The 56,909-nt window shown below is 64.3% G+C and carries 51 protein-coding genes, 1 pseudogene and 1 riboswitch (1 of these 53 running past the window's edge); of the genes and pseudogenes, 24 read left to right on the top strand and 28 right to left on the bottom strand.

Features of this window, described 5'->3' with window-relative positions; all coding sequences use genetic code 11:
* The 8 genes in view from FHW85_RS19190 to FHW85_RS19155 are tightly spaced (at most 2 nt apart) and all read right to left on the bottom strand, a layout consistent with a single transcriptional unit that may run on beyond the window.
* Positions 1–231, bottom strand: the beginning of a protein-coding gene (locus FHW85_RS19190; protein ID WP_210427862.1) for an AAA family ATPase. The gene continues 798 nt to the left of window position 1, outside the view; the window shows 231 of its 1,029 coding nt (coding positions 1–231); the start codon lies at positions 229–231; its stop codon lies off the left edge, out of view.
* Positions 228–797: a nicotinamide riboside transporter PnuC gene (gene pnuC, locus FHW85_RS19185; RefSeq protein WP_168649337.1), complete on the bottom strand. Its 570-nt coding sequence runs from the start codon at positions 795–797 to the stop codon at positions 228–230. The genes FHW85_RS19190 and pnuC overlap by 4 nt, the downstream gene beginning before the upstream one ends.
* Positions 794–2,143 carry an AMP-binding protein gene (locus FHW85_RS19180; RefSeq protein WP_210427861.1) on the bottom strand — a complete coding sequence of 450 codons (1,350 nt, stop codon included), beginning with the start codon at positions 2,141–2,143 and terminating at the stop codon, positions 794–796. The genes pnuC and FHW85_RS19180 overlap by 4 nt, the downstream gene beginning before the upstream one ends.
* Positions 2,140–2,721 (bottom strand): hypothetical protein, encoded by a 582-nt coding sequence (locus FHW85_RS19175; RefSeq protein WP_210427860.1) that lies wholly within the window; start codon positions 2,719–2,721, stop codon positions 2,140–2,142. Before FHW85_RS19175 ends, FHW85_RS19180 begins: the two co-directional genes overlap by 4 nt.
* A 2-nt stretch (positions 2,722–2,723) precedes the next feature.
* The gene (locus FHW85_RS19170; RefSeq protein ID WP_168649334.1) at positions 2,724–3,683 is read right to left on the bottom strand and encodes a radical SAM protein; all 960 of its coding nucleotides are present in this window, start codon (positions 3,681–3,683) and stop codon (positions 2,724–2,726) included.
* The gene (locus FHW85_RS19165) at positions 3,680–5,464 is read right to left on the bottom strand and encodes a VWA domain-containing protein (protein WP_168649333.1); all 1,785 of its coding nucleotides are present in this window, start codon (positions 5,462–5,464) and stop codon (positions 3,680–3,682) included. The genes FHW85_RS19170 and FHW85_RS19165 overlap by 4 nt, the downstream gene beginning before the upstream one ends.
* On the bottom strand, positions 5,461–6,453 hold the full coding sequence (locus FHW85_RS19160) for a hypothetical protein (protein WP_168649332.1): 993 nt from the start codon (positions 6,451–6,453) through the stop codon (positions 5,461–5,463). Before FHW85_RS19160 ends, FHW85_RS19165 begins: the two co-directional genes overlap by 4 nt.
* Positions 6,453–8,033, bottom strand: coding sequence for a MoxR family ATPase (locus FHW85_RS19155; RefSeq protein ID WP_168649331.1), 1,581 nt, complete (start codon positions 8,031–8,033; stop codon positions 6,453–6,455). The genes FHW85_RS19160 and FHW85_RS19155 overlap by 1 nt, the downstream gene beginning before the upstream one ends.
* A 160-nt stretch (positions 8,034–8,193) precedes the next feature.
* On the opposite strand from FHW85_RS19155, the gene FHW85_RS19150 reads away from it, so the two are divergent.
* The gene (locus FHW85_RS19150) at positions 8,194–10,518 is read left to right on the top strand and encodes a winged helix-turn-helix domain-containing protein (protein WP_168649330.1); all 2,325 of its coding nucleotides are present in this window, start codon (positions 8,194–8,196) and stop codon (positions 10,516–10,518) included.
* 124 nt (positions 10,519–10,642) lie between these two features.
* Positions 10,643–12,205 carry a glycoside hydrolase family 30 beta sandwich domain-containing protein gene (locus tag FHW85_RS19145; protein ID WP_246866818.1) on the top strand — a complete coding sequence of 521 codons (1,563 nt, stop codon included), beginning with the start codon at positions 10,643–10,645 and terminating at the stop codon, positions 12,203–12,205.
* Here the strand turns inward: FHW85_RS19145 and FHW85_RS19140 are convergent.
* Positions 12,196–12,951 (bottom strand): SDR family oxidoreductase, encoded by a 756-nt coding sequence (locus FHW85_RS19140; protein ID WP_168649328.1) that lies wholly within the window; start codon positions 12,949–12,951, stop codon positions 12,196–12,198. The genes FHW85_RS19145 and FHW85_RS19140 overlap by 10 nt on opposite strands.
* A 120-nt stretch (positions 12,952–13,071) precedes the next feature.
* On the opposite strand from FHW85_RS19140, the gene FHW85_RS19135 reads away from it, so the two are divergent.
* Positions 13,072–13,764, top strand: coding sequence for a Sir2 family NAD-dependent protein deacetylase (locus FHW85_RS19135; protein ID WP_168649327.1), 693 nt, complete (start codon positions 13,072–13,074; stop codon positions 13,762–13,764).
* Positions 13,765–13,771: 7 nt separating this feature from the next.
* On the opposite strand, the gene FHW85_RS19130 is transcribed toward FHW85_RS19135, so the two are convergent.
* The 5 genes from FHW85_RS19130 to FHW85_RS19110 form a co-directional block, all read right to left on the bottom strand.
* On the bottom strand, positions 13,772–14,569 hold the full coding sequence (locus FHW85_RS19130) for a LuxR C-terminal-related transcriptional regulator (protein WP_168649326.1): 798 nt from the start codon (positions 14,567–14,569) through the stop codon (positions 13,772–13,774).
* Positions 14,570–15,644: 1,075 nt separating this feature from the next.
* A complete protein-coding gene (locus tag FHW85_RS19125) occupies positions 15,645–17,309 on the bottom strand; it encodes an NAD(P)/FAD-dependent oxidoreductase (protein ID WP_210427859.1) in 1,665 nt (554 codons plus the stop codon).
* 56 nt (positions 17,310–17,365) lie between these two features.
* Complete coding sequence (locus FHW85_RS19120; protein ID WP_168649325.1) at positions 17,366–18,592, bottom strand: FAD-dependent monooxygenase; 1,227 nt, start codon at positions 18,590–18,592, stop codon at positions 17,366–17,368.
* Between the two features lie 66 nt (positions 18,593–18,658).
* Positions 18,659–18,988, bottom strand: a complete 330-nt coding sequence (locus FHW85_RS19115; RefSeq protein ID WP_167253053.1) for an antibiotic biosynthesis monooxygenase — start codon at positions 18,986–18,988, stop codon at positions 18,659–18,661.
* A 202-nt stretch (positions 18,989–19,190) separates the two neighbouring features.
* Positions 19,191–20,237 (bottom strand): methyltransferase, encoded by a 1,047-nt coding sequence (locus FHW85_RS19110; protein WP_168649324.1) that lies wholly within the window; start codon positions 20,235–20,237, stop codon positions 19,191–19,193.
* 222 nt (positions 20,238–20,459) lie between these two features.
* On the opposite strand from FHW85_RS19110, the gene FHW85_RS19105 reads away from it, so the two are divergent.
* The 7 genes from FHW85_RS19105 (at position 20,460) to FHW85_RS19075 (ending at position 26,962) form a co-directional block, all read left to right on the top strand.
* Positions 20,460–21,878, top strand: coding sequence for a 3-deoxy-7-phosphoheptulonate synthase class II (locus FHW85_RS19105; protein WP_168649323.1), 1,419 nt, complete (start codon positions 20,460–20,462; stop codon positions 21,876–21,878).
* 53 nt (positions 21,879–21,931) lie between these two features.
* A complete protein-coding gene (locus FHW85_RS19100; RefSeq protein WP_168649322.1) occupies positions 21,932–22,558 on the top strand; it encodes an isochorismatase family protein in 627 nt (208 codons plus the stop codon).
* Entirely contained in the window at positions 22,555–24,411 is a 1,857-nt protein-coding gene (locus FHW85_RS19095) for an anthranilate synthase family protein (protein WP_168649321.1), read from the top strand. The genes FHW85_RS19100 and FHW85_RS19095 overlap by 4 nt, the downstream gene beginning before the upstream one ends.
* On the top strand, positions 24,408–24,782 hold the full coding sequence (locus tag FHW85_RS19090) for a hypothetical protein (RefSeq protein WP_168649320.1): 375 nt from the start codon (positions 24,408–24,410) through the stop codon (positions 24,780–24,782). The genes FHW85_RS19095 and FHW85_RS19090 overlap by 4 nt, the downstream gene beginning before the upstream one ends.
* A 2-nt stretch (positions 24,783–24,784) precedes the next feature.
* Positions 24,785–25,414 carry a pyridoxal 5'-phosphate synthase gene (locus tag FHW85_RS19085; RefSeq protein WP_168649319.1) on the top strand — a complete coding sequence of 210 codons (630 nt, stop codon included), beginning with the start codon at positions 24,785–24,787 and terminating at the stop codon, positions 25,412–25,414.
* A 5-nt stretch (positions 25,415–25,419) separates the two neighbouring features.
* Positions 25,420–26,265 (top strand): PhzF family phenazine biosynthesis protein, encoded by an 846-nt coding sequence (locus FHW85_RS19080; protein ID WP_168649391.1) that lies wholly within the window; start codon positions 25,420–25,422, stop codon positions 26,263–26,265.
* A gap of 220 nt (positions 26,266–26,485) precedes the next feature.
* Entirely contained in the window at positions 26,486–26,962 is a 477-nt protein-coding gene (locus FHW85_RS19075; protein ID WP_168649318.1) for a PhzA/PhzB family protein, read from the top strand.
* 41 nt (positions 26,963–27,003) lie between these two features.
* On the opposite strand, the gene FHW85_RS19070 is transcribed toward FHW85_RS19075, so the two are convergent.
* The 4 genes from FHW85_RS19070 to FHW85_RS19055 form a co-directional block, all read right to left on the bottom strand.
* A complete protein-coding gene (locus FHW85_RS19070) occupies positions 27,004–28,104 on the bottom strand; it encodes a S41 family peptidase (protein ID WP_168649317.1) in 1,101 nt (366 codons plus the stop codon).
* An 82-nt stretch (positions 28,105–28,186) separates the two neighbouring features.
* Positions 28,187–28,852, bottom strand: a complete 666-nt coding sequence (locus FHW85_RS19065; protein ID WP_168649316.1) for a response regulator — start codon at positions 28,850–28,852, stop codon at positions 28,187–28,189.
* A complete protein-coding gene (locus FHW85_RS19060) occupies positions 28,849–30,249 on the bottom strand; it encodes an ATP-binding protein (RefSeq protein WP_168649315.1) in 1,401 nt (466 codons plus the stop codon). Before FHW85_RS19060 ends, FHW85_RS19065 begins: the two co-directional genes overlap by 4 nt.
* 75 nt (positions 30,250–30,324) lie before the next feature.
* Positions 30,325–31,767, bottom strand: coding sequence for a DUF6438 domain-containing protein (locus FHW85_RS19055; RefSeq protein ID WP_168649314.1), 1,443 nt, complete (start codon positions 31,765–31,767; stop codon positions 30,325–30,327).
* On the opposite strand from FHW85_RS19055, the gene FHW85_RS19050 reads away from it, so the two are divergent.
* From FHW85_RS19050 to FHW85_RS19040, 3 genes are all read left to right on the top strand, one after another.
* Complete coding sequence (locus FHW85_RS19050) at positions 31,766–32,038, top strand: hypothetical protein (RefSeq protein ID WP_168649313.1); 273 nt, start codon at positions 31,766–31,768, stop codon at positions 32,036–32,038. The genes FHW85_RS19055 and FHW85_RS19050 overlap by 2 nt on opposite strands.
* Positions 32,039–32,224: 186 nt before the next feature.
* Positions 32,225–33,811 carry a cyclic nucleotide-binding domain-containing thioredoxin-disulfide reductase gene (locus tag FHW85_RS19045; protein WP_210427866.1) on the top strand — a complete coding sequence of 529 codons (1,587 nt, stop codon included), beginning with the start codon at positions 32,225–32,227 and terminating at the stop codon, positions 33,809–33,811.
* 498 nt (positions 33,812–34,309) lie between these two features.
* Positions 34,310–34,385, top strand: a riboswitch (S-adenosyl-L-homocysteine riboswitch).
* A gap of 14 nt (positions 34,386–34,399) precedes the next feature.
* Complete coding sequence (locus tag FHW85_RS19040; RefSeq protein WP_168649312.1) at positions 34,400–35,281, top strand: hypothetical protein; 882 nt, start codon at positions 34,400–34,402, stop codon at positions 35,279–35,281.
* A gap of 80 nt (positions 35,282–35,361) precedes the next feature.
* Here the strand turns inward: FHW85_RS19040 and FHW85_RS19035 are convergent, their stop codons facing one another.
* From FHW85_RS19035 to FHW85_RS19025, 3 genes are all read right to left on the bottom strand, one after another.
* Entirely contained in the window at positions 35,362–36,210 is an 849-nt protein-coding gene (locus FHW85_RS19035) for a nucleotidyl transferase AbiEii/AbiGii toxin family protein (protein WP_168649311.1), read from the bottom strand.
* Between the two features lie 5 nt (positions 36,211–36,215).
* On the bottom strand, positions 36,216–36,818 hold the full coding sequence (locus FHW85_RS19030) for a type IV toxin-antitoxin system AbiEi family antitoxin domain-containing protein (protein ID WP_168649310.1): 603 nt from the start codon (positions 36,816–36,818) through the stop codon (positions 36,216–36,218).
* A 107-nt stretch (positions 36,819–36,925) separates the two neighbouring features.
* Complete coding sequence (locus FHW85_RS19025) at positions 36,926–38,431, bottom strand: FAD-dependent oxidoreductase (RefSeq protein WP_168649309.1); 1,506 nt, start codon at positions 38,429–38,431, stop codon at positions 36,926–36,928.
* 44 nt (positions 38,432–38,475) lie between these two features.
* On the opposite strand from FHW85_RS19025, the gene FHW85_RS19020 reads away from it, so the two are divergent.
* Complete coding sequence (locus FHW85_RS19020; RefSeq protein ID WP_168649308.1) at positions 38,476–38,952, top strand: MarR family winged helix-turn-helix transcriptional regulator; 477 nt, start codon at positions 38,476–38,478, stop codon at positions 38,950–38,952.
* A gap of 58 nt (positions 38,953–39,010) precedes the next feature.
* On the opposite strand, the gene FHW85_RS19015 is transcribed toward FHW85_RS19020, so the two are convergent.
* Entirely contained in the window at positions 39,011–39,772 is a 762-nt protein-coding gene (locus FHW85_RS19015; RefSeq protein ID WP_168649307.1) for a hypothetical protein, read from the bottom strand.
* Positions 39,773–39,776: 4 nt separating this feature from the next.
* The gene (locus tag FHW85_RS19010) at positions 39,777–41,006 is read right to left on the bottom strand and encodes a hypothetical protein (RefSeq protein ID WP_168649306.1); all 1,230 of its coding nucleotides are present in this window, start codon (positions 41,004–41,006) and stop codon (positions 39,777–39,779) included.
* Positions 41,007–41,293: 287 nt separating this feature from the next.
* Here FHW85_RS19010 and FHW85_RS19005 point away from each other — a divergent pair, with 287 nt between their 5' ends.
* Together FHW85_RS19005 and FHW85_RS19000 are read left to right on the top strand one after the other, a co-directional pair.
* Positions 41,294–41,740 (top strand): HIT family protein, encoded by a 447-nt coding sequence (locus tag FHW85_RS19005; protein WP_210427858.1) that lies wholly within the window; start codon positions 41,294–41,296, stop codon positions 41,738–41,740.
* A gap of 100 nt (positions 41,741–41,840) precedes the next feature.
* The gene (locus tag FHW85_RS19000) at positions 41,841–42,785 is read left to right on the top strand and encodes an alginate lyase family protein (RefSeq protein WP_168649305.1); all 945 of its coding nucleotides are present in this window, start codon (positions 41,841–41,843) and stop codon (positions 42,783–42,785) included.
* 71 nt (positions 42,786–42,856) lie between these two features.
* Here FHW85_RS19000 and FHW85_RS18995 read toward each other — a convergent pair whose 3' ends face one another.
* Entirely contained in the window at positions 42,857–43,627 is a 771-nt protein-coding gene (locus FHW85_RS18995) for a TIGR00266 family protein (RefSeq protein ID WP_168649304.1), read from the bottom strand.
* Positions 43,628–43,955: 328 nt separating this feature from the next.
* On the opposite strand from FHW85_RS18995, the pseudogene FHW85_RS22420 reads away from it, so the two are divergent.
* Positions 43,956–44,216 (top strand): annotated as a pseudogene (locus FHW85_RS22420) (RebB family R body protein); the annotation flags it as partial.
* An 887-nt stretch (positions 44,217–45,103) separates the two neighbouring features.
* Positions 45,104–45,409 (top strand): hypothetical protein, encoded by a 306-nt coding sequence (locus FHW85_RS18985; protein ID WP_168649302.1) that lies wholly within the window; start codon positions 45,104–45,106, stop codon positions 45,407–45,409.
* 41 nt (positions 45,410–45,450) lie between these two features.
* On the opposite strand, the gene FHW85_RS18980 is transcribed toward FHW85_RS18985, so the two are convergent.
* On the bottom strand, positions 45,451–46,194 hold the full coding sequence (locus FHW85_RS18980) for an HNH endonuclease (protein ID WP_168649301.1): 744 nt from the start codon (positions 46,192–46,194) through the stop codon (positions 45,451–45,453).
* A gap of 235 nt (positions 46,195–46,429) precedes the next feature.
* Between FHW85_RS18980 and FHW85_RS18975 the strand changes: the two genes are divergently transcribed.
* The 5 genes from FHW85_RS18975 (at position 46,430) to FHW85_RS18955 (ending at position 51,320) form a co-directional block, all read left to right on the top strand.
* Positions 46,430–47,065, top strand: coding sequence for a BRCT domain-containing protein (locus FHW85_RS18975; RefSeq protein ID WP_168649300.1), 636 nt, complete (start codon positions 46,430–46,432; stop codon positions 47,063–47,065).
* A 211-nt stretch (positions 47,066–47,276) separates the two neighbouring features.
* A complete protein-coding gene (locus FHW85_RS18970; RefSeq protein WP_210427857.1) occupies positions 47,277–48,677 on the top strand; it encodes a 3'-5' exonuclease in 1,401 nt (466 codons plus the stop codon).
* Positions 48,674–49,336, top strand: a complete 663-nt coding sequence (locus tag FHW85_RS18965; RefSeq protein ID WP_168649299.1) for a DarT ssDNA thymidine ADP-ribosyltransferase family protein — start codon at positions 48,674–48,676, stop codon at positions 49,334–49,336. Before FHW85_RS18970 ends, FHW85_RS18965 begins: the two co-directional genes overlap by 4 nt.
* Positions 49,333–51,051 carry an ADP-ribosylglycohydrolase family protein gene (locus FHW85_RS18960; RefSeq protein ID WP_168649298.1) on the top strand — a complete coding sequence of 573 codons (1,719 nt, stop codon included), beginning with the start codon at positions 49,333–49,335 and terminating at the stop codon, positions 51,049–51,051. Before FHW85_RS18965 ends, FHW85_RS18960 begins: the two co-directional genes overlap by 4 nt.
* A 56-nt stretch (positions 51,052–51,107) precedes the next feature.
* A complete protein-coding gene (locus FHW85_RS18955) occupies positions 51,108–51,320 on the top strand; it encodes a hypothetical protein (RefSeq protein WP_168649297.1) in 213 nt (70 codons plus the stop codon).
* A 360-nt stretch (positions 51,321–51,680) separates the two neighbouring features.
* Here FHW85_RS18955 and FHW85_RS18950 read toward each other — a convergent pair whose 3' ends face one another.
* The 3 genes from FHW85_RS18950 to FHW85_RS18940 all read right to left on the bottom strand — a co-directional run bounded on the left by FHW85_RS18950 (position 51,681) and on the right by FHW85_RS18940 (position 54,336).
* On the bottom strand, positions 51,681–52,379 hold the full coding sequence (locus tag FHW85_RS18950) for a lipase family protein (protein WP_168649296.1): 699 nt from the start codon (positions 52,377–52,379) through the stop codon (positions 51,681–51,683).
* Between the two features lie 108 nt (positions 52,380–52,487).
* A complete protein-coding gene (locus FHW85_RS18945; RefSeq protein ID WP_168649295.1) occupies positions 52,488–52,871 on the bottom strand; it encodes a hypothetical protein in 384 nt (127 codons plus the stop codon).
* A complete protein-coding gene (locus FHW85_RS18940; protein ID WP_168649294.1) occupies positions 52,858–54,336 on the bottom strand; it encodes a PLP-dependent aminotransferase family protein in 1,479 nt (492 codons plus the stop codon). The genes FHW85_RS18945 and FHW85_RS18940 overlap by 14 nt, the downstream gene beginning before the upstream one ends.
* 324 nt (positions 54,337–54,660) lie before the next feature.
* Here FHW85_RS18940 and FHW85_RS18935 point away from each other — a divergent pair, with 324 nt between their 5' ends.
* Entirely contained in the window at positions 54,661–56,304 is a 1,644-nt protein-coding gene (locus tag FHW85_RS18935; RefSeq protein ID WP_168649293.1) for an alpha/beta fold hydrolase, read from the top strand.
* The last annotated feature ends 605 nt before the right edge of the window (positions 56,305–56,909 follow it).

Here is a 56,909-nt window from a genome sequence, read left to right as displayed (position 1 = left end):
GCCATAAGCCGCCAGCCGCGCATCGTCGACCACCAGTCGCGTCGCCCGCGGATACAGCGCCGCCAGCCAGCGCTCGCGCCGCTCCGGTTCGCAACCGGGAAACTCCGGCCTGGTATAGCTGACGATCACCAGCTGCTCGCATGCGGCTTGCGCGCGATCGAGCAGATATTGATGTCCCCGATGCAGCGGACAGAACTTGCCCACCACCAGAGCGGTGCCGAAACGCTTCACGCCACCGCTTCCGCACGCCGGAACAGATTGTGCCAATGCCGCCACGCCACCCATGCATTGATCCAGTACGCCGAATAAAGCACGGCCGTCAGCATCAGCCCGCGCGAGGCATACAGCGGCACCGCCACGCTGTTGACCAGCAGCCAGATCGGCCAGGTCTCGATCCGCCGCCGCATCAGCAGCAGTTGCGCCAGCACCGACAAGGCCAGCACGGTCGAATCGGCAAACGGTGCGTAGGCATCGGTAAAGCGATGCAGCAGCGAACCGTACACGAGGGTGGCCACCGCCGCGCCCGCCACGAACCAGGCCAGCGTGCGCGGCGCGGTGCGGCCGATCGGCAGTTCCGCGCGCTCGCCATGCCGGCTCCAGTACCACCAGCCGACCACGCTGGCGCCGACGAAGAACACCTGCAGCAGCACGTCGGCGTACAGGCGCGTGTCCCAGAACAGCAGGGCGAACAGGGAGCAGCCGGCGATGCCGGTCCACCAGGTATGCACGCTGTTGCGGCCGGCCAGCAGGATCGATGCGGTGGCCAGGGCGTTGGCGACGCCTTCCAGCAAGGTCATGCGGCCATGCCTCCGGGCAGGTCGGTGGTGTATTGCAGCACTTTGTCCTCGCTGGTGAGTTCGATAACGCGGATGTCGCGTCCGCGCAGCGCGGCGGATACCCGGTTTGCCGCTTCGCTGGCGTAGTTCATTTCGGCCCGCGCCAGCGCCACCGCCACGTCGCCGTTCGCGGCCTGATGCACGGTGTAGCGCGACAGCGGCAACGGCAGCAGCGCATGGGTCAGATCGATATTGTTGATCCAGTCGCCGTCCAGGGTGAGGAAGCGTACCGGCTGGCGTCCATGCAGTTGTGCGATGGCGGGGCCTTCAGGGGTGTCGATCAGCACGCCGTGGTCACCGGTGCGGTAGCGCAGCAGCGGCAGGCAGAAGTTGAAGCCGCCGGTCAGTGCGATTTCGCCGGATTGTCCCTGCGGCACCGGGTGGCCGTGCGCATCCAGGGTTTCCACGTACATGCGGGGCTGCAGCAGCACGAAGGCATCGAGTGTCTCGTCGTACACACCCAGCGGGCCCGCCTCGTTCATCGAATACACGTCCAGCACCGGGCAGCCGAAGCGCTCGCTCAAGTTCGCGCGCAGCGATGCGGACAAGGCCATCGATACCGAGAGCAGGGCGCGCGGCCGGTGGCGTACCGGCAGTTCCAGCAGCGCCGCGAAGGAAATCGGATCGCCGGCGATCACCTCCGGCTGCATCGCATCGAGATAGCGCGCGCGGTCGGCGGGATCGCGCCAGTCGTCCGGATGCAGGTTGATCTTGGCCAGGCCCGACTCGTCCATGGTCGGCGTGACCGAGATATAGGTGAAGCATTTGCGCTGCAGGCCCAGCAGCATCACGCCGACCTGGCCGCGGCCATGGCGCAGTTCGATGCCGGCGCGCCGCAGCGCGCGCTGGTGGAACGCCAGATAGCGGCCGGCCACCAGCGGGTGCGATGGCAGGATCAGCGGATGGCCGGTGGTGCCGGTGGTGCGGAAGTTGATGAGTCGATCCAGTGGCACGGCGTCGGGCACGAACTGTGCGATATCGGCGGCGAGATCGCCGCGGCCCACCGTGGCGATCTGCGCGAAGCCAGCCGGCCGGCCGAGCGAGCGATAGTGCGGGACCTGCGCAAACACCTCATCGACGAAAGCATCGAGCCATGGCGGTGCGTGGCGCGTGCTCCATGCGAAGCGCGCAGCGGCCACTTCGCGCTCGTAGGCGCGCAAGTCCTCGACCTCTTCGGCCAGCAGGCGATTGCCGCTGCGATTGCGCAGCATCGGCGCACTGGGGTGCTCGCTCATGAAGCGCAGCATCGCCCGGCCCGCCTCGCTCAGCGTCGGATAGCGCTCGGCGTCCGTCGGTTCGCGGCTCACTCGCGCGTCCACTTGTCCGCGGATTCCTCGGCCGCCTTGCGCGCCAGCGCTTCGCGGATGGCGCGCGCACGCGCCTCGGCTTCGCGGCTGGCCTCCAGCAGCCGGCGCCGCTCGACGCCGCTGACGCTGGCGAGCCGATCCGCCGCCTGGCTGGCGGTTTCGCCTTCGGGCGTCAGGCCCAGCCGTGCGATGGCGGTGCGCGCCAATTCCTCGCGGCGCTCGGGTTCGAACACGTAGCGCGAGGCATGCGCTTCGGCGGCAAGCGCAGGGACCGCCTCGGCGAACAACGCCGGCAGCGCGGGCGAGGCCTTGGCGAAACGGTGCCAGGCGTCGTCCGCCAGCAGCCAGGCCAGCACCGCCGACAAGCTCAGCTGCTCGGCGGACACGGCTTTGAGTTCGCCGGACAGCGTGGCGAGCAGGCTCATCGGCGCCTGCACATCCAGCGCGGCGAGCACGTCGTTGACCACGGCGGCCACGCGCACCTGGCCTTCGCCGCCGCGCCAGGGCGGGGCGAGGAAATCCGGCGGCGTCTCGATCAGGCGCCGCAGCAATCGTTCGAGCGAAGGTCCGGCCGGCATGCTCATGTCCCGAACTTGGCGAAAACCTGGGTGGAAGGACAGTCCGCGCACACCGCCGCGGACTGGCGGACGGCGAGCCGTGCGCGCAGGGCGGTTACGTCGTGCGCGGTGCGGATGTCGCGGGTGCTCATGGGGCTATGGTCGATGGTGAAGCTGCACGGCGCGATGCGGCCGTGCTCGTCGATAAAGATGGTGGGGCGGCGCGGCGCGCAATTGGCCACCGCAATCGCGCGGCCGCTGGCGCTGGCCTCGAAGCGCTCGAGGTAAGCATCGTGCGCGCACAGGCGCACGCCGCGCGCTGCCATGCGCGCCACCAGCGCCGGCAGCTGGGCGCGCAGCCAGGCCACGTCGGCGGCGCGCAAGGCGTGGCCGGCGTGGAACTGCGGACGGTCGCGGCCGCCGAGCTGGTTGAAGGTGATCTCGTCCACGCCCCAGTCCGCGAGGCGGTCGCACAGCGCCGGGAAGCGTTCCAGAGTGTCGTGCATCAGCACCGTATTGACGCGCAGCTTCGGCGTGCCGCCCGCGGCGCCGCGCCGCGCAACCAGGCGCGCGATGCCCTGCTCCAGCCGCCGCCAGCCACCGGGCCAGCCGCGCAGGCGTTCGTGCGCCTCGCCGACGTCGTCGATGCTGAGCGTCACTTCGTCGAACGCCGCGGCCATGGCCTCCACCACGCCGGGCCGATGCAAGGTGCTGCCATTGGTGGTGACGCTGATGCGCAGGCCGTGGCTTTCGCGCAGGCGCTGCGAAAGCGCGAGCACGCCCGGCCACAGCAGCGGCTCGCCGCCCAGCCAGCTGATCAGCATGTCTTCGCCATGAGCGCGGCCGTACGCGCCGAGCAGGGCGGCGAAGCGTTCCACCTCGGCCGGATCGGATTCCTGCCGCACCAGCCGCAGCCGCCGGTCGTACGCGCAAAAACCGCAGGCCAGGTTGCATAGCGTGCTGATGCGCCACAGCACGATCATGCGCGTACTCCCGCTGCCGGCCGCTGGTAATGCCGCCGGCTGAACTCGCGCGCAAAGCTGAGCAGGTCGGCCATGTCGCGCACTGCGTGGATGGCCCAGCCGGCCTCTTGCGCACGCAGCAGGTCCGCTTCCCAGGGCCGGCTCGTCGGCGCCAGATGCGCCGGCAACGGGGTGTACAGGTTCAAGGCCATGGTGCCGCCCGCGCGGCCCGCGGCCAGCGCACGCGCCGCGACATCCCAGCCGCTGTTGCCGCGCTCGTCGTTGGCGAACATGGTGGTGATGCCGTCGTCGGAGATATGCAGGATATGCACCGCGCGTTCGTGCGGCGCGCGCTGGGCGTAGGTATCGCGCAGGCGGTGGATGGGAAACGCCGTGCCGCCGCCGAAGAAGCCGGTGAGCACGCGCAGGATGTCGTCCTCCGAACGCACGAAGCCGCCGGTGTGCAGCACCTGCTGCTTGCCGCTCCACAAGGTGACCTGCACCCGCGCGCCGACGCGCAGCGCGGACAGCGCGATGATGGCGCCGGCGAGGGCCAGGTAAGAGGTGTGCGTCTGCGGATTGGGCATCGAGCCGGAGCTGTCGACGTACAGATCCAGGTCCACCGGCTCGCTGGCCGGATCCTGCCCCGGCGCATCGCCATACGCGCGCTGCACCGTGGTCAGCCCCGGAATCACGCGCGGCGACTGCAGCAGGCTCTGCATCCAGTCCAGCGCATCCAGCGGATCGCCCGCTTCCCACGGCTCCAGCCCTTCCAGCTGCGGCTCGAAGGCCTGCGGCTGCGGCCGCACCGGAAAGCGGATCAGGTGCGGCAGCGCGCGCTCGCGGTAGTAGCGCACGGCGATATCGTGATCGCTCAGGTCCAGGCCGGCGGAACGCAGGATCTCCCCGTACTCGAACGGCTCGCGCGCCTGGCCGCCCTGGCGGCTGAGCGCGGCCGGCAGCTCCGGCGGTGTCGGCGGCAGCGTCTCCGCTTCGCCGGTGATGCGCGGATCCAGCGCGGGATGCGCGGCCTGATCCAGCTCGCCGTCCTCGATGCGCTCCAGCCCCACCGGCTGGCTGCCCTGTCCGGCGTTGCGCGTATCCATCAGCACGTCCACCCGCCAATCCTTCACCGAGCGCAGCAGATGCGGCAGCAGCAGGGCGGCGAAGCGCGAGGCGCCATCCATCCATTCGCCGGCATAGACGCGCACCACGCGCGCGCCGAGCCAGGCGTCGCCGCGCAGCGCCGCGTCATCCACCGGGCCGCCCAGCGAGCCGGGCGCCAGCTGCCACAGCTGCTCGTAGATGCCCATGTAGAGCGTCCACACCGGCGTCGTCTCTGTCGACGTATCGCGTTCGGCCAGGCGGCGGTAGATATCGGCCATGCGCAGGCCGCACTGGCGCTCCAGGCGGTCGTTGATCAGCAGGTCGGTATAGAGGTTGGCCACCATCGGCGCCTGCGCTTCCAGCGTGGGCAGCGCATGGCGCAGGCGCGCGAGCAGGCGGGCGTGGTCGGTGGCGGTGGCCGGGGCCAGCACGTGGTGGCCGATCTCGTGCGCCAGGATTTCCACGGCGTGATCGGTCAGGCCCAGGCGCTCCACTTCCGGCAGGTCGATCACCACGCGCTGGTCGAACAGGCGGATCATCGCAAAACTGCCGAGCAAGCCTTCGGCCGCGGCATCCACGCGGCTCTCGCACAGGCGCGGATCGCGCAGGCGGGTGAAGCGGCTCCAGGCTTCCAGCGCGGCCGGCCATGCGGCCTGCCAGCGGGACAGCGTGTCGGTGGCAGGCCCCTCGCTCACGCGCGCGCCGGCACGATGCGCACGTGGTGCGACCACGGCGAGAAGAGCGCCACGCTGTCGGCGCGGCCCACCGCCTGCATGCGGTCGCCCGGCACAGCGAACGCGATCTCGCGTCCGCCCACGCTGCCGCCGCGCGGCGTGATCGCCACGCCGGGCGCCACGGCTGCGTCGGCCTGCGCGAACTCGTTCGCCGCCGCCGGCAACACCACCGCGCCGAAGGCATCGGCCATCAGCAGGAAATGGCGCCCCGCGCTCTCGGCCACGAAATGCCCGGCGCCGGCGCGAATGGCCGGCGGCACCGCGAAGGGGCCATCCATGCCGCTGAAACCGCCGAGCGTCTGGCCCTGCGCATCGACCGCGCCGATGGATGGGTTCCACCAGCGATCGGCCGACAGCCGTTCGCGCAAGCTCGCCCATGGCACGTCGGGCGCACCGAGCGCGGCCGAAGCCAGTGCCGGGTCCAGCCGATCGGCCTGCACCAGCGCCGGCTCGCGCAGGTGCGCCATGCCGGCGCGCCAGGCGCACAGCGCGCCGAGTGCGCGCAGCTCGTCAAGCACGGCGCAGCGGCCGGCCAGCGCGCGCATGGTGTCGATCCACTCTTCCACCCGCACGCCGCGCATGCTGCTCAGGCGCACGACGGCATTGGTCACCGTGCCCAGTGTTTCGGTGGGCGCCTGCGCGATCAGCCTGGCGATGGACGCAGCGAGCTGTTTCCACGCGCGGTCCACCCACGGCAGCCGCGCCTTCGGTCCGGCCAGTCCCTGGCCGACCAGGGTAAGGCCGATCTCGAACGCCGCCTCCACCGCCGCGCCGGTGGCCAGCGGATCCACGGCCTGCACCGCCCCGCACACTGCATCGAGCGTATCGCCCGCGAAGGCGCTGAAGGCCGCGGTATCGAACCCGGGCTGCTGATGCCGCGCCTCGGCCACGCGCTGGTTGAGCAGCGCGCGCCGCGAGGCCAGCACGCCGGCGAGCGTGTCGGAGACCATCAGCGCGCCTGCTGCCAGTGCAGGTAATTGGTGTAGCGCTGGTGCAGGTATTTGAGCTTCAGCAGATCGTCGTACAGGTGCCCGTAGAGCTTGCGGCCCTTCACCCGCTCCTCGATCAGCCGCTCGATGCGCACCAGCCGCGCGCGCGTCTCGCGCTCGCTCAAGCCGTCCAGCCCGTGCGCGAATTCCGCCGACAGCTCGCCCACCGGGTCGTTGCGGTCCAGGTCCAGGCGGTCGTATTCCGCGTTGGAGGCGTCGAACAGCCAGCGCAGCCAGCTCAGCCGGTCGGTGCGGTAGGCGGCGTTCTCGGGCAGGCCGAAGAACGGCGCGTCCAGGTCCGGCTGCAGCTTGTCGTTGAGCACGAAGGGCAGCACGTGGCGCACGTCGTCCAGCGCCACCGCCGCTTGGCCGCGGAAATAGGCCAGCGCCTTGGCGAAGACCAGCAGGGTGGTGAGGTTGCGCACCGACAGGCCGTTGCGGGTCTGGCAGCCCAGGTCCTTCATGCGGTCGCGGCCGGTGTCGGCGGCGGTGGCCTGCGCCCAGTCGGCGCCGGCCAGGCGCACGGTGTCCTTGGTGAGGTATTCGAACTGCGCGCCGGCGGTTTCCATCAGCTCGAACTGGCTGGCGAAGAATTCCACGCGCCGGCGCACGTCCTGCGGCACGTCCACCGCGCGGATTTCCTCGCCCAGGCGGTCGACTTCCGCCTCGGCGAAGATGATGTCGCGCGGCACCACTTCTTCCGGCCGGATGTTCTCCTCGATGCGCAGCAGCAGCTCGTCCAGGAAGCGCGGATTGAAGGCCAGCGCCTGCACCACCACGTCGATGCGGTCGCGCAAGGCCTCCACCACCTGGTAGGTGCCGCCGCCGCGGTCGTCGTTGGCGGTGAGGTACCAGGCCGACTCCGGGCATTCGTAGACGTGATTGAGGATCTCGGCGTAGTTGTCGCCCATCACGGTGAGCAGGGCGCTCTGCGTGCGGGTGGGGATGCGGTTGTACTCGTCGATGATCTTCACCCGCATCGACAGCCACTTGCGCCAGGCGATGCGGATATCGCCCATGTCCTGCGCCGCCATCAGGTCGGCCGGCAGCGGATTGCCGAGCAGGTCGGCGATGGTCATCTGCGGATGCCCGTGCTGCATGGCGCGGCGCACCTCGCGCACCGGATAGCCGGCCAGCACGCCCATCAGGATGGCGCTGGCCGTCTTGCCGCGCCCGGGGCCGCCGATGAACAGGCATTTGCGCCGCGCCGCGAAGGCGAGCAGCGGCAGCAGCACATAGCTGGAATAGCTCTGCGCCGAGGGCAGGGTGAGCGTGCGGCGGGTATCGCCCACCGCGAAGGTGGCGGCGGGGCCGTCGTGGTATTCGATGTCGTAGTGCGGGCTGATGATCGCGTTGTTGACGATCCAGAAATACGCCTGGCGCAGCTTTTCGTCGAGGCGGACCGGTTGCGCTTCGGCATCGGCCGCGGTGCGCACGGGCCCTTCGTACAGCTCCGCCACGTCGAAGTTGCGCGGCGCCGGCTCGGCGCGCGGATTGGTGGGCGCCTTGGACACGCGCTGAAACAGATTGAACGGCGACACTCGATCCCTCGCTGGGCAGCCATTCGCGGCATTCTAGAACGCGTGCCTGGCGGCCGTAAGTGCAGACCGGGGAGGCCGGGCGCGGCTTGCCATGTGACAAAGCCGCCAGTCCCGCCGCCGCGGGATAGCAACCTCGCCGTGGCTGGTCATAATGGCGCCCATGACGACGATTTACCGGTTCGGCGCATTCGAGCTCCATCCGCAGGCGCGCCAGCTGCTGCAGAACGGCGATCCCGTCGAACTCACCGCCAGCGCCTTCGACTGCCTGGCCTACCTGGTCGAGCATCGCGAACGGGCGGTGGGCAAGGACGAGCTGATCGCCGCGGTCTGGGGCAGCACCGAGATCAGCGACAACCTGCTCGCCCAGACCATCGTCCGCCTGCGCCGCGTGCTTGGCGACAACGCGGACGAGCAGCGCTGCATCAAGACCTTGCCGCGCATGGGCTACCGCTGGGTGATGGCCACGTCGATCGTGTCGGACGCACCGTGCTCGCCGGCCGCGGCGGGCGATGAGCCGGTGGTCATCGCGCGCCGCGCGCCATCGCCCCGGCGCCGCCACCTGCGCTGGGGCGTGGCGCTGCTGTTGCTGGTGGCCGTGGCCGGCTTCGGCGCATGGCGCTTCCATGGGCGCGCCAGCAAGGCTTTCCAGCGAGGTACCGCGGTAGTCCTGCCCGCGCAGATTCATGCACCGGAAGAGTGGGCGTGGCTGCGCCTGGGCCTGATGGACCTGATCGTCGGCGACCTGCGCGGCGCCAGGGTGCCGGTGGAAAGCAGCCGGACCGTGGTCAACCTGCTCGACCGGCCGGAACAGGGCGGCGCGGCGCCGCTTGCATCGTATGCGCTGGTGATCCAGCCCCAGGTGACGCTGGACAACGGCCGCTGGCATGTCCAGCTCGAGGCGAGCATGCGCGACGGCGGCGCCCTGCAGGCCGAGGCCTCCGCCGTCAACATGCTGAAGGCCGCGCACGAGGCCAACGCTCTCCTGCTCGCCCAGCTGGGCGCGAGCGATTCCGACCGCGTCGCTTCGGAAGACGACAAGGAGCAATACCTGCTGCGCATGGAGGCGGCGTCCTATGCGGGCACGCTCGGCGTGCTGCGCGAGCTGATCGACAACGCGCCGGCGGATCTGCGCACGACGCCGGCGTTTGCCTACGCCAAGGTCGCCTTCTACTGCGACCAGGGGGAGTACGAGGCATGCAAGACCGAATCGGCCAACCTGCTGGACCGCCTGCCGGCCAGGACCCAGCCGGTGCTGCGCGGAAGGACGCTGGCGAAGCGATGGTACGTCTACTTCCGCGAACACAAGCACGCGCAGGGGGCGCAGGCGCTGCTCGAAGCGATCAGCCTGCTGAAGCAGCAGAACAACACGGGCTATCTGGCCTATGCCTATGCGCAGCGCGCCGAGCTGCTGAGCATGGCGGGCCGCTTCGACGAGGCCCAGGCGGATTTCGGCGATGCGCGCGTCAACTATGCTCTGGCGGGCGACACCGCCGGCGTGGTGGGCATTGACGAATCGCTGGCGGAACTGAACATGCAGCACGGGCACTTCGCCCAGGCCGTTCCGGTGATCCAGCGTGCGGTCGGGCAATACGAACGCCTGGGCATGCGCCAGTATGTGCCACCGCTGATGACGGACCTGGTGATCTCGCAGAAGATGCTGCTGCAGCATGCCGATGCCTTCGCCAGCACGGAGCGGTACTGGCCGCTCGACAAACAATTTCCGGAATACACCGAGAACATCGGCCGCCATATCCTGATGTTCCATCGCGCCGATGCCCTGGGCGGCATGGGCCGCGCCGCCGAAGCCGGCGCGTTGCTGGAGCAGGTGCTCGCGCAGATCGATGCCGACCCCCATGGCGAGCCCGGCCTCAAAGCCACGGTATACATGTTGCTGGCCAAGCTCGCGCTGCAGCGTGGCGATATCGGCGGCGCGCAGGCGTGGATAGCCAAAGCCCTGTCGGGGCATCTGCTGGCATGGGACGGCGACCAGCGCGACACCGCCGATGCGTGGCTGCTGGACGCGCTGATCGCGCAGCAGGCCGGCGACGTGAAGGAAATCCAGCGGGCGCTGTCCGCCATGCAGGCCTGGGCCGACAAGCTTTCCTCCACCGACCGCGACGACTGGATCGCCATCCGGCTGCTGCGTGCGCAAGCCATACAGGCCCAGGCCGAGGGCCGCCGCGAGACGGCGCTGGATCTGCTGAAGCAGGCCATGAACCGGGCCAGCCGCTACGGCGTGCCGGAACTGATCGCCGACACGGGTCTGGCCTACACCCTGGCCCTGCTGGAAAGCGGCCAGGTGAGCGAAGCTTTCGTGATCAGCGGCCAGCTCTCCGCCTGGGGCCAGCTGGACTGGCGCGTGGCCTGGGCGCAGGCCTGCGTGTACCGCGCGATGGGACAGACCGAGTCGTGGAACCGCTACCAGCGCAAGGCGCGCGAGTTGGCGGGCGACCGCGTTTTGCCCACCCCGCGCCCGAAGGCTTGAGGCGGGGGCGCCCGCGGCTATGATGCGGGTGACGGGCAGGGGAGACAGTGATCCGGCATGATTTGCAGCGCAGGCGACAGGGTTTTCAAGCACCATGGATGAGCGAGGATCGGAAACCGGCCGGATGGCCGCCGTCTTCATCGCTTTGATCGCCCTGCTCACCCTGGGTGCGCTCTACGTTCCGCGCTTCGAAGGCGCCCCCGTCAAATCCAGGATCGTCACGTCCGCGCGGCCAGTGATGCCTTCGGTCGAGCTGTGGCTGAGCACCGAAGACCGCCGCCTGCAGCTGAAACCGCAGCCCGATATCGAGATGAGCATCCGCGGCGAGCAGGACGCCGACGTCATCATCGACCGCAAGACCACCTACCAGAGCATGACCGGCTTCGGCGCGGCCATGACCGATGCCTCGGCCTGGCTGCTGCAGAACAAGCTCAGCGTGCTGCAGCGCGCGACGCTGATGCACGAGCTGTTCGGGCCGCCGCCGAACCTCAACTTCAACATGCTGCGCCTGACCATCGGCGCCTCCGATTTCTCCCTGCAGCCCTACACGCTGGACGACGTGCCGTTCGGCCAGACGGACCCGGGCCTGGCGCATTTCAATATCACGCCGAATCTGCAGCAGGAGGTGATCCCGGCGGTGCGCGAGGCGCTGGCGGTGAATCCCGCGCTGCTGATCGTCGCCTCGCCGTGGAGTGCGCCGGCGTGGATGAAGACCAGCGAGAATTTGATCGGCGGCGAGCTGCTGGAGCAGTACGAGAGCACGTACGCGGATTATCTCGTCAAATATCTCGACGCCTTCCGCGGCTTCGGCATTCCCATTTTCGCGCTGACCCTGCAGAACGAGCCCAGCTTTACGCCGGTGACGTATCCCGGCATGGAGATGGGGCCGGAGACGCGGACGCGGATCGTCGCACAGTACCTGGGCCCGAAGCTGGCCAACCGCCGGCCTAAAACGCGCATCCTGGAATGGGATCACAACTGGAGCCACCCCGAGCAGCCGACCAGCGTGCTGAACAACGCCGACGCCGCGCGCTATATCGACGGCGTGGCCTGGCATTGCTACGAGGGCAGCCAGTACGCGCAGGGCGAAGTGCATCGCGCGTTCCCGCAGAAGGATGCCTACCTCACCGAGTGCTCCGGCGGCGACTGGGCCTCGAGCGTCAATGGCGAGCTGATCTGGTTCACGCGCAATCTGCTGGTGCTGGGCACCAAGCAGTGGGCGCGCGGCGTGATCTATTGGAACCTGGCACTGGACGAGAACCACGGCCCGCACTTCGGCGGCTGCGATCTGTGCAAGGGCGTGGTGACGATCGATTCCAGGACCGGCGCGGTGAGCCGCAACGACGAGTACTACGCCCTGGCCCACTTCAGCCGCTTCGTGCTGCCGGGCGCCGTGCGCGTGAAGTCCACCGACACCGATGCCGACAAGGGCATTGCCAATGTCGCCTTCCAGAACGAGGCGGACGGTTCGATCGTGCTGGTGATGGTAAACACCCATGCGGCGCCGCGCACCGTGACGGTGGCCGAGGGACCGACCCGCTTCGAGTACACCATGCCGGGGCGCAGTGTCGGGACCTTCGTGTGGAATTCGGACCTGGCCGCCAGCTGGATACGGCGGGCATTCCAGTGGCTGAAGGGCGCGCACCGCACCGGGCTGGCCGAGGGTGGGCATTCCGATCAGACCTGAGCGAATCCGCCATCGACGAAGAGTTCCGATCCGGCAATGTAGGAAGCATCGGAGGAGGCCAGGAACGCCGCTGCCGATGCGACTTCCTCAGGTTCGCCAACGCGACCGAGCGGCACTCGTGAGGCGAGAATTTCGAGGAAGGCCTGCTGGTCTGCCGGATTGACGCCTGCAAGCCCGAGCAGGAGAGGTGTCTTGATCGGGCCTGGGCTAATGACATTGACCCGGATGCCGCGCGATTTGAGATCCAGGGTCCAACTGCGGGCAAGGTTGCGTATCGCGGCTTTCGAGGCGCTGTACACACTGGATCCCGGCGCTCCCTTGCTGCCGGCGGTAGAGGAAACCAGGATCACGGATGCACCCTCTCTCAATAGGGGCAAGGCTTTCTGTACTGTAAAAAGCACGCCCTTCACATTGAGGTCAAAGATATTGTCATAGTGCTGCTCGGTGATGGAGCCGAGCGCAAGCTGGGAACCGCGCCCCGCATTGACGACCAGTATGTCGATGCGCCTGGCCTCCTTCTCTATGCGTTCGTAGAGACGGTCCAGGTCGTCGGAACGGGTCGAGTCTGCCTGGACCCCGCTGGCCATCGGCCCAATAGCCGCTACCGCCGCGCACAGTTCTGCCTGCTGCAGGCCGGTGATATAGACCCGCGCGCCTTCGGCGGCAAAGCGCTTGCCGGTGGCAAGGCCGATGCCAGAGGTACCGCCGGTGATGACGGATACCATGCCTTCGAATCTGCCGGACATGACCCTTCTCCTGTCGGTGGGTGCAGCCAATCTATGGAGATGGAGCGGGATATGAAATAGAAATAGTTGCAATCTGACTTAGTAAAAATGCAATTGGCGCAGACCTGCGCAGGGGTAAGCATGGAAAAGATCGTGGTATTCACCGGCGCCGGTGTCAGCGCCGAAAGCGGCTTGAAGACGTTCCGGGACATGGGTGGCCTGTGGGGCGAGTACGCCATCGAGGACGTGGCTTCGCCGGCTGGGTGGAAGCGCAATCCCGCAGTGGTCCTGGATTTCTATAACGAGCGCCGCAAGGCGGTGCTGGCGGCGCGGCCCAATGCCGCGCATGAGGCCATTGCGCGCCTGGAAGAGCAGTTCGACGTCGTCGTGGTCACGCAGAATGTCGATGACCTGCACGAGCGCGCCGGCTCATCGAAGATCATCCATGTGCATGGAGAGATACTGAAGGCCAGAAGCTCGATCGATGCTTCGCTGGTCCACGTACTGGACAAGCCCACGATCGAACTGGGCGAGTTGTGCGGGAAGGGCAGCCAGCTGCGGCCGGATATCGTCTGGTTCGGCGAGAACGTGCGGCATATGGATGAATGCGCCGAACATTTCGCCGAGGCATCGCGGGTGATCACGATCGGCACGTCGCTGACCGTCTACCCCGCCGCCGGCCTGGTCGAGAAAGCGCCATGGCGCGCCGAGAAATACCTGGTCTCGCCCGAGCCGCAGGAGATTCCCTACGGCTTCAAATTTCTCAGAGGAGCAGCGGCGACCGTCGTGCCCCATGTGGTGAAGTGCTGGCTCGAAGGGCGCAAGCCGGTGTAGGTCCGTACTACCTGGAGGCCGGCCGGGATTCCCGCACGCCACCCCGCACCGAATGCAGGCTGCTCACCGCCTCGTGCCGCGGGTAATGCGCGGCCGGCGGCCGCGTCACCGTGCGGAACACCGACTCCGGCATCACGTAGTAATAGCCCAGCTGGATCGCCTTCTCGATCAGGTCCTGCTTGGTCAGCACGTTGAACTTCTCCTTGAGGAAGGTCACGTACTGCTCCACCGTGCGCGAGGAGATCGACAGGAAATCGCCGATGCGCTTCGCCGTGGCGCCGCGCAGCATGTAGAACAGCACTTCGTACTCGCGGCGGGTGATGTCCAGGTCCGTATCGCCGCCGGCGATCACGTAGCTGACGCCGCCCGGCTGGTCCAGGTCGTTGAACACGCGCGGCGCATTGCTGCGGTAAGGGCCGAGCAGGCCGGTGTTGAGCGCGGACATGTCGGTGAGGTGGAACAGCACGCCGCAGGTCTGGGTTTCCAGGTCCACGAACGGCTTCTTGGTCACCAGGAAGGCGTTGATGCGGGCGCATTTCATCCGATAGACGTTGAAGGTGGTCATCGGCGTCTTGCGTTCCAGCACGTACTGGTCCTGCTCGCGGAAGGTCTGTGCATGCACCGCCATGTCGCCGGGCAAGTCGAAGTCGGTGAGGCCCGCGATCGGCTCGTCCGGACGCAGTCCGGCGATGGCTTTGAACTCCTGATTCGCGTAAAGGAAAATCGAGTGTTCGTCCTTGCAGCCGCAGGCGCCAGGTATCTGGTCGATAATGGAAGCTAATTGTCTGCTAATGGCTTGCGGCATGGCTTTGGCTCCTTGCGTATCGATATCAATGGCGTAATTACTTAATCGCCCGCGGCCTGTGCTTTATCCGAAATAAAGTGCGGCCGGTCGTGATCGTCCTTTTTCATCGGCGCAGGCGTTATACGCGGCAAAAACATCTGCGCCTATCTGTCATTTGTATTACGGCCAAATGCACAAACACCTTGTATCAAGCTGTTTCGCGCAGCATCGAGCGCCCGCGGCCTGCGCGGTGCAGTCGCGAGTGCCGGGCTCCGTCGAAGCCTCTCGTGTCAACCCTTCGGCAGGGGATGAAAGTAAACACGAAACCAGTTTCGGTTTCGTGACGTGATTAACCGTTGCTTTGTTTCCGCATTTCGCCGAGGCGCATTAATAAGATTAATTCCGAGCGCCTCGACAGATGCTTCACAAACGTATGTTGACTAATGAACATGCGGCCATTCGCCTTAATGAATTTGGCGACTATGACTAATGTCGGTGTGAATGCGGCGTGTAACGGGTGGGAGCTCCAGGGGTGCGGGTATTGAACCGTCACTCCGGCCCACTCCCCGGGGGAGAGGGGGATGTCGATTAACGCGAAAACCGAGCAAAGAGCTCGCGGCGCAGCCGCGGCGTTCCGCTGGTGCGCTTCTGCTCTTGATCTACCGGGTCCCCTTGGCGCCCTCAGCAGCTTTGCTGCTGAGGGCGCCAAGCAGGGTGCCCTTCTCTTTGCTTACTTTCTCTTGGGCACGCAAGAGAAAGTAAGTCGGGCCGCGGCAGCGGCACGAAACCCTCGCCAACGGCGAGACACTCAACCAGCAACGCAACAACCGAGCGAGACAGTCACTGGATGATTCGCTTCGCTCACCCCTTCGGGGCCGCCCTGCGGGCGTTCTTCGCGCTACGCGCTCGTCCGGCCTACGCCGGGATGGAAAATGAGACGGCGAGGCAAGACCGTTGCTCTCCCGCTGGGAGAGGGGTGAGGGTACGGCCGGAGCGCAACGGTGATGTGCGCAAAAAAACAGCTACCGCGATGGCCGATCGCGATAGCCGTCCTACTCGCAGCCCCCAACTGGACTGCCATGAAACCGCCACGCCCTCAGGCAATCGGCGTCGCCACACTATCGCTCGAAGGCGCCCGCAACGGCGTATGAAAAGCCGCCGGCGCAAAGCTGTATCCCGCGTAGCCGCTCGACACGATCTCGGCCAGCTTTTCACGATAAGCCGCCAGCCCGCCGAAGAAGAACAGCACCCGGTTCGGCCGGCCCTCGATATTTGCGCCGAAGATCCACGACTTCACTTGCGGGAACAGCGTGTATGCGGCCATGTGTTCGCACTGCACCGTCCACTCGTCCTCGGCCGTCGCATCGGTGTCGACCGTGAGCTGGCCCAGCTGCTCGGCGCGGCCCACCAGATGGGCGATCCAGTCCACCTGGGTCTCGATCGCCGGCGCCAGGTTGCTGAATACGCTGTTCGGCCCCAGCACCATGAAGAGGTTGGGAAAGCCGTGCACGCTGATGCCGAGATAGCTGCAGGGCCGGTCGCCCCAGTGGTCGACCAGCAGCTTGCCGTCGCGGCCGGCGATGCGCATTTCGCGATAGCTGCCTTCCACGCATTCGAAGCCCGTGGCATAGACCAGCACGTCGAGGTCGTGCTGCTTGCCGTCCGCGGTGCGGACGCCGCGCTTGTTGACCTCGGCGATCGGGTTCGCCTTCAGATCGACCAGCTCGACGTTCGGCCGGTTGTAGGTCTCGTAGTAGCCGTCGGCGCAGACGGGGCGCTTGGCGTAGGGTTCCCGCGGCGAGAGCTTCGCGGCCGTGGCCGGGTCGGTGACGATGGTGGCGATCTTCTCGCGGATGAAATCGCAGGCCGCCTCGTTGGCCGCCGGATCGATCGCGATATCGCAGAACGTGCCGAACATGAAGCGGAAGCCGTTGCCGGCATCCCAGTGCTCCTGGAATACGCGGGTGCGCTCCTCGGCGGACACCGACATGGCCGCCACGCCGGCTTCGGCAAAGCCGCAGGCGATGCGGGTCTGGCGCAGCTGGTCCCAGTAGCCGCCGAAGTTGGCGCGGTACTCGCGGATGAAGTCGGGCGACAGCTGGTCGTTGCCGGCCGGCACGCAGTACTGCGCCGAGCGCTGGAACACCGTCAGGTGCCCGGCCACCGCCGCTGCCGCGGGAATGAACTGCACGCCGGTCGAGCCGGTGCCGATCACGCCCACCTTCTTGCCTTCCAGCGACAGGTCGTCCGGCCACGCACCCGTATGCACCTGGCGTCCCTCGAAACGATCGAGGCCGGGGAGATTCGGCTTGTTGAGCTTCGACAGCACGCCCACGGAGGTGACCAGGTAGCGCGCCTCCACCACCTCGCCGTCGCTGGTCTCCACGGCCCAGACGCCGCGTGCCTCGTCGAAGGTCGCCGCTACCACGCGGGTGTTGAAGCGGATCAGCGGGCGCAGGCCATGCCGATCCACCACGGCATTCAAATAGGCCAGCATCTGCCCCTGCGACGCGTACTTCTGCGTCCAGTTCCAGCCATCGTAGGTTTCCTGGTCGAAGGAATACCGGTAGACGAAGCTCTCGGTATCCGAACGCGCACCCGGGTACCGGTTCCAGAACCAGGTGCCTCCCACGCCGGCGCCCTTCTCGAAGCCGCGCACCTTGAGCTTCAGCTCATTGCCCAGCTTGTGCAGCGCATAGATGCCGGCAATGCCGGTGCCGATCACGATGGCGTCAATTGCGGGTTTCCGATCGATGTCCACGACATAACCTCCTTGAGAATGGCTTGGGTCCTGCGTACGGCACGGAAAAGCTTGGCCTAGCCGTTGCGCGGGGAGCGCTCGGCAACGGCGTTGTAAGTGCGGGTGATGCGGTCGATCTCGGCGGCCTTGTCGGCGCCCGCCGCCGCGGCCAGCGAGCGCTCCGCCGCATCGCGGTCGCGGTTGGCCTGGGCGATGCTGCTGGTCGGTGCCTGCCGGCGGATCTCGTAGTCGCGCAGGCCTTGCACCAGGTCGGTGCTGGCGGCCAGCGTGTCGGCCAGTTCGAAGCCATCGACGATGGCCTGCGAACCGCCATGCGCGCCGACCGGATACATCAGATGCGCCGAGTCGCCCAGCAAGGTCACGCGGCCCTTGCCCCACCACGGCAGCGGCGGCCGGTCGACCATGGCCTGCCGCAGCACGGAGTCGCTGCCGGCCAGCATCGCCTGCAGGTCGAACGTCTCCATGGTCCAGCCGGCGTAATGGGGAAGCACGTCCTGCGCCGACATGCGTTCGCGCGACCACACATCCGAGCTCGACGGCAGCAGTTCGTCGGGAATCATGCAGACCCAGTTGACCTGCGCCCGGCCCTGCTGCGCATGCCGCGCGGAAATGGGGTAGGCGATCAGGCGCCGCTTGCTGCTGTCGTTGGCGACGATCATGGTCTCGCCATCGAAGAACGACGGCAGCTCGGTCACGCCGCGGAACATCTGCAGCCCGCCGGAACGCACGGCCATCGCCTCAGGATGCAGCTGGCGCCGCACATTGGAATGAATGCCGTCCGCGCCGATCAGCAAGTCGCCGGAAATCTCGTCGACGCCCAGCGCCGCACCGGACGCCAGCCGCACTGTGACCGTGTTGTCCGATTCGTAGAAGGCGACCACCCGGGCGCTGCCGATCACGCTTTCCGGCCCGAGCCGGTCGCGCACCGCATACAGCAGCATGGCTTGAAGATCGCCGCGATGCAGCGAGTACTGCGGAAAGCGATGCCCCGCCGCCGTGCCGCGCGGCTCGCTGCGGTGCTGCCGGCCGAACTCGTCGAGGTAGGCGATGGCGCGCGTGCGGATGCCGCTGCGCTCGAACTCGTCGCCCAGTCCCACCAGGCTCAGCTCCGCCACCGCCGCGGGTTGCACATTGATGCCCACCCCGACGCGCTCGATGGTCGGTGCCGATTCCAGCAGGATCACGTCGCGGAAGCCCGCCGCATGCAGGGCGAGGGCGCAGGCAAGGCCGCCGATCCCTGCTCCGGCGATAAGAATGCGCGGCTGTTGCGCGGACGACTTCATGCAATCCCCTCCCAGGGCAGGCAGCGGTTGGAACCGGGCGCCGAGCGGCGCCCGGTTCCGGCGCGATCAGGCCGTATGCACCGACGACACGGTGAACACGTTCGGCGTGGCCTTGGCCAGTTCCGCCATGCGCTTGGCGAACGGCGCGGCGTTGGGGTCTTCGCGGGTGGCCTTGACGTCGTCCAGCGACTTCCACTGCGCGTAGTTGACGACGCGGGTGCCGTCCTTGCTGGCCAACACGCTGGCGGAGATAAAGCCCGGGCGCTTGCTGATCACCTTCTCGGCGCCTTCGTTGAGCACGTCGATCAGTTGCTGCTGCTTCTCCGGCTCCACGTCGAAGACGCTGATGAAGGTGACGGTCTCGTCGGCGCGGATAACGGCTTGCTTCTTGGTCATGATGAATTCCTTGACGTACGGGGGTATGGCCAGTCGATGGCTCGGTAGACACCCGGCACGCTGCTCGGTGCCGGGGCGTATTCGACGGTAGCGAGCGGAACGGCGCAGCACATCGGTAATTTCTACGGACTCGTCTGGCTGCGTTCGCCGAGTGCGATCGGCACCGGCGAAGTTCACGGCATGTCCACATCGCTGCGTGTCTTCAGACCGGTACCGCCTCGACGATGCTCATGCCGGTGGACGTGGGGATGATCCGCTGCAGCTTGAAACCCGACGCCGCGAACAGATCGCGGAACTCGTTGGCCGTGCGCTCGCGCGCGCCGAGCAGTACCGCCATATGCAGGTCCAGCCACTTGCCGAAGAACGGCGTCTGCCCTTCCGGCAGCACCAGCTCCACCACCAGCAGGCGGCCGTTCGGCGCCATGGCGCGGCGGATGTTCTTGAGGATGGCGATGCTGCGCTCCTCGTCCCAGTCGTGCAGCAGCAGCGACAGGATGTAGGCATCGCCGCCCGGCGGCACCGCGGCGAAGAAATCGCCGCCTTCGGCCAGGCATCGGCCGGTGAGTCCCGCGGCCTGGATGCGTGCCAGCGCGGCGTCGGCGACGTGCGGCTGATCGAACAGAATGCCGCGCAGATGCGGATAGCGGCCGAGCAGCTTCAGCAGCATGGGGCCGTAGCCGGCGCCGACGTCGACCACCGTGGCGAACGGCGTGAAGTCGTAGGCATCCACCACCGCGCCCGCCACTTCCTTGGTGTAGCCGGCCTGGGCTTCGTTGAATACGCGGTCGGATTCCGGATGCTCGGCGAGATAGCCGAAGTAGGTCTTGTCGTATTCCTTTTCGAACGCGATCTCGCCGGTCTTGACGTTCTGCAGCACGTGCGACCAGGCGCGGTACTGCTCCTCGCCATGCATGATGGCCTGCGGCCGCATGGTGTTGGGCAGGTCCGAACGCAGCAGGTTGGCCAGCGGCGTCAGGCCGTAGCTGTCCTTGCCGTGCGCGGTGAAGATGCCGACGCTGCTGAGCGCGCGCAGCACGCGGTTGAGCAGGTCCGCCTGGGCGCCGCAGGCGCGCGCAAGATCGTCCACCTGGCGCGGGCCGTCGGCGACGAGATCCGCGATGCCGAGCTTGGCGGCGACATAGATCGACTGCGTCATCCAGTAACCGGTGATCATCTGCAGCAGCTGGTAATGCGGCGGTACGTCGGCGGCGGCGTGCGTCTCGCGCACGGCTTCGGCTTGCGTTGACATGTGGCGCTCCTCGGGTTGGTTGGGCGATGGCGTAGGCCAGTCGCGGTAGCTGGCGTGCGCAACGTAATGCACATGCACCGGCGACGCTTACCGGGTTTTCTACGGTTCTTTGCCCCGATGCGTTTTGTTAGCTTGCCGATCCGCCGATGCAAATCGGCGCTGCATCGCGTACCGCCGGTCAGGGCCGGCGTATCCATGTCGTCGCACACGGAGGTCGGTGAGATGAGCAGTCAACACAGCCACACGCGGGAGAACGGCGGCTGGCATCCGTCGTCCTGGCGCGCACGCCCGGCGCTGCACCAGCCTACGTACGAGGACGGCGCCAGGCTCGATACGGTCGTGCGGCGCATCGGCAAGCTGCCGCCGCTGGTGACGTCGGGCGAGATCCAGGAACTGAAGCGCGCGCTGGCCGACGCGCAGGAAGGCCGCCGCTTTCTGCTGCACGGCGGCGATTGCGCGGAGAGCTTCGGCGATTGCGATGCCGACACCATCGTCAATCGCCTGAAAGTGCTGTTCCAGATGAGCCTGATCCTGGGGCATGGACTCAAGCAGCCGGTGATCCGCGTCGGCCGTTTCGCGGGGCAGTACGCCAAGCCGCGTTCGAGCGACCAGGAAACCATCGGCGGCGAAACCTTGCCGGTGTTCCGCGGCGATATCGTCAATGCGCCGGAATTCGATGCGTTCGCCAGGCAGCCGGATCCGGAGCGCATGTTCCAGGCCTATGCCTTCTCCGCGCTGACGCTGAACTTCACGCGTGCGCTGTTCGAAGGCGGCTTCGGCGACCTGCGCCATCCGGAGTACTGGCAGCTGGACTGGATCGACCAGTCGCCGCGTGCGCTGGAATACCGCACGGCCGTCGAGGAAATCGCCAATTCCTGGCGCTTCCTGCATGCGCTGGGCGGGCAGATGGGCACCGAGCGCGTCAGCGCAGGTTTCTACACCTCGCACGAAGCGCTGCTGCTTCCGTTCGAGGAAGCGGTGACGCGCCGCGTGCCGCATCGCCGCGGCTGGTTCAATCTGTCCACGCACCTGCCGTGGATCGGCATGCGCACCAGCGCTATCGACGGCGCGCACGTCGAGTACTTCCGCGGCCTGCAGAATCCGGTGGCCCTGAAGGTCGGGCCTTCGACCAAGCCCAACGATCTGCTGCAGCTGATCGAAGTGCTCAACCCGCACGAAGAGCCGGGCCGCCTGACGCTGATCACCCGCATGGGCCGCAAGCACATCGCCGAAGCCTTGCCGCCGCTGCTCGCAGCGGTGCGCCGCGCGGGGCGCCACGTGCTGTGGGTCGCCGACCCGATGCACGGCAATACCGAAACCACGCCCACCGGCATCAAGACGCGGCATTTCGACAATATCCGCTACGAACTGGAAACCGCTTTCCAGATCCACGCGGCCGAAGGCACCCGCCTGGGCGGCGTGCATCTGGAAATGACCGGCGAGGACGTGACCGAATGCCTGGGCGGCGCCCGCAGCCTGACCGAGCAGGATCTGCCGCGCGCCTACAAGTCGGCGGTGGACCCGCGCCTCAACTACGAGCAGGCGATGGAGCTGGCCATGCTGATCACCAAGGCGGAGCGCTCCGGTCCCAAGGCCGTCGAACGCACCGCCACCGGCCCCCGGCCTGTCGCCGTTATCTGACCCGCGCTTCTTTCGACTCGCGCCTTATCGACATCAAGAGGTTTGCAGACGCCATGACCGGGATTCCCGCGATCAGCGCTTACACCCTGCCCGTGTCCGGGCAACTGCCGCGGAATATCCCGCGCTGGACCATCGATCCGTCCCGCGCGGTATTCCTGATCCACGATATGCAGCGCTACTTTCTGCGCCCGCTGCGCCAGGCCGGCCTGGATGTGCCGTTGATCCGCAACATCCGCGCCATCCGCGATTTCGCGCTGGACCACGACATGCAGGTGGCCTATACGGCGCAGCCGGGCGGCATGAGTCGCGATGAGCGCGGCCTGCTGCGCGACTTCTGGGGCGACGGCATGCAGGTGGCGCCGGAGGATCGCGCCGTGATCGACGAGCTGGCGCCGGAAGACCGCGACTGGGTGTTCAAGAAGTGGCGCTACAGCGCGTTCTGGAAATCCGACCTGCAGGCGCGCATGCGCGTGCATGGGCGCGACCAGCTGATCATCGGCGGCGTGTATGCGCACATCGGCATCCTCACCACGGCGCTGGAGTCGTTCTCGCACGACATCGAAACCTTCGTCGTGGCCGACGCCACCGCCGACTTCTCGCTGGAACGCCATCTGATGGCGCTGGAGCATGCGGCGCGCTGCTGCGCCGTCGTCCTCACCACCGGGGAGGTCGTGCAATGAGCCTGCTCGAACGGATTGTCAGCGGCAGCCTGAAGGACGCGTTCGCGCTGATCGTGCGCGAGAGCGGCACCGGTCCGCGCCTGCTCGAGGTCTACGCGGGGCACGCGCGGACCTGCGAATCCTTCGTCGACCTGCCGGAGACGGGCGAGTCCAAGGACGGCGTGCTGGTGCTGATTCCCTACGCCCAGCTGCGCGAGCGCGGCTTTGCCTGCATCGACGACGGCGAGCGGCTGTGCGCGATCCAGATCCGCGAGCGCGAGGTGTATCCGCTGGACGAAGTGCTCGAAGTCTTCCCCGAGGTGGCGCTGCACCTTTCCGAAGGTGCGTTCGACATGGAGGACGAGGCCTACGAGGAAGCGGTGCGCCGGGTGATCCACGACGAGATCGGGCATGGCGAAGGGGCGAACTTCGTCCTGAAGCGCACCTACCGGGCCAAGCTGCACGGCTATTCACTGGCTACCGCGCTGGCGGGGTTCCGCCGGCTGGCCGTGCAGGAATCCGGCGCCTACTGGACCTTCCTGGTGCACGTCGGCGGCCGCACGTTTATCGGCGCCAGCCCGGAGCGGCATGTGAGCGTCGAGGATGGCGTCGCCGTCATGAACCCGATCAGCGGCACCTACCGGTATCCGTCGACCGGGCCGACGCTGGACGGCGTGCTCGATTTCCTAACCAACGAGAAGGAAGTCGACGAGCTCTACATGGTGGTCGACGAAGAGCTGAAGATGATGGCGCACTTCTGTCCGGCCGGGGGCACCGTGCGCGGACCGTACCTGAAAGAGATGTCGCGCCTGGCGCATACCGAGTACTACATCGAAGGCCGCACGCAGGCCGAGGCGCGCATCGTGCTGCGGCAGACGCTGTTTGCGCCGACGGTGACGGGCAGCCCGATCGAGAACGCCTGCCGGGTGATCGCGCGGCAGGAACGCGAGGGGCGCGGCTTCTATGCCGGCGTGATCGCCCTGATCGGCAACGATGCCGCGGGCGGAGAACGGCTCGATTCGGCGATCCTGATCCGCACCGCGGAGATCGCCGCCGACGGTTCGATGAAGATCGGCGTCGGCTCCACCATTGTCCGCCACTCGCAGCCGCACGCCGAGGCCGAGGAGACGCGTGCCAAGGCGAAAGCGCTGCTCGCCGCGCTGGGCGTGCAGGCGACGCGCAGCTTTGCCGGTGTGCCGGCGGTGCAGGCCGCGCTCGGCAAGCGCAACGGCGCGGTCGCCAACTTCTGGCTGACCGACAGCAGCCAGCGCATCTGCGTCGACCCGTCGCTGCGTGGACGCCGCGCGCTGATCATCGACGCCGAAGATGCCTTCACCGCCATGCTGGCCCAGCAGCTGGAAGCGATCGGCCTGGAAGTGACCATCAAGAGCTGCACCGATCCGGATCTGTTCGACAGCGATTGCGACGTGGCGGTGCTGGGGCCGGGGCCCGGCGATCCGCGCGACGTGCGCGACCGCCGCGTGGCGAGCCTGCGCCACGCGATGGGCGAGCTGCTGGCGCGCCGCAAGGCCTTCCTGGCCGTCTGCCTCAGCCATCAGATCCTGTGCCTGGAGCTGGGCCTGGACCTGGTGCCGCGCGCGGAGCCGAACCAGGGCGTGCAGAAGGAGATCGACCTGTTCGGCAGCCGCGAGTGGGTAGGCTTCTACAACTCGTTCGTCGCCAAGTGCGAGGCGAGCGCGATCAACGTGCAGGGCGCCGGCAATGTGGAAGTAAGCCGCGACCTGGCCTCGAACGAAGTGCACGCGCTGCGCGGCGACCGCTTCGCTTCCATCCAGTTCCACGCCGAATCGCTGCTGACGCGGCGCGGCGTCGACATCATCGCATCCAACGTCAAGAGAGTGCTCTCATCATGATCGCTACGATAAGTTGGTGGAATCTCGACCGCTCGGCGCAGACCATCGAATCGCTGCGCGGCTACCTGCATGGGGAAGGCGTGGCGCCGTGGGAAGCGATTGCCGGCATGCGCACCAAGTTCTGGATCTCCGACCCCGCCAACAACCTGTGGGGCGCGGTGGTGCTGTGGGAGCACCACGAGGCGATGAGCCAGTCGCTGCCGCCGAACCGCGCCACGGAGCTGATCGGCTATCCGCCGACCTGGCGTTCCAGCTTCGACGTCGAAGCGCTGATCGACCAGGGCTCGCCCACCGCGTGGTTTGGCCTGGCCGGCACCGGTGCCCCGGCGCCGGGGCATGCGCCGGTCGGCTTTCCGCGGGGAGGCGCCTGACCATGGCCGAGTACGAAGTGGCGACGGTGGCCGCGCGCGATACCAGCGTATTCGGCGCGCCGCCGGCCGATCCGATGGCGGTGATCCGCAGCTGGTTCGACGCGGCGCGCGAGCTGGGCGTGCCGGAATGCGGCGCGATGGCGCTGGCGACTTCCGATGCGCAGGGGCGCTCTTCCGCGCGCATGGTGCACGTGATCGAGGTGCGGCCGGATGCGCTGATCTTCACCACGCACCGGCATAGCCAGAAGGGCCGGGAGATCGACGAGACGCATTGGTCGTCGGGCGTGCTGTATTGGCGCGAGACGAAGCAGCAGATCACCATCGCCGGGCCGACGCGCCTGGTGTCGACCGAGGTCTCCGACGCGTTGTGGGGCCGCCGGCCGATCACCACCAATGCGATGTCGTTCGTGTCGCGCCAGAGTGCGCCGCTGGACGACGAGGCCGCGCTGCGCGACGAAGCGAACGCGCTGCTCGCTGCCTCGCTGGGCTTGCCGCGGCCCGATGGCTGGGTGGGCTATGCCATCTCCCCCGAGAGCATCGAGTTCTGGCACGCCGCGCCGGACCGCCTGCACCAGCGCCTGCGCTACGACCGCGACGGACAGGCCTGGAACTGGCGGAGGCTGCAGCCTTGAAAGCGATGCCTTATGCCGTGGCGGATGTGTTTACGGAGAACCCGCTGGAAGGGAATCCGGTGGCGGTGTTCTTCGATGCGCAAGGGCTGGAAGCGCAGGACATGCAGCGGATCGCGCGGGAGCTGAACCTGTCGGAGACGACGTTCGTGTTTCCGCCGCCGGCCGGTGCCGACGTGCACGTGCGGATCTTTACGCCGGTGAACGAGTTGCCGTTCGCGGGGCATCCGACCCTGGGCACGGCCGTGGTGCTGGGGCAGCGCGGGCATAGCGGCACGCTGCGGATGGCCACGGCAATGGGCACGATACCGTTCGAGCTGGAACGCGACGGCGAAGGCGTGGTGCGCGCGGCGTCGATGGTGCAGCCGGTGCCGACGTGGTTGCCGTACGAGCACGCTGATGTATTGATCGATGGCTTGGGCATCGAGGGTTCGACCTTGCCCGTCGAGGTGTATCGCATCGGTCCGCGGCATGTTTTCGTCGGGCTGCCGACGGTCGAGGCGCTGTCGGCGGTAAAGCCGGATCTGCGCGTGCTGGCGACCCTGCCCGATGTGGCGGTGAACTGTTTTGCCGGGGCAGGGCGGCATTGGCGCATGCGGATGTTTTCGCCGGCCTATGGCGTGGCGGAGGATGCGGCGACGGGGTCGGCGGCGGGGCCGCTGGCCTTGCATCTGATACGGCATGGGCTGTTGGAGTTCGGCACCCCCATCGAGATTCTGCAGGGTGTCGAGATGGGAAGGCGCTCGCTGATGCGGGCGACGATCCATGGCTCGATGGACGCGATCGGCCCGATCGAAGTCTCCGGCGCCGCCACGGTAGTAGCGCGTGGCGAGCTGCTGCGCTGGAAGGCATAGCGCGCCCGCAACCTACCCCCTCTCCCCTCTGGGGAGAGGGCTGGGGTGAGGGGCCGGGCGGAGCCGTGAGCGAACGGGCGCGAAACCCAAAAGCTTTTTCTTCCCTCCGTAGAAGCGCCACCACGAGCACCCGCCCCTCATCTGCCTGCCGGCATCTTCTCCCCGGAGGGGCGAAGAGTTCCAAGTTTTGAAGGCATACGCACAGACAAGAGGACTATCCATGTCGACCAACAGCTTCACCACCGACCAAGACCTCCGCGCCCAACACCGCCGCGTCATCGAAGACTACTTCAGCCGCCGCGGCGAAGGCCGCCTCACCCGCTACCAGCTCTTCACCGAAGACGGCAGCGGCGGCCTGTGGACCAATGACACCGGCGGCCCGATCGCCTCCTACGGCCACGAAGCCCTGAAGGCCCACGGCGCCTGGTCGCTGCAATGCTTCCCCGACTGGCAATGGACCAACGTGCAGATCTTCGAAACCCAGGACCCCAACCGCTTCTGGGTCGAATGCGACGGCGAGGGCCAGATCCTGTTCCCGGGCTATCCGCCGGGCATCTACCGCAACCACTTTATCCACTCGTTCCATATGGAGAACGGGAAGATCAAGCAGGGCCGCGAGTTCATGAATCCGTATGAGCAGATGCGCGCGCTGGGCATTCCGTTTCCCGCGATCAAGCGCGAGGGCATTCCCGCCTGAGCGAAGGCGGGTGGCCAGGTTCCATCCTGCGGTGGCAGGCGCTACTGCAGTTCGCCGATGCTCCTTTGCATCTCGTCCTTGCGCGCCGGATCGCGTTCGCTCGCTACCATGCCCTGCAGGATCTTCAGCTGCGCCGTGTCGAGCGCCTTTTTGGCGGAGGTCTTGATATCCGGGATGACACCGGTGCCTTCCCAGTCGCCATGCGTCACCGGATTGATAGGCCGCCCCGACGGCACGAACATCATGAAGTGCTCGGTCAGGCGCTGCGGCGAACCGGCGTGAGCGGCGCCGGCGGTCACCTCGCCGACGATCCTGGCGCAGCCGGCGTTCTTCAGCGCATAGGCGAAGTCCTCGCAACCGGACGCGGTCTCGCCGCTGGTCAGCACATACAGCGGTCGCGTTTGCCCATAGCGTTTGCCGGTGACGCTGGCAGTGGTCCAGCGTTGCTCGGTGCGGCCTTCGTCGCGGAAGTAGATGTCGTTGAGATGGGTGGGCTGGTCGAACAGATAGCTGGCCACCTGCATCACCGTATCGGGATCGCCACCATGGCATTCGCGCAGATCGACGATCAGCGCATCGGTATCGCCCAGCAGGCTCATCGCGGCGGCAGTGCGTTCGGCCGTGTGCTGCGGGCGGCCGAAGGCATGCAGTTCGAGCAGGCCGATATTGAAATGCAGGCGGCCGACGTTGGCGAAGCCGTAGTTGACCTGTTTCTGGTGCAGGTCTTCGGCGGCCTGCTCCTGCGGCGACGGCCCGCCATCGGCGCTCGCGGGAATGGCCTGCTCGAAATAGCGGACCTCCAGATGCTTGTCGCTGGTCGTGCCCTGCAGCAGATCGGTCAGGCGTTCGGCCAGGCCCTGGGCGCTATCGATCGCATCGAAATCGCCATGCGCCATGCGTGCTCGCAGGTCCTTCTCGATCGCTACTGCCTTGTCGGGAAAGACGTAACCCCGATCGAGCTTGGCGATGACACCTTCGAGCACCGCATCGCGCGCGGCCTTGTCGATGGCCATGTCCTTCTGCGGCGGCTCATGCGGCGGACCCTGGTTCGGCCCGCCAGGCCAGGCCAGCACCGCCACGCTCCCCAGGCCCGCCATGCCCAGCGCAGCCATCGCCACGAAGATCCCCGTTCGCCTGTTCATTGCACTTCTCGTGTATGGGCGCGATCGCCCGGCCAGCACAGGCTGCGGGGACAATGTGGGGAAATTGTGTGTGGTGGCGGGGTTACCAGTCGACGCGGTAGCCGACGCCGTAGATGGAATGGATGATCTCCACCTCCGGCAGCACGGCGGCGAGCTTGCGGCGCAGATTCTTGATGTGCGTATCGATGGTGCGGTCGTTGGCGTCGAGATTGTCGCGCTGGACCACGTCGAGCAGCTGCGTGCGCGAATACGCCATGCCGGGGCGCCGCAGCATCGTCGCCAGCAGGTGGTACTCGCTCGGCGTCAGATCGAGCGCATGCGCGCCGACGCGAATGGATCGTGCGGCTTCGTCGATCCGCAACAGCGGACGATCCGTGGCCTCGGCGCGCGTGCGGCGCAGAATGGCCTTGATGCGCGCCACCAGCTCGCGCGGACTGAACGGCTTGCACAGGTAATCGTCGGCGCCGGCTTCGAGGCCCAGCAGGCGATCGACCTCTTCGACTCTGGCGGTCAGCATCAGGATCGGCACCTCCGAGAACGCACGCAGGGCCTGGCACACCGACAGCCCGTCGAGCCCCGGCAGCATCAGATCGAGCACGATCAGGTCGGGCATGGCCTTGGTGGCGCGTTCGAGCGCGACTTTGCCGTCGCCGATCACCTCGGCGGTATATCCAGCCGCGGCGACATAGTCGGCGACGATGGCCGCGAGTTCGCTTTCGTCCTCGACAATCAGAATCCGTGCGGTCATCGGTCGTCCAGGGGCAGGATCACCGTGGCGCGCAAGCCACCTAGCGGAGAAGGCGCGAACACCAGGCGGCCGCCGTGCGCGGCGAGGATCTGCCGGCACAGGGCGAGACCCAGGCCGGAGCCGCCGGAGCTGCGGCTGCGCGATTCCTCCAGTCGAAAGAAGCGTTCGCCCAGGCGTTCGAGCGATGCCGCCGGAACGCCCGGGGCGGAGTCGTCGACGACGATGCGGATGGTGTTGTCCACGACGGCGCCGGTAAGCGCGATGCTGCCGCCGCCGGCGGTATGGCGGACGCTGTTCTCGAGCAGGTTGGCGAGCACCTGCCGGATGCGGGCGGCATCGCATGGCGCCACGCAGTTCGACGGCGCGGCGCCGATCGATGCCTGCAGATCGTGGGTGCCGAAGCGCGCCGAGAAGTCGGCGAAGACCTCGCAAGCCATCCGCCACACATCGTGCGGCGCAAGCGCGTAGCGGGTTTGCCCGAGATCGCCGCGCGCCAGCTCGTGCAAGTCATCGACCAGCCGGTTGAGCGAATGCACCTGCCGCTCCATCAAACTCAGATGACCGGGCGTGGCGGCGCGCACACCGTCCTGCACGCTTTCGATCTGGGCGCGCAGCACCGCCAGCGGCGTGCGCAGCTCGTGCGAGGTCTCCGCGATCCACTGCTGGCGCATCCGCTCCACCTCCTGCAGGCGCGCGGCGAGGCGATTGAAGGCGCTGGCGAGTTCGCCCAGCTCGTCGGTGCGGGTCACCTCGATGCGCGTCGCGAACTGGCCGTGTTCGAGCCTGCGCGCACCTGTGACCAGTTGCATGATCGGGCGGCGCACATGGACGGCCAGCAGCCAGGCGACGCCGATGCTGAGCAGCAGGGCAGCGACCAGCGCCCAGGCCAGGCGGCTCTGTTGATCGATCAGGAAGGCGACGGCCAGCGCATCGTCCGGGTGCTGCGGATAGGCCACGAGCAGGCTGCCGATCGCGCGGCCATCGACGCTCAGCGGGTGCGCGGCACGATCGATCGAGGTAGCGGCGATCAGCCAAGGGGATGCGACGGCGCCCGCCAGATACCGGCCGCGCGTATCGGTCAGCCCGATGCGATAGGCCACGCTCGAGGCTCCGGACTTTGCATCGGGCGCGCCGGTACGCGAGCGCTCGTACGCGTCGCGCAACCAGGCCTTGCGCTGTGCGGTATCGCGGGGAAGAAACGACCAGTCGCCCTGCTGCCGATAGCTGGCCTCCAGCGCGGCGCCCAGCGTGTCGAGAAAGTGCGTGTCGGTATCGAGCCGGTGCTCGGCAAAGTTGTCCAGCAGCCGCCACCGCACCAGCTCCACACCCAGCGCCCCGGCGACGATAATCGTCAGCCAGATGGCCAGGAACAGGCGGTAGCCGATGGATAGCTTCAAAGGCGCGATACCGTGCAAGGAAGAGCATCAGCTTAGGCAAGCCGTCGTGTGCCGGCTAGGCCTTCGTCGCGCCGATCAGCGCCGCAGCGCCTCTGGATGCGCCGCCAGCCACTGCTGCACCCGCCGCATATTTCTGGCCTTGGCCTGCTGGGCCAGCGTTCTGCCATCGTCATACCGGCCCTTCGGGCTCGCGCCGGCTTCCAGCAGGCGCAGCACGATGGCGTCGGTCCAGCTGCCGAACAGCATGCTGTTGCCGTCGTTCGACTTCAGCGAGGCATCGGCGCCGTGCGCGAGCAGCACGTTGAGCAGGTCCAGGTTTTCCACACCGTACAGCGGCGTGCGGCCCTTGCTGTCGCGGTGGTTGGGATGGGCGCCCCGTGCAAGCAGGCGCTCGGCGGTGCGGATGCGGGCGGAGTTGTCTTCCCAGCAGTTATAGGTAGCCGCGAGCTTTGCCAGCGCCGTCCGCTCTTGCTGCTCGTCATCGCTATCGGCGTTGCGAGCCGGGGCGGCATCGATATCGAGACCGGCATCGGCGAATGCATCGACCAAGGCAGGAGAGCAGCCGGCCGCGGTGTCGGCAAAGCTCTCGGCGGCCTTTGCCTTGCCGAAGCGATCGAGCCAGCCGTCTTTCGCCAGGCGCTTGAACACCTCCGCGTGTCCGCGTCGGATCGAGTCTTCGATCATGCTGACGCCGGCAACCGTGACTTCACCCGGCAGGATTCCCGGCGGCAAGGCTGTCTGATCCAGCGGCGCGCCGCGTTCGATCAGCGCCAGGACGGTAGCTTCGTCCGCTTGGTCGGCTTCGCCGTCCAGCGCCAATACCGTGGCCTGGTTCGAGTGGAAATCGAAATGCGCCTGCTCCAGCCAAGGAATAAGCCCGGCGGTCCCCTTCACCCAGCGGTCGCTGCCGGCGACGCGGTCGACCGCCTCTTCCAGGTTGCGCACCGCATCGGGCATACCGGCCTCGGTGCCCATATAGTCGACCACGCGCTTATGGCGGTCGCCCACCGTGAGGCTCATCACCTGGGTGGGGCTGTCGGTGGCCAAGGCTCGATACTCGTTCTTGAGCCGCCAGAAATTGGCCGCTTCGAATTGCTTGAGCAGCGCCTGCACGGCTTCGGGGCTGATCCGATCCTCATGCGTACCCGGCAGCAGCACGCCTCTGGCGCGGGCGTAGCGCCGGTGCAGCTTGTCCACTTCGTCGACCGGATCCGTGCCGGTGGTGAAATGCACCAGGCCGTGGCCATCGATGGTCAGCTTGTAGGCGGGGCAGGCGCCGAAGCAGGCGGAGCGCGTGAGGCTGATTTCGACCTTGTCCGTGCCGCTCGCCGCCGTCGGTGCGATAGCTGCCGTGATCGCAAGCAGGGATGCGGCTTTGATCATGCCGGACAGACGGAAACTACGTGCAGCCATGGATTCCCCCGAATCGTTGTTTGCGCAGGCGTCTGACCTGGCGAGTCTATCCGGCTCCGGAGGGGGTCGGAAGTTGGCCGAAGGCGACGGCAGGGTGTTGTCCATGGACACGATGCCCCGTTCGGCGGGACCATTCGCTTTCGCAAAGGGGGTTGTGATGACGGATATCGAGAACAAGCAGATAAATGCGGGCACGCCGCCGCATGAGCCGGTTGCGCTGGGCGATTACAGAATCAGCCTCGAGGATGGACGGCTGGTTGTTCGTACCGCTTCGGGAAACAGGGCGGAAGTTTTTTTCCCCGGCAAGTTCAACAGAGAAAGTTTCTCGCTGACCATCGAATCCCAGGGGCTCGGGCTTACACTCCTGAAGAGATAGCGGGGCGCTTATGGCTTACAAGCTGTCTTTGGCCGCCCGGAACGAGGGGCTGATCTATGTCGACGAGCAACACTCGGACGCATCGTACTGTTGGGGTTCGCCTGTGGCTCACCCCAACCTACGTCCGGTAAAGACACGTACCAACGGAGAATCGAAGTGGAAACGATCGGGCGCGACCTGAGGGAAATGCAACGCGTGCCGCTGGCCAGCACGCACGTCGCGGCGATGCGGGCGGAAGGTACCGAGGTGCGCTATGCGGCGGGCGAGTTTGTCGTCCAGCTCGGCGACCCGATCGACCGCTTCGTCTATGTGGAGGACGGCGAGATCGAAGTGGTGAACCCCTTTACGGGCGAACGCCATTTCCCTTCCACGCTGGGACCGACCCAGTTCATGGGCGAGATTTCCTTCCTTAATGGCGGCGTGTGGGCCTTGCCGATGCGCGCGGTCAAGGACACCCGCGTGCTCCAGGTGCCGCGCACCGCCATGCTGCGGCTGATGTCCGAGATCCCGGAGATGTCGGACATCATCATCACCGTCTTCGCCGCACGCCGGCGCCGCCAGCTCGACGAGCGCGACGGCACCCTGGTGCTGATCGGGGAGGACCTGGACCGGAATATCCAGCGCGTCGGCGAATTCGCCAGCCGCAACCGTTTGCCGTATGCGTCTTACGCGCTGGGCAGCGCGGAAGCCCAATGCATTGCCACCAGCTGCGCCATTCCCGCGGACCGGCCAGCGGTGATCTTCGGCCGCGATCACGTGGTGAACGAACCGACGCCGGACAAGATCGCCAAGCTGCTGGGCTTGAGTTTCGAGCTGGCCGACGAGGAGGCGGTGGACGTGCTGATTGTCGGCGGAGGCCCCGCCGGTGTGGCGGCTGGCGTGTATGCCGGCGCCGAAGGCTTGAGCGCGATCGTGGTGGAGGACCTCGCGGTCGGCGGCCAGGCCGGTACCTCCAGCCGGATCGAAAACTATATGGGCTTTCCCACCGGTATTTCCGGCGCCGACCTGGTGTGGCGCGGCGAAGTGCAGGCGATGAAGTTCGGCACGCGCTTCATCATGCCGCGGCGCGTGGTGAGCGTGGAGCGGCGCGAGGACGGCAAGTTCTGTTCGACCTTCGACAATGGGCAGCGCATCCTGGCTGGCGCCATCGTGGTGGCGACGGGGGTGCAATATAAGCGGCTGCCGATCGACCGGTTGGCGGAGTTCGAAGGGGCTGGTGTGTATTACGCCGCCACGGAAAACGAAGCGCGTTATTGCAAGGATGGTGAGGCACTGGTGATCGGCGGCGGCAATTCTGCCGGGCAGGCCGCCATGTTTCTCAGCCGCTCGGCCAACCGCGTCCGCCTGCTCGTCCGCGGCACCTCGCTGGCGTCGTCGATGTCCAGCTACCTGTCCAGCCGACTGGAAGCGGACCCGAAGATCACCATCGAATACGGTTCCTCGGTGCGCCTGTTGCATGGTGGCGAACGGATCGATGCCGTCACCGTGCATAACAGCATCAATGGATCGGATTACACGCTGCCGACGTGTGCGCTCTTCATCATGGTGGGGGCGGAGCCGAATACGTCCTGGCTGTCGGGGCTGGTGAAGCTGGATCAGAAAGGCTTTGTCGAAACGGGCGATGCGGTGGGGGCGGATTCGCCTTATGCGACGTCGCAGCCGGGGATTTTTGCGGTGGGGGATGTAAGGGCGGGGTCGGTGAAGCGGGTGGCTTCGGCGGTGGGCGAGGGGTCCGTCGTTATTTCGAAGGTATGGACTCATTTGAACGGCTGAGGCTTGCCTTGAAAGCCCCTCTCCCGCCGGCGACCCGAAGGTAGTCCCCGGAGGGAGAAGGGTTTCAACTTGAGTGTTGAGGAATACCGCCGCGTCGGTGGTTGCCACGACGCTGAGCCCCTCTCCCCCCGGGAGAGGGGTTGGGGTGAGGGTACGGCCGGAGCGCAAGAGTGATGTGCACCGCTCCGCCCGAACCCTCATCCGGCTGCCGCCACCTTCTCCCGGAGGGAGAAGGGTTTCAACTTGAGTGTTGAGGAATACCGCCGCGTCGGCAGTCGCCACGACGCTGAGCCCCTCTCCCCCCGGGAGAGGGGTTGGGGTGAGGGTACGGGCGGAGCGCAAGAGTGATGTGCATCGCTCCGTGGCTGCAGCAGGCAAAGACACGCACGCCCTTTACCTCCGTGTCAGTACATTGACGACGCGCCGCCAAGTCCACGAAACTACCCGCGCATCGTCACGACGATGCCAGTCATTGCGCGTCGTCCATCGCCGCGCAGTCGAACCCGAGGGGTGCTGCGACGGACTCGATCCGCCACGCTCGGCTTCGATATCCCAGCAAGGGCGCCCTCCATCGATGGAGGATTTGCCATGTCCCATGTTTTTACACACCGTCTCGCCATCGCCACGTCCTCGATGGTTCCGGGCATCCATCCGGACGACCGGCACCTGGCGTATTCGCTGCTAAGCCTTGGCATCGAGACGAAGCCCTGTGTCTGGAACGACCCCGGCGTGGACTGGTCGCGGTATGACGCGGTGCTGATGCGTTCCACCTGGGATTACTTCAAGCATTACGCAGCGTTCGTCGAGTGGTTGGATCACTTGCCCATTCCGACGATCAACGATAAAGCCTTGCTGCGCTGGAACAGCGACAAGCGCTATCTGCCGGAGTTGGCGGCGCAGGGCGTCGACATCATTCCTACGACCATCGCGGCAGGAACCGAGCTGCGGCAGACGCTGGCGCGGATGTCGGGCCAGGAAGTGGTGCTCAAGCCTACGGTCAGCGGCACGGCCTGGTATACGGCGCGCGGTGTCGTTGGCGATCCAGCATTCGAGCAGGTCGTGGCGCAACTACCGAGGGAGTTCGAGTATCTGGTGCAACCCTTCGTCCCTGAAGTAGTCAGCGACGGCGAATGGTCCCTGTTGTTCTTCGGCGGCGAGTACAGCCATGCCGTGATCAAACGGGCGGCGGCCGGCGATTACCGGGTGCAGTCGGATTTCGGAGGGACAGCCGATGCGGTCGATCCCGATCCGGCGCTGATCGCCAGCGCCAGGCGCGCCCTTGCCGCCGCGGCGGCGCTAGGCCATGCCGACAGTGCCTATGCGCGCGTCGATGGCGTGATCTGCGACGGCCGCTTCCTGCTGATGGAACTGGAAATGATCGAGCCGTTTTTGCATCTTGGGGCGCGGCCGGAGGCGGCGGAGCGCTTTGCGGGGCATTTGCAGAGGCGGTTGGCTAAGCGGACTGCCTGAGCGTTTCCTTCGGGCGCACTTTAAAAGCGGTGGTTTAAAGGGGGCGGGTGGAGTTCTGTTCTCGCCCCCTTCTGCCTTGCTTAAAGGCCCAGGGCGTGAATGAATGCCCGTATCTCATCGACCACAGCATGAAGATCCGGCGCGGAAAGGCGGTTCCTGCGCAGAAAGGCGTTCCATTGCGCCTGCTTCTGCGCATCGGCAGAAAATTCTCTTGTCAGCCCGAACGGAATCTCATCGCGTAGCTCAGTCCCGCGCCGGGCGAACGTGGCGCTGATGGCGGCGACCAGTTCCGGTCGATCCATGGCGCCTTCGCGAACGAGCGCCAGCAGATCGAAGTAGTCCTTCATCCTGCTGTTGGCAATGCCCAGCGTGGCAATGGCTTCCAGTTTTTCGGCAAACACCGTCTCCCGCGGATAGACGCGCAGATGGGGTGCCGGAAATTCGTCGAGCAACACCGGATAATCCGTTTCCATGGGCATCGGAGTGACGGCGTCCCCGAAGCCGACGTCCCATTGCACGTGGCACCGTGCATTCCCAAGCAGAGCCCGCAGGCGCAAGCGCAGGCCTTCGTAGCTCGCTTCCTCGCGTATCGACTCCACCACGATGGCATCGGGATCGAAGTGCAGGCCATCGTCCAAGTGAATCATGCAGAGATTGCGCGCGATGCCTGACAGCCGTTTCGGGTCGGGCGAGCCGAAGCCGAGGAAGTCGGCATCGCGCGTGGGCCGGTGCGGCTGGTCGAACCAGAGTGCAAGCAACATCGCTCCCTTCAACAGGAACAGGTCGCGGTGCGAGGAAATGGACAGCCTGTACAGCAACCGCTCCACGGCGAATCGATCCAGCAAGAGCTGAAAGTCTTCGCCCCGTGCGCGAGCCCGATCGAGCAGGCGTTGCCGGATCGACGCCGCGCGGCCGGCGGCAGGGAACATCGTGTTTATGCCATCGCCTCCAGATACGGACGCATAAGCTTGGCCACGCGGCAGATGCGCGCGTACTTCCACAGTTCGTCCACGGTGGTGGCGCGCGCGCGAAGCGCATCACGCAGGGCTTCGATAGCGACATCCAGCCCGACGAGGTTGCGAAACTTGAAGCAGTCCGCGATGGTTTTCGCGACGCTGGTTACGCGCACCGATCTGCCACCGATCTTACGTATCTCCAGGCCCACCGCGAGCGTTTCACCGGAAAATCGGACGACTCGCAGTGAAGGCCAGTCCAGCCGGGGCGCGCGATCCTTATTGCCGATGGCGATCCATATCTCGAACGGCGCCTGCGTAGTCAGTTCATGCAGGCGCAGGGCGGTCAGCAGGCACAGGCGCGCGCCGGGAATGCGTTGGGCAACCACCAGGACGCATTCATCGCCCTCTGCCTGAGGCACCCCGGGAAGGGTGTAGACGCCGCGGGAAAGCCGGATCAGATCCCCCGCCGCGACAAGGCGGGAAACCTGGGCACGGGCGACGCCCGCTTCGACAAGCTCGCGAGAACGAACCGCGCCGCGGCGGCGAATGAGTGCCTTTGCAAGGGCGGCCGGACTGGTCATGGCCGGAGTGTTCCATATTGTCGGTAGTTTTGGAATAACTACCGACGTTTCGGAACAGGCGCTCGTCCGCCCCTGACCCATGGCCCGCCCGCATCAACCCATCGGTTTCACGCCCCAGGCATGCCGCACTCGGCGTATTGAAAAAACACCTCCAACGCCCCGAGTTGCTCCGTGCCAACGATAGCCGCGATATACCCATCCGGCCGCACCAGCACCCACTCCCCCGCGGACACCGCATATCCCGCCCGGAAATGCCCTCCCTCATCGACAAGCTCTGCGCCCTCGCCGACGGTATGGATACGCAGCCCCGCCCGCGCAGCTACGCAAGCACGATCGGCCTCATAACCGAACAACGTCCAATGCGTACCTTTAAGCAAATCGAATAGCCGCACCGGCCGGCCGCTGGCGCCACGCATCGGCGCATCGGGGGCGCGGTCGCCGGCGTAGGGGCCATGAAGGCGTTCCGGCCGTTCCAGCGCAAGCACCGAATCTGCGTAGCCAAGATCCAGCTGCCGCACATTGCGCCCACGCCGCATATCCCCTTGCTTCGCCGCGGCAAGCAACTGCGTGGAAAGACCGAGCACCTCCGCAGCAACGGGGCGACGCTCCTGCTCGTAGGTATCGAGCAACGCATCTTCTGCACCGTTCAGCACCGCGGCCAGCTTCCATCCAAGGTTGTAAGCATCCTGGATGCTGGTATTGAGGCCTTGGCCGCCGGTCGGCGGATGGATATGCGCCGCGTCGCCCACCAGAAACACCTGCTGCACGCGATACCGATCGGCCAGTCGCGCATTCATCTGATAAGCCGACGCCCACGAAACGGATTTCACCAGCAAGTCGCCGCGCCCGGATCGATCGTGCAGCATCGCGGTGAGCCCGGCGGCGGAGAGATCGACCTCGCCTTCCAACGGTATCGGCGCCTGGATCTGGAACAGCGCCGTGCCCGCCAGCGGACACACCGCCAGTTGCCGCTCCATCGAGCCGTCGTTGAAGCGATGCCACGCATCGCGTGACAGGCCATCCAGGACGACGTCCGCCACGATGGCGCGCACACCCAGCGTCTTGCCGGGAAAGTCGACGCCCAGTGTTTTACGCACGGAGCTGCGGCCGCCATCGGCCCCGACCAGATACCGCGCTTGCACCACTTCGTCGTTGCCATGCCTGCGCAGGCGCGCCACGACGCCGGCTTCGCCCTGGCTGAAATCGATCAGCTCGCAGCCGAACTCCGGGGCGTGTCCCAGCTCGCAAAGGCGGTCGCGAAGAATGGCCTCGGTGAGGTACTGAGGAAGCATCTGCGGCAACGCATAAGGCTCAGCGGGCGTCGGCTCCGCGCGCTCGACCACCTCCGATTCGGTATGGCTGCCGTCGCTGCGGTATTCGCGCACGGCCGGATACAAGCCGCCGGCCGCGATGATCCGGTCCACGATGCCCAAGTCCTCGAAGACCTCAAGCGTGCGTGGCTGTATGCCCTTGCCGCGCGAACCGTGGAATGGGCTGTCCATCTTCTCCACCAGGCGGAAGGCGATGCCCCGCCGCGCCAGCTCGATGGCCAGGGTGAGTCCGGCGGCGCCGGCGCCGCAAATCAGCACGTCGATCTTCGAATGACTGGTCATGACTGCTCCAATATGTGTAAAGTGCACATAACTGGAGCGAGCATATGCCAAGCAAAAAGAATGTGCAAGATGCACATATATCGACTCAGCTGCGCAACCTGCACGGCGCACTGATCACCATCATCAGCGTGTTCAACCGGCCGGACCGCGACGAGGCGATGATCGAGGAGGCCGGCATATCGCTGGACCGCGCCCTGTTTCCGCTGCTGGTGCTGGTCGAGCGCCTGGGGCCGATCGCGGTGGGCGAGCTGGCCGGGCGGGTAGGGCGCGACTATTCGACGGTGAGCAAGCAGGTGGCCAAGCTGGAAGCGCTGGGGCTGGTCAGCCGCCAGGCCGGCGCGACCGACCGCCGGGTCACCGAAGCCAGCATTACGCCGAAAGGCAAAGTGATGACGGACGCCCTTGACGCGGCGAGAGAGCGTTTCGGCCGCGCGCTTTTCGCGGACTGGGCGCCGGGCGAAATGGACGAACTGGTTCGCCTGCTGCAGAAGTTTGCGCACGACATCGATGCGCTGAAATGAATAAACGGGGACGGGTGCAGTTATCCCGACTTAACCAAGCGCGTTCCTTTTCCGTCTATCAATTCGAACTCACCTTGAAATCCAAGGTGACGTCGGCCGCCGCCGGCTGCGGCGAATCGATCGACGTTTCAAAATGCCCGCCGAGCCGATTGCCGGACGGATCCTCCAGCGTGCCGTGCACCATCAGCCGATAATCCCCTGCCTTCCACGCCGCGTCCGGCGTAAACGTCCACGTCGTTTCGCCATCCCGTAATTGCCGCTCGCCCTCGACCAAGTGATCGCCGGCATCGACGACCGCCAGATAACCGGCATCCCGTCCATCGATGGGGCCATCCAGGCTGACCATAAACGGCTCCCGCGTACCGGGCCGCACAGTCGAGAGCTTCCACGCCGCAGCGACCGGGCCGTTTTCATCCACAGGACCGATATGCCACCGCTTGATGGGGCGCCCATCGAAGCTAAGCACGACGTCCTCGCCCTCGCTCAGGATCGGCCCCTGCCGCTCGCGCGCGATCAAGCCGGTTTTTACGCGGCCGGGATGGAACAGCAAGGTCAGCACCTTTCCATCGGGCGACCACAGCTCCTGCTGCAGAAACGGCTCCTGCAATAAACGCCCGTCAGCACGCGAAAGCGCGATCCGCGGCAACGCCGCGCCTTCGATCGGCGCGGCGAACACCACCGACAAGCGCAGCAGATTGGTCGGCACCTCGGCACCGGAAGGCTGCACGGCGACAACCTCCGGCGCCGGCTGCGCGGCTTGTGCGGCGGCGGGCAAGGCGGCGGCAAGCACCATGCCGCCGATCAGCAATCGCCAGCGCATGGCTTTAATCCGACGCCTTGATCAAATCGGGAAAGCCCTCGTCCTTCAGCAGGATGTCCTGCCGCGGCTTGATGTATTTCTGCTGGAACGCATTGCCCTTGAAGCTGAAGTTCCGGAAGGCGTATTCGGAGATATGGTCCGACAGGCGGAAGCTCAGGTCCTTGCCCATCGACACCAGCTGCAATGCGTCGTGCTGCAGATCGCGGCGGACCATGACGAACGACTTGTCGTCCAGGTTATCCAGCCGCATCACGCCGGCCAGCGGCGCCTGCGCCATATTCAGCCCTGCGATCTGGCCGAACGGCACCTGCTTCTCGATGCCCGGCCCCATGCGCGCCGCATCCAGCTCCGACACCGGGATGACGTTCGACACGCGGTTGTAGTTCACCAGCATCAGGTACTCGCGGGTCTGGCCCTGCTCGGTCTGCGAATAGGCGACCATATCGGCCGGCGTATTGCCGTAGCCGAGCTCGCCGACGGTCTTGCCGCGGATATGCGCGCCGTCCTTCAGCTCGTCGAGGGGGATGATGACCAGCGGCGTACACGTATAGGCCGCCACGAGATACGGCTTGCCGCCAAGCTTGGCGAAACTCATGGCGCGGATGGGCGCGCGCGTTTCGATCAGATTGTGTCCGCCGTGGAAGATTTCGATAGAGGTGATCGACTGCCTGGCGTCGAACGGATAATGAATCCGCCGCAGCGTCGAGGCGAAATCCTGGTTGGAAAGCCCCGCCACAAACAGCTCGCCGTCGCGCCACTTCATGTCGGTGACGGTGAAGCTGCGCTCCGGCATGTCCTTCCAGAACTTCTCGTTGCCGGTGGGCGCATCGCGCAGCGCCACCGAGGTGCCTTGTGCGGCCTTGAGGTCGACGCGGCGCGCCTTCTTGTCGCTGGTGACGGCGAACAGCGCCGGCGTCTTGTCGGCGCCATAGCTGACGGCAACATAGACCTCCCCGGTGCCGGGGCGCGCGGCCATATCCTCGGCGGCAACCCTGGCGCCGCCCACCTGGTCGGACAGCAGCTGCTCCAGATCGAGCACGTTGAACACTGCACCCGCCGGTTGGCGCGCAGGCGGCGCAAGCTTGATCGCGTGTACTTCGGCAGCTTTCCAGTCGGCGACGAAAAGCACACCATCCGGACCGAAGGCGAGTCGCGAGATGGATTTGACGTCCGCAGCCGACGCGTTGATGGACAGGCCCAGCAGGCAGGCCGTGGCGAGAGTGGAAAGGCGCATGAGTTACCCCTTGGTACGACAGTGAAATGAAGCTCCGGCAGGCCGGAGTCATTGCCCGTATTGGCTTGCACGTTCGGCAAGGCGGGGCCGGGTATTGCCCTGATTCGCGCCGATGCTAGGCGGGGTGGCAGGGCGACGAGTAGGCGCGCGAACCGAATCACGGTGGTGATCGGTGGGCATCAATGACGCTTCACGGGGGGTAATGTTTTTCGATTGACGTGTAGCCGGAGCGCAACACAGAATCCTGCGTTCGCCCTGCCGCGGGTGTCCATGAGCAGTCACGCCTTATGAAGCATGCGCCACCCGGATACGCGTGCCCGTTCTGCGGTATTGCCGCAACGCTTCCGTCGCCTGCGCTGGAATCAGCCGTTGTGCTGGTGGATACCAACGTGTTCGCGCTGGTACCCACGCATCACTACGCCGGCATCAAAGGCAACTGCCTGGTGGTGCCGCGGGGCCACTACGAGAACGTGCTGGATATGCCCGACGAGCTGGGCAGCGACTTCTTCCGCGCCACACGCCGCCTGGCGCTCGCCATGCGGAACGCCTTCGGATGCGAAGGCATCTCCACGCGCCAGCACAACGGCCCCGCCGGCAATCAGGATGTGTGGCACTACCATCTGCATGTGTTTCCGCGCTACTCGAATGATGGGTTGTATGGGGGGCGGAAGGTGCCCTACGCCATCGAGGAGCGGATGCAGTTGGCAGCGAGTCTTCGGGCTGCGTTGAGCTGAAGGTAACGGTTGTCCGGTGTAGATGCCGTGGCGCGTAATCGCCCCGCCGCACCATGCGTTATGTCAGCGATGCGGAGGATGGCCTCCACGAGGAGCGGGCATGAATCGCTATATCCTGCGAATGATGGGCACGTTGCTGGTGTCTGCGTGCTTCGGAAACAGCATTGCCCAGGCATGCGACGTGCCAGCGCCGCTCAAGTCGATCGACCCACCCGGCTTCTACGACGACCCGACGGGCTACACCCAAGCCGTCAAGCCCATGCGGGACTACATCGCCAAGCTCAATCACGCCGCCGACAGCGGCCAATGGGCCTGCACCATGGATCTGCTCGATGCCTGGGCCCGCGCCGATGCATTGATGGGGCCGATCACCGGTTACCAGGGTTATTACGAGCGCTCATGGGCGGGCACCGACTTCGCCCTGGTGGAGTGGCGCCTGCCGGCGGAAGTCAGGCATGCCAACCCTGGCCGCCTCAACGCCATCAACCAATGGCTGGAGCACATCGCCGTTGCCACGCGCGACGCGGACGCCATCAATCATCTGCACAACAACCTGGTGTACTGGGCGGGCTTGAACCTGGTGGCCACCGGAACGGTGGCGCATCGGCCGGAGCTGATCGACGCCGGCCTGGCGCGCGCGAGGGAAGGTATCCGCGATATCCGCCCGGATGGCTCACTGGAGCGCGAAGTGAAACGTGGCGATCGCGCGCTGCATTACCACACGTTCGCACTGATCCCACTGGTGTTCACCGCCGAGCTGGCGCGGCAGCAGCATATCGATCTGTATCAGGAGAACGGCCGCGCCATCGGCCGCCTGGTTGATCTCGTCACCGATGCGGTCATCGATCCGGCGAGCTTTGCGAAGATCACGCCGGTCAAGCAGAAACTGTTTCCGTGGACATTCCAGGACGAGCTGGCGTGGATGGAACCCTACTATGCGCACACCAGGGATCCGCGACTGCCGGCGTTGATCGCGCCGCGGCGGCCGATCAGCGAGTGGCGATTGGGCGGCGACGTGTCGGCTGCGTGGGGTGTGGCGTTGTAGCTAACGAGCTAACAGCTAACGGGGACGAGTGCAGTTATGCCGATTTAACTGCACCCGTCCCCATTAAAAAATCACCGATCGTCACCGCTCAACAGCGACCCCACGATACCGCCCACCAACCCGCCGCCCAGCGTCGCCCGCCCACCACCGCCTTCGCCACTCGGCAGGTACTCCGCGATCTGATGCGCCAACCGCGAAATCGGCAGCGTCTGCAGCCACACGGACCCCGGCCCGGTCAGCACCGCCAGAAACAACCCATCGCCGCCGAACAGCGCATTCTTGATACCTGGCACCGTGGTGATCTGAAAGCTCACCGACGACTGGAATGCGCCGACGTGCCCCGGGTGCACGCGCAGCGTCTCGCCGGGCGCCAGGTCTTTGCGGATCAATTCGCCGGACAGTTCCAGCCACGCCGTGCCATTACCGGCCACCTTCTGCAGCACAAAACCGCTGCCGCCGAAAATGCCCGCGCCCAGCGACTGCTGAAAACCCACGCCGATGGTCACCTGCGGCGTGGCGCAGACAAAGCCGTGCCGGTGCACCATGTATTCATTACCGGGGCCCACCGTCACCGGCACGATATGGCCCGGCACCTTGGTGGCGAACGCCACTTCGCCGGTGGTGCGCACGGCGCGGTATTCGGTCATGAACAGGCTGCCGCCGCCGACCACGCGCTTGAGCGCGCCGAACAGGCCGCCGCCGCCGCCCATCTGGGTGTGGGTGCTCATCTGGATCGATGAGGTCATCCAGGAAAGCTCGCCGCTCTCGGCAAAGATGCTTTCTTCCGGCGCGAGCTGTACTTCCAGTACGGGCATGACGGTGCCCTGGATGCGTGTCTGCATATGGTGTTCTCCCTGGCGATGGAATGGCTGGCGGTTGGCAAAAAGACCGTAGCGGCGATGGTCCGCGCTTTTTGTGTCGGGTGGAATGTGTCTTTTGGAGCGCAAGAAAATGCGCCTTGAGCTGGGCTATGGCATTGCCTGAAAAGCGCTTTTGGCATTTACCCGGCACGCCAAGGCGGGCGCTCCCTCCAAGGCACTGTATGCAGCGCCCAACTGCGGCGATGCTATGCGGGCCGGAAACATGGAAACCGGCACGACACGGGAAGACGGTCCTGGTGCGCCAACGCGATAAAGCGCTATCAGGCACATCACTCAACAGGGGGTTTTTATGTCGACGACGACCGGGGTCAATCCTCAAGTCACCGATGCGGTAACGCAGGCCAATACCCGCGGCACCGCCACTACCGGCAATGCGCCCGCCATGGCGCTGGGTTATCTCTACCAGGCCACGGCAAACGCGCTGTCCGTTGCCGCGCATACCGCCGTTGTCAGCCAGCAGCAACAGGACATCCTGGCGCAGGCGGCGACGACGCAGGGCATCATGCAGATCTACTCGCTCGATACGGCGACCACCGGCGTTGCGACGGAGCATCCGTTGGAGCAGCCGTCTGCCGCGGCCGCGGTTGCCCTGCACGAGATCTCCGCGCCTGTCACGCAGTTGAGCGTGTTGCCGAACGCGCATGGCATCGATAACGCCGAGCCGTGGTGCCATGCCGCGCTGGAGTTGATGGGTACGGTGGCCAGCACCTTGCACGCGTTCCAGAAGGTGACGGAGGAGAGCGGCATGGCGGCGATCCGGCAGGCGGCGACGGCGTCCGTGCTGATCCATATGATCAAGTCGCCCGATCAGCTGGAGCAGTATCAGAAGATTCTGAAGGTGATCGAGGAGCTTTGACGCGGCATTGCGCAGTGTCTACGCATTTGCCATCGGATGTGTCCGAAAAGCGCCGCGCATGCTTGCATCGCGCGGTGTTCCTACAGACACGCCGAAGTCGTTTTGATAGTTTGCTTGTGTTGCCCGCGGAGTGACTCGAAGCGCGTCGCGGGCAACCATGGCAGCAATGCTGTGAGAGCGCGGGCCAAGGGTGCTAGGAACACCCCAGGCCCGCTAACCATCACCAACTAGTAAGGAGTTGATCATGGCTAAGCCAGATCATACGGCACTTCTTCGCCCGCCGATTCCCATGGCGGCAGCTTCACCGCCCATCCGGGTTGTCCGAGCAACACGCGGACACGGTTGACGAGACGGGACTTAAGAGTTTTCGCAGGAAAGATTCCTAGCCGTGAAACCCGGCGCGTTGCCTTGCGCAACGGCGGAAGCTGCTGAACCCGTCATCCACTTCCTCAATCAAGCCGCCCGGGGCTCATGTTTTGAGTTGCCGGTGAAACCCGAGTCCGTATGGTCGCGGCACGCCGTGCTGTCCGGCGGCGTGCCGTTCTCGGAGCGGGGTGTGGCATATAGCGAAGGAGTTGCTTATGAACAGTGTTCTCGGTGAAGCGTGGATCGTGCGGCACGCTGCTTATTACTCGGATCCGGAGGCGGGGCCGGATGCGTTGTTGAACGATGCAACGGAGTGGTTGCAGTACGCGTATTGCTCCATCCAGGTGCTGGCGGAGTTGGTGCATGAGAGGGGGAGTGTGGATGCCCAGCGGGTGCCGGTGATGTTGGAGGGGATTGGGGTGTTTATTGATATGGGGATGCGGTGTGCGGCGTTGGCGCATTTGAGGATGCAGTGGGAGCAGGTGCGGGAGGACGAGGAGCTTCCGGTGGTGGTGCCGTAGCGGGGTGGTTCCCTTAGTAACTTCAAGAGGGCGGGAGTGAATTAACCCCCGTCCTCTTTTAGCTTGAAACCCAAGAGCGCTTTGGCTTCGTCGGGTTTTATCCAGCGCTTTTCGGATGCGATTAGGCGGTGTATGAGTTTGTGGCAGTTGGCGCAGAGTAGGGCCATGTCGGTTAGGCGCGTCTTGCGCTCGGATGCGGCGGATAGGGGGATGATGTGGTGTGCTTCGAATATGGCTTCGGCGAGTGCGTCAGAGCCGGCTGGGCCTGTTGATCCGCATACCTCACAGGCAAGGCCGCCGGCGGTGCGTCGCGCCTCGATAAGCTGCGGGCGTAGTCCGCGGCTTCGTTCACGACGGTTGTGCACGATGGTCGCAACGCGACCTTCGAAAAACTCCTCGTCCTCTTCTGCTTCCTGGGAAGGCATGGCCTGGGCTGCGGCGATGTTGGCTCGGATGACTTCGGCCATTTGCTTGACTGCCTCAGGACGGGAGTGAAATTCGCTCCATATCTTCCGGTCCATTTGAGAGACGTTGCCTAGGCCATGGCCAGTGGCGACTTGGCGGAGGTTCTGGAGTTTGAAGGCAACGCCGTCGCCGTTGCGGAAGGAATCACGCTTCGAGGCTTCGGAGTGGTAGGGGAGTTGGCGAAGGAGCTCGGAGAGGGCGACTACGCGTGGATCGCGGCCTGAGGGGATTTTTCCGTCGAAGTCGAAGTAGAGATCGAGGGCTAGGATGGTTTCGTCCCTGGTCCAGCTGGGGTTGCCGTGGCCGCTTGTCCTTGCCATTCCCTATTTCCCTAAGAATTTTTCTTAAGACTAATACAGAAGATTCTTAGAGATCACGGTGCATTTATCGCCGCAACTGGGGCAATTGCTAGATCCGAGCGGGGCCTCGAACTAGACGGAGGGGTACGTCGCCTCCCAAGGCCAGCCGAAAGCTACCCATGTCTTACAGCCCCTTCACTTGCATCCGCCCCGTCTTTTAGCCACATTGCGGCCACTGCCAAAGGGAGGGGGCGATATGGGGACCACGGGCGGCAATAATGCACCGTCACCGGCAATTACGTTTCGGCGTCGGCTTGATCGGAGCGTTGATGAGTTAATAGGTCTTTGCAGAGGAATTCTCGCTGACGGCGAGATCAATCAATCCGAAGCGGAGTTTCTATTAGATTGGTTGCACCGGCATCGAGAGTTCAGTAACAGCTTTCCATTTAACGTCCTCTATGGACGTGTCGAAGCAGCTCTTTCAGATGGTGTGCTCGACCAGGAAGAGCAAAAGGACCTCCTAGAGAAGCTGCATTCGGTCGTAGGGGGAGAGCACTGGGACGCCAGCGCTAGCAGGGCCATCTGGGCACCTTTCGATAATCCATCTCCGGTGATTCAGTTTCCTCGGAACGATTTCGTTCTAACGGGGAAGTTCGCGATTGGTCCGAGATTCAAGATGGAATCGTTTATATCCATGGAAGGCGGTTATGTGAAGAATTCGGTCACGCAGAATACCCGCTACCTTGTGATAGGGACATTTGGTTCCCGTGATTGGATGCACTCATCCTATGGGCGAAAGATTGAGGCGGCCGTTGCCATGCAGTCGCAGCGACCTAACTCAATAAGTATCGTGTCAGAGGAGTGCATCCTTGGCTGTCTTACGCCACTCTGATAGTGAAGATAAGAAGCCACCTGTCTCGGGGCTAGCAGGGAAATGGTGATTCGTAGCCTTGGCCTAGCTTCCTTTGAGATCAGCAAACAACCTAGACTAGATTAAGGCATGCCTGACGTCCTATGGGCGTACTTTCTCTTATCGGCAGCTGCACAGGGGCCTCGGATTTCTAGAATTCGAGAGGGAATATCAGCACAGGGAAGCAAAGTCATTGAAGACATTGCCACAAGTTAAGGCGACGCCGGAGCAGTTGCCTATCATTAGCTCTAACAGTTTGGGCGCAGAAGTAATCTGCGGCGCGGCGGGTAGTGGGAAAACTTCTACCGCTTTGCTCCGGTTGAGATCGTTGTGCTTGCTATTCGGGGCTAGGCGCAAGCGCGAAGGATCTCGGGAGCCAATACGAGTGCTCGTGCTGACTTTCAATCGCACGCTGGCCGGTTATATTGCTGCGCTTGCCAAAGAGCAGTTTGATGCGCAATTTAAAGTCGAGTTGACCGTAGATACTTTTGCTCATTGGGCATCACAGCATCTTGGTGGTCCTGTCATTCATGACGCCGAAGCGAGGCGCTGTCTTCAGAGACTAGGAGAAAGACTTCCTCCTCTGACAGCGAAGTACGTAGCTAAAGAGGCAGACTACTTGTTAGGTCGGTTTGAGCCAGATCAGGTCGATCTGTATCTGACGTCAGAGCGAACTGGTCGCGGTAATCGTCCGCGTATTGAATTAGGTACAAAGCGGAGGATTCTGGATGAAGTCATCCGGCCTTACATGGAGTGGCTCAGAAGTAGAAAATTTATTGACTGGAATAGTCTTGCCGTGATGATGAGAGGAAAGGCCTCACTTAACTACGACGTTGTTGTTGTTGATGAGAGCCAAGATTTTTCTGCGAACCAGTTGCGAGCCATACGCCAACATTTAGCAAGAGATCATTCAATTACTTTCGTCATCGATACTGTTCAGCGTGTCTACGCGCGCGGCTTCACATGGGCAGAGTGTGGTTTTCAAATTCAGCCGGGGCGTTCTCACACGTTACGCTCGAATTACAGAAATACCGCCGAAATCGCCCAATTTGCTGCAGGTATCTTGCAAGGGATAGCGGTCGATAGTGACGGAGCTCTTCCCAATCTTGCTACAGCAAGTCGTCGTGGTTCCTTACCAATTGTTTTGAGAGGAAGCTATGTTCAACAGGTTTCCTGGGCAATTGAGTGCATTCGACAGAACGTGAATCTCGCGGAAGAGTCAGTTGCGTTTCTTAAACCGCTTGGAGGTGGTTGGTTTGAGGAACTCGAAAAGCGTCTAACGACCGCGGGGCTTCCTTATGTGGAGCTCACGCGCGAGTCACATTGGCCAGAGGGTCCAGAGAATATTGCAATCTGTACTTTTCATTCATCCAAGGGTCTTGAATTTGATCACGTGTTCATTCTTGGTCTCAATGGCGAGAACACGTTGCATGATGCTCCTGAGGTTGACGACGAAATCGTAGTACTTCGTAAGCTTCTGGCTATTGCAATCGCGCGCGCAAGACAAACTGTGACGATTGGTTATAAGCCGGGCGAGGAATCTAAGCTGATTCAATTTATGCAGCCGAATACCTTCCAGGTAGTGGATCTATGACTGTGAAAGATGCTTTGCTGCGGAAAAATATCAGCGAAGTTCTGCACTTCACTACAAATCGTGGGCTGGTTGGAGCGCTTGCCGCTAGAGCGCTTCTGTCCCGAGCGCAGCTGCCTAAAGAAAAACTACTTGAGCATGTTCTTCATCTCAACTCGCAATATCGAGCTGAAGCTCAGCCTTATTTTGATAAGCAGGAGCATTGGCTCGACTTTGTCAATCTCTCGATTAGCGCCGTCAATAGTAGGTTCTTTTCTATATCGAGGCGGTGGCATTTGCACGAGGATATATGGTGGACAATCTTAAGCTTCGATAGTGTCATAGCTACGCACGACGGCGTAAGATTTGCGACCACTAATAATTCTTACGAACATTGTGAGAGAGGTCATGGGGAGGCTGGCTTCGAACAGCTTTTTAAGCCTTCCATCAGTTGTAAGGGAAGCTGGGTGGTGTATCGAAAGAACCGCCCCTCCAATCTACCAACATGCGAGCAGGCCGAAATCCTTTATCCGCGGAGTCTATCGATCGACTATCTTCGCAAAGTCTATGTAGCAAACACCGAAGCGCAGGACATTGTCGTAGGATGGCTCGAGGAATTTGACGTCAAAGATGTTCATGCAGTTGTCGAACCAAGCAAGTTCGAAGGAATACCCAATCGATGACCAGCAGGCAGGTTGAAGGCGCGATGAATTCGGCAACAGGCGGTACAGCTCTCGAAGCTAGGATCATTTCATCCGCACTTTGGGCTGCGGCTGGTGATGCCATTGGCTGGATTACCGAGCTAAGCAATGGGCCGAACACTGTGAAGAAGAGGATCGGCAAGGAGCGGGTGTCGGCAACTGCTCCTTGGGTTAGGCATGTAGGTGGTCTAGCTGGCCCCAAAATTCCGCTTCCGGCTGGCACGTATTCTGATGACACGCAGCTAAGGCTCGCAACTTCTAGGTCAATCCGGGGAGATGGTGAATTTGACCCAGAAGCCTTCGCCAAGGTTGAACTCACTGTGTGGCCGGCTTATGCACTGGGCGGCGGTAGAGGTACAAAGGCGGCAGCTACTAATCTTGCTCGGAGAAATGTTAATTGGTTTTCTAATTTTTATGATGTTAAGGGGTCTCGTTACTTTTCGGGTGGCGGTAATGGCGCCTGCATGCGGATTCAGCCTCATGTTTGGTCCCACCAGCCAAACCGATCAAAAAGAGATCTTCTCCTAGATGTTTTACGTAATGCGCTGATTACGCACGGGCATCCTCATGGTTTCCTCGGAGCCATGTTTCATGCGCTTGCGTTGGCGGACGCCCTTTTCACAGGAAGAATTTTCGCTCCCGAGCACTGGGGGCGATATGTAGACTGGTTTGCAGAAGCGCCGTCACTAATCCTGGCGGACCCCCAGTTGTCAACGTTCTGGCTCTCAGCTTGGGAAATTGAATTCGGGAGCACATTAGAAAGCGCGGTAACAGCGGCTCGGAGTGAGGCAATCAAAGATGTCGATGAAGTGGTTGCCATTTTGAGCGACAGCAGTGAGCCAGATATTAAGTATCACCGAGTGCTAGAAGTACTAGGATGCCTAAATCCTGATTACCGCGGCTCTGGCTTAAAGACGTCGATCGCGGCTTGCGCACTTGCGTGGATTTTTCGTGACGGAGGCATCGAAGAAGCTCTTATTCTGGCGGCAAATGAGCTCGATAGTGACACGGACACAATTGCCACCATGGCTGGAGCCATCTTGGGGGCCACTAAAGATCAGGCCTTGTGCTGGGTGATCCAGGATAAAGACTACCTGTTGTATGACGCTGAGCGTTTGGCTGCAATCGGTAGAGGTGAGCTACGAGAATCATTTAAATACCCGGACTTGTCCACTTGGCATGCTCCGTCTACTCAAGCGAGTGTCGTTGGCCAGTACCAAGATCAACTTGCACTGGCAGGCCTTGGTACTGCGCAGCCTATTTCAGATGAGTACGTGGGTGCGGACGGCATCTGGCAATGGTTGATGCTTGCTTTCGGTCAGACGGTCCTGGCCAAGCGAAAGAAAGTACTGAGCAAAAAGATTGCGCGAAGCCAAATGCCGGGGCGTGGTTCCAGTGTTGATGTCTCTAGTTCGTCTACAAAAGAGCCGAAAGCGGTGCATCAACATTTGAATCCGATAGCCATCGATGCTCCGGGTCTTCCCTTCGATCTTGCGCCACTTGAACCACCTCCCAAAGAGAGTGCCGAAGAGAGTATCGATCGCTGGACGGAGATTGTTATTAATAGCAAGTTTGATGACAGAGAGCTTGGGAAATACTTAAATCGCTGCATTGACTCGGGCGGATCAATCGAAAGCGCCGTTGCCTTTGCATCTATTATTGCAAAGGCGAAGCTGGCTCGAGGGCGAAAGAGATAGGTAGCGACGCGTTACAACGTTGCAGTTACAGGTAGTGACTAGAGCCTAGGAGTGGTATGGCGAACAAGATTGGTTTTTTCTTTACTGGTGACGAATTGTTAACTGTGGCGGGGGCACTCCGGGGGCTTTCCATTGCTCTGGAAGATGATGAAGACGCACAGGGATACGACGTCGAACAAAGTAGACTTCTGGACGCATTTGCTCAGAAGTTGCTGGATATATGGAATGGAAATCCGAAGACCGTTTACGAAGTAACTGAGCACTGCTGAGCGAATGGATTTTAGGTTTCGGGCTAAGATCTTAATGTAGCTAAAGTTGCCTCGAAGATACCAGCCTGAGCCATTTGCGGAACTGAAAACACGGTCCATAGAGGCGGGCTCAATTCACCCTGACGAGCCTTGAGTGCTTGAACGGCGAGGCCGCGAAAAGCCGGGGCGGCGAACGCTGGGGGCGTTTCCTTTTAGCGAGGTGGACCCTCGCTAGAAGGTCGGAGGCAGTTTAACTAGCTCAGAGGATGTCAGTTTCGGCTGCCTTAAATGTCGCAAGACGCCGTCGCCCCTTGGTGACCAGATCACAAGGGAATCCTCCTCGATTTCTATGCCTTGCTTAGCAATAAACCATTCATTGCGTCACGAGCCAGGCGGCAACCAAACATCCCCCTTCGCCATGCCCAGCAACGCCATGTAAGCCCCAATGTGCTGATAGCCAACCTGCCGATCAAAGTCATTACCATCGTGCTGAATCAGCCCCTTGTTGGTCGTCCCGGTGTGCTGATCTTGCCCTTCGCTCGGCTGCTGATAGTTCAAGAACTGCAGAAACCCGTAGTTTTTGTTGATGCCATCCTGGATGCTCTGTGGCGTGTCGATATCAGGCTCGTAGATATTCAGGATGTTCTTGATGGTGCTGGCGCTCCAAGCGTCCGGCACCATGTCCTTGGTGTTGAAGACTCTGGTTGAAAGCCCCTTCATGCTCTTGTTGAAGTAATCGGCGAACTGCTCGTTTCCCGCCGTCGGCGCGGCAAACGTAAAGCAGCCCACGGTCGCCGATGGCAGCTCCGCCTTCAGATAAAGCGACAGAACCGAGGCCAGGGCTCCGCCGAGGCTGTGCCCCACGACGGTGACTATGCCGCCATTGGCTACATGGTTTGTCAGGTAGCCAAGCAAGCGGCCGCCCAGGGGGATGATGCCTTTGAGGATGTTCTGCACACCATCCATCGCACCGTTCGATATGGAAGTGCCCCACGGCGCCGAAGAGATCAGGCCGCTCAGTGCCGTCTGACCGATATCTTTATCCTCGACATTGACGTCGTACGCCGACTGGGGACCCATCGGAGCAATAGATCGTGGGTGGAGGTGAATCTCAAGGCATTACTGAAGTGAAGCGTCCACGTGCTAATTCATTCCCAGTCACTCGGAAGTTGTGTTGTTTCTTTACGTCTATGGATGCATCTTGGAATCCAAGATGCCTATTCCTATATCGCGAAGCTCGCGCTCCAACTCATGGTGATCGGCGGCATTGATCCGGCCTAGCGAGAAACTGGCCTTATCGACATAACGCCGGAGATGTTGCGTGGGGGAAAGCCGCTCGATCATTGGCAATAGAGCTTCTGCTCGTTGCACCCTTTCTTTGGATGGCTTCGTCAACCAAGCGCCTTTCAGTTCGGGCGTATGAAGGAAGTCTTTGGAGACGGAATCCCCGATGCCCGGATCGTTCACATGGACGGAAATCTGGTTGCCGCATTGATCGCACTCCCAGGCTTCGATGGATCCGAGCTTTTCCGTGACGCGCCAACTCTGGGCATCGCACTTATCGCACTTCATGCATCCCCCTGACCTTCATATAGGCCTCGGCGAGCCGACCTCCGGCCCGCTTGAGGTTAGCCTCCGATACCCCGGCATAGCTAAGCACTAATGTCACATGCTCAGGCAAAGTTTGATGGAAGCGCTCCGCAGAACGAATACGCACTCCACGTGCCAACGCTTCTGTCACCAATGCCTCTGTCGCACCACGGGCCAATCGCGGCAGTCGTAAAAACAACGATCCCCCCGCCACCGACCCCATCACCTCCATCTCTTCCCCAAGCCTCCCTTGCAGCGCCCCAAGCAACGCCCGATGCCTCGGCGCCAACCGATGCGCAATCCTCCGCAAATCCCTCAAGTACTGCCCACTCCCGATACACATCGCCAGCACATGCTGCTGCAGCGAAATACTCCCCCGGTCCGCCAGCCACTTCACCGCCAGAAACCGCTCCCGCAACCCCCGCGGCACCAGCATGTAGCCCAGCTGCAAGGCCGGAAACATCGAGCGCGCAAAGCTGCTCACATGAATCACCCGCCCATGGCGATCCAGCGACCACAGCGTGGGGCAGGTGCGCACCCCGAACCGGTGCTCGCAATCGAAATCGTCCTCCACCAGGCACGCATCGTGCGCATACGCCCATTGCAGCAAGGCCCTGCGCCGCTCCTCCGACATCACCACGCCGGTGGGAAACTGGAACGACGGCGCCACGTTCACCAGCCGCACGCCATCCAGCGCCGCCGCATGCCGCTCGATATCCATGCCCTGCGGCCCCACCTGGCACGGCACGATGCGCGCGCCCATCGCCTCGTAGGTGTGGCGCACGCTCCAGTGGCAGGGTTCCTCCACGCCTACGGCGTCGCCTTCGTCGAGCAGCACGCGGGCGATCAGGTCGCGGGCCTGCTGGGCGCCGCTGACGATCAGGATGTCGTCCGGGTCCACCTCGATGCCGCGTTCCACACTTAAGTACCCGGCCACGGCCTTGCGCAGGGCGATGGCGCCTTGCAGCTCGGGGAAGTCCGGCGCGTCGCGGCTGCGCAGCAGCGCCGTCAGGTTCTGCATCCAGGCCTTGAGGCTGCGCGGGTCGGACTTCACGCGCGGTTGCGCAAGGTCGATGACGTCGCCGTCGAAGGCAGGCGTTTGCGCCTCGGGCACGGCAGGCAGTGCGGCGCGCCGGGCCAGGCGGGACAGCCGCGGCGCTGGCGGCGCTTCCACCTGTGCCTCCACCGGCGCGCCGCCCGCGGGCACGCCGGCGGCGCGCACGCACACATAGGTGCCGCTGCCCGAGCGCGATTCCAGATAACCCTCGCTTTCCAGCTGGTCGTAGGCCATCAGCACCACGGTGCGGGAAACCCCCAGGGCCACGGCCATCGAGCGGCTGCCGGGCAGGCGGGCGCCCGGCTGGAAGCGGCCCGAGTCGATATCCCGCCGGATGGCATCGGCGAACTGGGCGTACATCGGTTCGTCGTGCTGCCGCCTGTTGGCCATCTTTAAGCGCTCCGCGGCGGCTGCAAGTGGTCATATCGAAAAAGCGCGCGACCGGTCATTTACGACCCCGCCCGCCGTGAAGAATGATCATGCCACGGCTGGCAGGACGCCCCTCGCAGGCGCGCCGCCGCCACCGCCCGCATCGGGCAGCCCAACGGGGGAATCGCAACTTATCGCTACTTACGACACCGGGCCACGGCCTGGCGGCGCGGTGCGCTCGCGATTTGCCCGTGCCTGGTCTTTGGGGAGGCCGGCGGCTGCGGCGGATGCCACGGCGGTGCGCACGTGTCCGGCATGTCATGACTTAATCGAGGAAGCATCGGTATGAAGCGTTTTACCTTGTCTATGCGCAAGCTGGCGGTGCTGATCGGTTGCGTGCTGTGTCCGGGGCTGGCCAGCGCGCACGGCATCGACGACCACAGCGGCGACCCGGCCTACGCCAGGTACTACCAGCAGCCGGTGAGCTGGGGCGCTTGCCCGCCTTCGCTGTTTACCGACGGCAGCACCATCCAGTGCGCGCTGGTCACGGTGCCGCAGGATTGGGCCGACCCGAGCCAGGGCGACATCACCATCGGCATTTCCAAGCCGCTCAACCCGCCGGCGTATTCCCGCCTGCTGCTGGTGAACGGCGGCGGGCCGGATAACTCCAGCGCGTCCATGGCAGAGATGTTCGAGCAATGGCAACCGCAACTTCAGGTTGACCACCTGGTGGTTGGCGTCGACTTGCGCGGCGTGACCGACGGCCTGGGCACCCAGGTGAGTTGCGACTACGCCCCGCGCAGCGGCGCCGAGAACTTCATGGACGGCGACAGCCGCAACCCCACGCCCGCCAGCCTGCAGGCGCAGCAGGATTGGTGGAACCGCTCGATGCGCGCGTGCCTGCAGCAGCACGGGGCTTTCCTCAAGGGCATCACCACGCCCAACCACGTGCGCGACTTGAACCTGGTGCGGGCCATTCTGGGTTTCCAGCATGCGGACCTGTTCGCCGTGTCCAGCGGCACCGGCCTGATGGCGTATGCCAGCCGCATGTTTCCCGACAAGTTCGAGCGCGTGGTGCTCGACAGCAATATGAACTGGTCGCACCTGGACTGGCAGCAGCAGGCGCTGCAGCGCATGTCGATGGACCAGCTCAATCTGCAGCAGGCCTTTATCCCTTTTATGGCGCGGCACAACGACCAGTTCCACATGGGCACCACGCCGCAGCAGGTGATGACCACTTTCCAGCGCATCTACCAAGCCACCTCGCAGCACCGCATGGGCAGCGTCACGCCGGACCAGGCGCTGGGCGCGCTGGATGGCACGGCCATGTGGATCTTCTGGGACCTGCTGGTGGCGCCTTCGCTGAGCGCGATGTCCGATGCGCTGGACGGCGACCCGGCGCATATCGCCACGGCCGAACAGATCGCCTCCATGACTTACGCCGACCTGCGCGTGCTACCCAGCTTCAACCCGATGAGCGCCGCCCTGCAGTGCAACGATTCCGGTTCCACCGACCGCCGCAGCATGGCCCGCAAGATCGCTGATACGCATAAATACTGGGGGGTAGGCGCGTCGACCATGGAGGACCAGTGCCAAGGATGGCCCTGGGCACCGGCCATCGACCCGCTGCTGGAACTGCGGACGAAGGTGCATGGGTTGATGGTGCAGGGGGAGTTCGATCCGTCGACGCCGTATGGGGAGGCGCTGGTGGATCGGCTGTGGAATGGGAATGCGGCGCCGATGGTGTTTATCGATAACACGGCCACGCATGGGGCGATTTTCGATGACAACGCGTGTGTGGTGGCGGCGGAGTTCGGGTATTTGAATACTGGGGTATTGCCGAAGCGTGATGTGATTTGCCAGGCGGGGCCGATGCATTCGTTTGGGATGCGGGATGGTGTGGCGTACCAGTACGGTTATCAGGCCCTGGGGCCATGGCTGCCGCTGCCGCCGGATGTGGGGCAGGTGAGTTGGGTGTTGGCGCCGTAGAGCTTTTAGCCCCTCTCCCAATGGGAGAGGGGTTGGGGTGAGGGTACGGGCGAAGCGCAAGAGTGATGCACACCGCTCCGCCCGAACCCTCATCCGGCTGCCGCCACCTTCTCCCGGGGGGAGAAGGGCTTCAACTTGAGTGTTGAGGAATATCGCGGCGCCGGTAGTGCCTCGACGCTAAGCCCCTCTCCCTCCGGGAGAGGGGTTGGGGTGAGGGTACGGCCGGAGCGCAAGAGTGACGCACACCGCTCCGCTCGAAACCTCATCCGGCTACCGCCACCTGACCACATTGTCAGAAAAGCGCGATCCAGGGATTTCTACTGCGCCGTGCAAAAAAAGCAGCAATGCTCAATCCAGAAATTCCCAGGTGTCCGCCCCATCGAAGCGCCTGACAACCACCGACTCCAGCAGCGCGGGTTCAAAATTCCGCAGATTGACGCCGTGGCGAGCGCCTGGCTTGAGCTCAATCGGCTCCCAGTGAGTGGCGATACCGCAGATCTTGCATCGCACTGGTACGCCCCCGATTCCGTAGACACCTGATAGTGTCTATTGAGGATCGGAGGATCTATGACCAGCAAACGTTTCACCGACGAGTTCAAGGCTGA

This window comes from Dyella sp. SG609 (assembly GCF_012275375.1).
In the GTDB taxonomy this organism is placed as follows: Bacteria; Pseudomonadota; Gammaproteobacteria; order Xanthomonadales; family Rhodanobacteraceae; genus Dyella_D; species Dyella_D marensis.
The sequence above is the reverse complement of the archived record's forward strand: the minus strand, read 5'-3'. Positions and strand labels throughout refer to the sequence as shown.

Bases quoted from the DNA above. Each gene is read 5' to 3' on its own strand.
- pnuC (WP_168649337.1), bottom strand. From the start codon at position 797: ATGACCTTGCTGGAAGGCGTCGCCAACGCCCTGGCCACCGCATCGATC.
- FHW85_RS19175 (WP_210427860.1), bottom strand. From the start codon at position 2,721: ATGCCGGCCGGACCTTCGCTCGAACGATTGCTGCGGCGCCTGATCGAG.
- FHW85_RS19170 (WP_168649334.1), bottom strand. From the start codon at position 3,683: ATGATCGTGCTGTGGCGCATCAGCACGCTATGCAACCTGGCCTGCGGT.
- FHW85_RS19160 (WP_168649332.1), bottom strand. From the start codon at position 6,453: ATGGTCTCCGACACGCTCGCCGGCGTGCTGGCCTCGCGGCGCGCGCTG.
- FHW85_RS19150 (WP_168649330.1), top strand. From the start codon at position 8,194: ATGACGACGATTTACCGGTTCGGCGCATTCGAGCTCCATCCGCAGGCG.
- FHW85_RS19145 (WP_246866818.1), top strand. From the start codon at position 10,643: ATGGCCGCCGTCTTCATCGCTTTGATCGCCCTGCTCACCCTGGGTGCG.
- FHW85_RS19140 (WP_168649328.1), bottom strand. From the start codon at position 12,951: ATGTCCGGCAGATTCGAAGGCATGGTATCCGTCATCACCGGCGGTACC.
- FHW85_RS19135 (WP_168649327.1), top strand. From the start codon at position 13,072: ATGGAAAAGATCGTGGTATTCACCGGCGCCGGTGTCAGCGCCGAAAGC.
- FHW85_RS19130 (WP_168649326.1), bottom strand. From the start codon at position 14,569: ATGCCGCAAGCCATTAGCAGACAATTAGCTTCCATTATCGACCAGATA.
- FHW85_RS19120 (WP_168649325.1), bottom strand. From the start codon at position 18,592: ATGAAGTCGTCCGCGCAACAGCCGCGCATTCTTATCGCCGGAGCAGGG.
- FHW85_RS19115 (WP_167253053.1), bottom strand. From the start codon at position 18,988: ATGACCAAGAAGCAAGCCGTTATCCGCGCCGACGAGACCGTCACCTTC.
- FHW85_RS19110 (WP_168649324.1), bottom strand. From the start codon at position 20,237: ATGTCAACGCAAGCCGAAGCCGTGCGCGAGACGCACGCCGCCGCCGAC.
- FHW85_RS19105 (WP_168649323.1), top strand. From the start codon at position 20,460: ATGAGCAGTCAACACAGCCACACGCGGGAGAACGGCGGCTGGCATCCG.
- FHW85_RS19100 (WP_168649322.1), top strand. From the start codon at position 21,932: ATGACCGGGATTCCCGCGATCAGCGCTTACACCCTGCCCGTGTCCGGG.
- FHW85_RS19095 (WP_168649321.1), top strand. From the start codon at position 22,555: ATGAGCCTGCTCGAACGGATTGTCAGCGGCAGCCTGAAGGACGCGTTC.
- FHW85_RS19090 (WP_168649320.1), top strand. From the start codon at position 24,408: ATGATCGCTACGATAAGTTGGTGGAATCTCGACCGCTCGGCGCAGACC.
- FHW85_RS19085 (WP_168649319.1), top strand. From the start codon at position 24,785: ATGGCCGAGTACGAAGTGGCGACGGTGGCCGCGCGCGATACCAGCGTA.
- FHW85_RS19080 (WP_168649391.1), top strand. From the start codon at position 25,420: ATGCCTTATGCCGTGGCGGATGTGTTTACGGAGAACCCGCTGGAAGGG.
- FHW85_RS19075 (WP_168649318.1), top strand. From the start codon at position 26,486: ATGTCGACCAACAGCTTCACCACCGACCAAGACCTCCGCGCCCAACAC.
- FHW85_RS19070 (WP_168649317.1), bottom strand. From the start codon at position 28,104: ATGAACAGGCGAACGGGGATCTTCGTGGCGATGGCTGCGCTGGGCATG.
- FHW85_RS19065 (WP_168649316.1), bottom strand. From the start codon at position 28,852: ATGACCGCACGGATTCTGATTGTCGAGGACGAAAGCGAACTCGCGGCC.
- FHW85_RS19050 (WP_168649313.1), top strand. From the start codon at position 31,766: ATGGACACGATGCCCCGTTCGGCGGGACCATTCGCTTTCGCAAAGGGG.
- FHW85_RS19055 (WP_168649314.1), bottom strand. From the start codon at position 31,767: ATGGACAACACCCTGCCGTCGCCTTCGGCCAACTTCCGACCCCCTCCG.
- FHW85_RS19045 (WP_210427866.1), top strand. From the start codon at position 32,225: ATGCAACGCGTGCCGCTGGCCAGCACGCACGTCGCGGCGATGCGGGCG.
- FHW85_RS19040 (WP_168649312.1), top strand. From the start codon at position 34,400: ATGTCCCATGTTTTTACACACCGTCTCGCCATCGCCACGTCCTCGATG.
- FHW85_RS19035 (WP_168649311.1), bottom strand. From the start codon at position 36,210: ATGTTCCCTGCCGCCGGCCGCGCGGCGTCGATCCGGCAACGCCTGCTC.
- FHW85_RS19030 (WP_168649310.1), bottom strand. From the start codon at position 36,818: ATGACCAGTCCGGCCGCCCTTGCAAAGGCACTCATTCGCCGCCGCGGC.
- FHW85_RS19025 (WP_168649309.1), bottom strand. From the start codon at position 38,431: ATGACCAGTCATTCGAAGATCGACGTGCTGATTTGCGGCGCCGGCGCC.
- FHW85_RS19020 (WP_168649308.1), top strand. From the start codon at position 38,476: ATGCCAAGCAAAAAGAATGTGCAAGATGCACATATATCGACTCAGCTG.
- FHW85_RS19015 (WP_168649307.1), bottom strand. From the start codon at position 39,772: ATGCGCTGGCGATTGCTGATCGGCGGCATGGTGCTTGCCGCCGCCTTG.
- FHW85_RS19010 (WP_168649306.1), bottom strand. From the start codon at position 41,006: ATGCGCCTTTCCACTCTCGCCACGGCCTGCCTGCTGGGCCTGTCCATC.
- FHW85_RS19005 (WP_210427858.1), top strand. From the start codon at position 41,294: ATGAAGCATGCGCCACCCGGATACGCGTGCCCGTTCTGCGGTATTGCC.
- FHW85_RS19000 (WP_168649305.1), top strand. From the start codon at position 41,841: ATGAATCGCTATATCCTGCGAATGATGGGCACGTTGCTGGTGTCTGCG.
- FHW85_RS18995 (WP_168649304.1), bottom strand. From the start codon at position 43,627: ATGCAGACACGCATCCAGGGCACCGTCATGCCCGTACTGGAAGTACAG.
- FHW85_RS18985 (WP_168649302.1), top strand. From the start codon at position 45,104: ATGAACAGTGTTCTCGGTGAAGCGTGGATCGTGCGGCACGCTGCTTAT.
- FHW85_RS18980 (WP_168649301.1), bottom strand. From the start codon at position 46,194: ATGGCAAGGACAAGCGGCCACGGCAACCCCAGCTGGACCAGGGACGAA.
- FHW85_RS18975 (WP_168649300.1), top strand. From the start codon at position 46,430: ATGGGGACCACGGGCGGCAATAATGCACCGTCACCGGCAATTACGTTT.
- FHW85_RS18965 (WP_168649299.1), top strand. From the start codon at position 48,674: ATGACTGTGAAAGATGCTTTGCTGCGGAAAAATATCAGCGAAGTTCTG.
- FHW85_RS18960 (WP_168649298.1), top strand. From the start codon at position 49,333: ATGACCAGCAGGCAGGTTGAAGGCGCGATGAATTCGGCAACAGGCGGT.
- FHW85_RS18955 (WP_168649297.1), top strand. From the start codon at position 51,108: ATGGCGAACAAGATTGGTTTTTTCTTTACTGGTGACGAATTGTTAACT.
- FHW85_RS18950 (WP_168649296.1), bottom strand. From the start codon at position 52,379: ATGGGTCCCCAGTCGGCGTACGACGTCAATGTCGAGGATAAAGATATC.
- FHW85_RS18945 (WP_168649295.1), bottom strand. From the start codon at position 52,871: ATGAAGTGCGATAAGTGCGATGCCCAGAGTTGGCGCGTCACGGAAAAG.
- FHW85_RS18940 (WP_168649294.1), bottom strand. From the start codon at position 54,336: ATGGCCAACAGGCGGCAGCACGACGAACCGATGTACGCCCAGTTCGCC.
- FHW85_RS18935 (WP_168649293.1), top strand. From the start codon at position 54,661: ATGAAGCGTTTTACCTTGTCTATGCGCAAGCTGGCGGTGCTGATCGGT.